This is a genomic window from Crenobacter luteus, from assembly GCF_004345725.1.
GTDB classification, from domain to species: domain Bacteria; phylum Pseudomonadota; class Gammaproteobacteria; order Burkholderiales; family Chromobacteriaceae; genus Crenobacter; species Crenobacter luteus.
Genome location: NZ_SLXG01000012.1, coordinates 1 through 53604, shown reverse-complemented (window position 1 = coordinate 53604; position 53604 = coordinate 1). Strand labels below are relative to the sequence as shown.

Annotated in this window: 66 protein-coding genes; 33 read left to right on the top strand and 33 right to left on the bottom strand. The window is 69.3% G+C overall.

The annotated features are described in order from the left end of the window. The first annotated feature begins 68 nt into the window (after positions 1-68). Positions 69-743 carry an HAD family hydrolase gene (locus EV683_RS08730; protein ID WP_131862521.1) on the top strand — a complete coding sequence of 225 codons (675 nt, stop codon included), beginning with the start codon at positions 69-71 and terminating at the stop codon, positions 741-743. 156 nt (positions 744-899) lie between these two features. Here EV683_RS08730 and EV683_RS08725 read toward each other — a convergent pair whose 3' ends face one another. After that, on the bottom strand, positions 900-1487 hold the full coding sequence (locus tag EV683_RS08725; protein WP_131862520.1) for an IMPACT family protein: 588 nt from the start codon (positions 1485-1487) through the stop codon (positions 900-902). Between the two features lie 93 nt (positions 1488-1580). On the opposite strand from EV683_RS08725, the gene EV683_RS08720 reads away from it, so the two are divergent. The 7 genes from EV683_RS08720 (at position 1581) to EV683_RS08690 (ending at position 5758) form a co-directional block, all read left to right on the top strand. Then, the gene (locus tag EV683_RS08720) at positions 1581-2015 is read left to right on the top strand and encodes an NfeD family protein (protein WP_131862519.1); all 435 of its coding nucleotides are present in this window, start codon (positions 1581-1583) and stop codon (positions 2013-2015) included. Further along, positions 2012-2965, top strand: a complete 954-nt coding sequence (locus EV683_RS08715; protein WP_131862518.1) for an SPFH domain-containing protein — start codon at positions 2012-2014, stop codon at positions 2963-2965. The genes EV683_RS08720 and EV683_RS08715 overlap by 4 nt, the downstream gene beginning before the upstream one ends. A 110-nt stretch (positions 2966-3075) precedes the next feature. Continuing rightward, positions 3076-3609: a septation protein A gene (locus tag EV683_RS08710; protein ID WP_131862517.1), complete on the top strand. Its 534-nt coding sequence runs from the start codon at positions 3076-3078 to the stop codon at positions 3607-3609. Continuing rightward, on the top strand, positions 3610-3912 hold the full coding sequence (locus EV683_RS08705) for a YciI family protein (protein ID WP_131862516.1): 303 nt from the start codon (positions 3610-3612) through the stop codon (positions 3910-3912). It begins immediately after the preceding gene. Beyond that, positions 3909-4172: a BolA family protein gene (locus EV683_RS08700; RefSeq protein WP_066614530.1), complete on the top strand. Its 264-nt coding sequence runs from the start codon at positions 3909-3911 to the stop codon at positions 4170-4172. Before EV683_RS08705 ends, EV683_RS08700 begins: the two co-directional genes overlap by 4 nt. Before the next feature lie 23 nt (positions 4173-4195). Further along, entirely contained in the window at positions 4196-4984 is a 789-nt protein-coding gene (locus EV683_RS08695) for a peptidylprolyl isomerase (protein ID WP_066614531.1), read from the top strand. Between the two features lie 18 nt (positions 4985-5002). Continuing rightward, positions 5003-5758 (top strand): peptidylprolyl isomerase, encoded by a 756-nt coding sequence (locus EV683_RS08690; protein WP_066614536.1) that lies wholly within the window; start codon positions 5003-5005, stop codon positions 5756-5758. A 105-nt stretch (positions 5759-5863) separates the two neighbouring features. Here the strand turns inward: EV683_RS08690 and EV683_RS08685 are convergent, their stop codons facing one another. Then, positions 5864-6658, bottom strand: a complete 795-nt coding sequence (locus tag EV683_RS08685; protein WP_066614804.1) for an enoyl-CoA hydratase — start codon at positions 6656-6658, stop codon at positions 5864-5866. A 251-nt stretch (positions 6659-6909) separates the two neighbouring features. Between EV683_RS08685 and EV683_RS08680 the strand changes: the two genes are divergently transcribed. The 6 genes from EV683_RS08680 to cydX all read left to right on the top strand — a co-directional run bounded on the left by EV683_RS08680 (position 6910) and on the right by cydX (position 11364). Next, on the top strand, positions 6910-7587 hold the full coding sequence (locus EV683_RS08680; protein ID WP_066614538.1) for a sulfite exporter TauE/SafE family protein: 678 nt from the start codon (positions 6910-6912) through the stop codon (positions 7585-7587). Between the two features lie 156 nt (positions 7588-7743). Next, entirely contained in the window at positions 7744-8301 is a 558-nt protein-coding gene (locus EV683_RS08675) for a GbsR/MarR family transcriptional regulator (RefSeq protein ID WP_066614540.1), read from the top strand. A 3-nt stretch (positions 8302-8304) separates the two neighbouring features. Continuing rightward, positions 8305-8532, top strand: coding sequence for a cytochrome oxidase putative small subunit CydP (gene cydP, locus EV683_RS08670; RefSeq protein WP_066614541.1), 228 nt, complete (start codon positions 8305-8307; stop codon positions 8530-8532). After that, positions 8516-10090: a cytochrome ubiquinol oxidase subunit I gene (locus EV683_RS08665; protein ID WP_066614543.1), complete on the top strand. Its 1575-nt coding sequence runs from the start codon at positions 8516-8518 to the stop codon at positions 10088-10090. Before cydP ends, EV683_RS08665 begins: the two co-directional genes overlap by 17 nt. After that, positions 10083-11213, top strand: coding sequence for a cytochrome d ubiquinol oxidase subunit II (cydB, locus tag EV683_RS08660; RefSeq protein WP_131862515.1), 1131 nt, complete (start codon positions 10083-10085; stop codon positions 11211-11213). The genes EV683_RS08665 and cydB overlap by 8 nt, the downstream gene beginning before the upstream one ends. Positions 11214-11223: 10 nt before the next feature. Next, complete coding sequence (cydX, locus tag EV683_RS08655) at positions 11224-11364, top strand: cytochrome bd-I oxidase subunit CydX (protein WP_066614548.1); 141 nt, start codon at positions 11224-11226, stop codon at positions 11362-11364. A 59-nt stretch (positions 11365-11423) separates the two neighbouring features. On the opposite strand, the gene EV683_RS08650 is transcribed toward cydX, so the two are convergent. The 6 genes from EV683_RS08650 to EV683_RS08625 all read right to left on the bottom strand — a co-directional run bounded on the left by EV683_RS08650 (position 11424) and on the right by EV683_RS08625 (position 15642). Then, complete coding sequence (locus EV683_RS08650) at positions 11424-12317, bottom strand: metal ABC transporter substrate-binding protein (protein ID WP_131862514.1); 894 nt, start codon at positions 12315-12317, stop codon at positions 11424-11426. A gap of 134 nt (positions 12318-12451) precedes the next feature. Further along, positions 12452-13324 carry a metal ABC transporter permease gene (locus EV683_RS08645; protein ID WP_197457486.1) on the bottom strand — a complete coding sequence of 291 codons (873 nt, stop codon included), beginning with the start codon at positions 13322-13324 and terminating at the stop codon, positions 12452-12454. Positions 13325-13326: 2 nt separating this feature from the next. Further along, positions 13327-14067 carry a metal ABC transporter ATP-binding protein gene (locus tag EV683_RS08640; protein WP_066614553.1) on the bottom strand — a complete coding sequence of 247 codons (741 nt, stop codon included), beginning with the start codon at positions 14065-14067 and terminating at the stop codon, positions 13327-13329. Next, positions 14064-14279, bottom strand: coding sequence for a hypothetical protein (locus EV683_RS08635; protein WP_131862513.1), 216 nt, complete (start codon positions 14277-14279; stop codon positions 14064-14066). Before EV683_RS08635 ends, EV683_RS08640 begins: the two co-directional genes overlap by 4 nt. Next, positions 14276-15220 carry a CobW family GTP-binding protein gene (locus EV683_RS08630; protein ID WP_207910430.1) on the bottom strand — a complete coding sequence of 315 codons (945 nt, stop codon included), beginning with the start codon at positions 15218-15220 and terminating at the stop codon, positions 14276-14278. The genes EV683_RS08635 and EV683_RS08630 overlap by 4 nt, the downstream gene beginning before the upstream one ends. Beyond that, on the bottom strand, positions 15208-15642 hold the full coding sequence (locus EV683_RS08625; protein WP_066614558.1) for a transcriptional repressor: 435 nt from the start codon (positions 15640-15642) through the stop codon (positions 15208-15210). Before EV683_RS08625 ends, EV683_RS08630 begins: the two co-directional genes overlap by 13 nt. Positions 15643-15854: 212 nt before the next feature. Here EV683_RS08625 and EV683_RS08620 point away from each other — a divergent pair, with 212 nt between their 5' ends. The 6 genes from EV683_RS08620 to EV683_RS08595 all read left to right on the top strand — a co-directional run bounded on the left by EV683_RS08620 (position 15855) and on the right by EV683_RS08595 (position 20178). Continuing rightward, the gene (locus tag EV683_RS08620; protein ID WP_066614560.1) at positions 15855-16400 is read left to right on the top strand and encodes an iron transporter; all 546 of its coding nucleotides are present in this window, start codon (positions 15855-15857) and stop codon (positions 16398-16400) included. 55 nt (positions 16401-16455) lie between these two features. After that, complete coding sequence (locus EV683_RS08615; RefSeq protein ID WP_131862511.1) at positions 16456-16788, top strand: cupredoxin domain-containing protein; 333 nt, start codon at positions 16456-16458, stop codon at positions 16786-16788. A 10-nt stretch (positions 16789-16798) separates the two neighbouring features. Then, positions 16799-17629, top strand: a complete 831-nt coding sequence (locus EV683_RS08610; protein ID WP_131862510.1) for an FTR1 family iron permease — start codon at positions 16799-16801, stop codon at positions 17627-17629. Then, the gene (locus tag EV683_RS08605) at positions 17626-18990 is read left to right on the top strand and encodes a 4Fe-4S binding protein (RefSeq protein WP_207910427.1); all 1365 of its coding nucleotides are present in this window, start codon (positions 17626-17628) and stop codon (positions 18988-18990) included. Before EV683_RS08610 ends, EV683_RS08605 begins: the two co-directional genes overlap by 4 nt. Positions 18991-19042: 52 nt before the next feature. Next, the gene (locus EV683_RS08600) at positions 19043-19261 is read left to right on the top strand and encodes a hypothetical protein (RefSeq protein ID WP_131862509.1); all 219 of its coding nucleotides are present in this window, start codon (positions 19043-19045) and stop codon (positions 19259-19261) included. 128 nt (positions 19262-19389) lie between these two features. Then, positions 19390-20178 (top strand): iron-containing redox enzyme family protein, encoded by a 789-nt coding sequence (locus tag EV683_RS08595; RefSeq protein WP_131862508.1) that lies wholly within the window; start codon positions 19390-19392, stop codon positions 20176-20178. Positions 20179-20283: 105 nt separating this feature from the next. On the opposite strand, the gene lipA is transcribed toward EV683_RS08595, so the two are convergent. From lipA to EV683_RS08575, 4 genes are all read right to left on the bottom strand, one after another. Next, complete coding sequence (gene lipA, locus EV683_RS08590; protein WP_066614568.1) at positions 20284-21231, bottom strand: lipoyl synthase; 948 nt, start codon at positions 21229-21231, stop codon at positions 20284-20286. Continuing rightward, a complete protein-coding gene (lipB, locus tag EV683_RS08585; RefSeq protein WP_131862507.1) occupies positions 21228-21857 on the bottom strand; it encodes a lipoyl(octanoyl) transferase LipB in 630 nt (209 codons plus the stop codon). Before lipB ends, lipA begins: the two co-directional genes overlap by 4 nt. 2 nt (positions 21858-21859) lie before the next feature. Next, positions 21860-22141 carry an HP0495 family protein gene (locus tag EV683_RS08580; protein ID WP_407919292.1) on the bottom strand — a complete coding sequence of 94 codons (282 nt, stop codon included), beginning with the start codon at positions 22139-22141 and terminating at the stop codon, positions 21860-21862. 64 nt (positions 22142-22205) lie between these two features. Further along, entirely contained in the window at positions 22206-23351 is a 1146-nt protein-coding gene (locus EV683_RS08575) for a D-alanyl-D-alanine carboxypeptidase family protein (RefSeq protein ID WP_066614577.1), read from the bottom strand. A gap of 201 nt (positions 23352-23552) precedes the next feature. On the opposite strand from EV683_RS08575, the gene ilvA reads away from it, so the two are divergent. Beyond that, positions 23553-25088: a threonine ammonia-lyase, biosynthetic gene (ilvA, locus tag EV683_RS08570; protein ID WP_131862506.1), complete on the top strand. Its 1536-nt coding sequence runs from the start codon at positions 23553-23555 to the stop codon at positions 25086-25088. After that, positions 25085-25732 (top strand): HAD family hydrolase, encoded by a 648-nt coding sequence (locus EV683_RS08565; RefSeq protein ID WP_066614581.1) that lies wholly within the window; start codon positions 25085-25087, stop codon positions 25730-25732. Before ilvA ends, EV683_RS08565 begins: the two co-directional genes overlap by 4 nt. A 98-nt stretch (positions 25733-25830) precedes the next feature. Here EV683_RS08565 and nagZ read toward each other — a convergent pair whose 3' ends face one another. From nagZ to rpoE, 15 genes are all read right to left on the bottom strand, one after another. Continuing rightward, positions 25831-26916 (bottom strand): beta-N-acetylhexosaminidase, encoded by a 1086-nt coding sequence (nagZ, locus tag EV683_RS08560; protein ID WP_131862505.1) that lies wholly within the window; start codon positions 26914-26916, stop codon positions 25831-25833. Positions 26917-26961: 45 nt separating this feature from the next. Then, the gene (gene acpS / locus EV683_RS08555; protein ID WP_131862504.1) at positions 26962-27351 is read right to left on the bottom strand and encodes a holo-ACP synthase; all 390 of its coding nucleotides are present in this window, start codon (positions 27349-27351) and stop codon (positions 26962-26964) included. Between the two features lie 4 nt (positions 27352-27355). After that, complete coding sequence (pdxJ, locus tag EV683_RS08550; RefSeq protein WP_207910429.1) at positions 27356-28084, bottom strand: pyridoxine 5'-phosphate synthase; 729 nt, start codon at positions 28082-28084, stop codon at positions 27356-27358. Positions 28085-28103: 19 nt separating this feature from the next. Then, positions 28104-28823, bottom strand: a complete 720-nt coding sequence (recO, locus tag EV683_RS08545; protein WP_131862502.1) for a DNA repair protein RecO — start codon at positions 28821-28823, stop codon at positions 28104-28106. 21 nt (positions 28824-28844) lie between these two features. Continuing rightward, positions 28845-29732, bottom strand: coding sequence for a GTPase Era (gene era, locus EV683_RS08540; RefSeq protein ID WP_066614591.1), 888 nt, complete (start codon positions 29730-29732; stop codon positions 28845-28847). After that, entirely contained in the window at positions 29729-30454 is a 726-nt protein-coding gene (gene rnc, locus EV683_RS08535; RefSeq protein WP_082824240.1) for a ribonuclease III, read from the bottom strand. Before rnc ends, era begins: the two co-directional genes overlap by 4 nt. Then, entirely contained in the window at positions 30451-30846 is a 396-nt protein-coding gene (locus EV683_RS08530; RefSeq protein WP_066614594.1) for a DUF4845 domain-containing protein, read from the bottom strand. The genes rnc and EV683_RS08530 overlap by 4 nt, the downstream gene beginning before the upstream one ends. Before the next feature lie 8 nt (positions 30847-30854). Beyond that, positions 30855-31826: a signal peptidase I gene (gene lepB, locus EV683_RS08525; RefSeq protein ID WP_066614596.1), complete on the bottom strand. Its 972-nt coding sequence runs from the start codon at positions 31824-31826 to the stop codon at positions 30855-30857. Continuing rightward, positions 31827-33620, bottom strand: coding sequence for a translation elongation factor 4 (gene lepA / locus EV683_RS08520; RefSeq protein ID WP_066614602.1), 1794 nt, complete (start codon positions 33618-33620; stop codon positions 31827-31829). Positions 33621-33835: 215 nt separating this feature from the next. Beyond that, a complete protein-coding gene (locus EV683_RS08515; RefSeq protein WP_066614603.1) occupies positions 33836-34072 on the bottom strand; it encodes a glutaredoxin family protein in 237 nt (78 codons plus the stop codon). Further along, positions 34069-35487, bottom strand: coding sequence for a DegQ family serine endoprotease (locus EV683_RS08510; RefSeq protein ID WP_131862501.1), 1419 nt, complete (start codon positions 35485-35487; stop codon positions 34069-34071). The genes EV683_RS08515 and EV683_RS08510 overlap by 4 nt, the downstream gene beginning before the upstream one ends. Then, a complete protein-coding gene (locus tag EV683_RS08505) occupies positions 35469-35933 on the bottom strand; it encodes a SoxR reducing system RseC family protein (protein WP_131862500.1) in 465 nt (154 codons plus the stop codon). Before EV683_RS08505 ends, EV683_RS08510 begins: the two co-directional genes overlap by 19 nt. Further along, positions 35930-36892, bottom strand: a complete 963-nt coding sequence (locus tag EV683_RS08500) for a MucB/RseB C-terminal domain-containing protein (RefSeq protein WP_131862499.1) — start codon at positions 36890-36892, stop codon at positions 35930-35932. Before EV683_RS08500 ends, EV683_RS08505 begins: the two co-directional genes overlap by 4 nt. After that, positions 36892-37368, bottom strand: a complete 477-nt coding sequence (locus tag EV683_RS08495; protein ID WP_066614610.1) for a sigma-E factor negative regulatory protein — start codon at positions 37366-37368, stop codon at positions 36892-36894. Before EV683_RS08495 ends, EV683_RS08500 begins: the two co-directional genes overlap by 1 nt. 2 nt (positions 37369-37370) lie before the next feature. Then, positions 37371-37970, bottom strand: coding sequence for an RNA polymerase sigma factor RpoE (rpoE, locus tag EV683_RS08490; RefSeq protein ID WP_066614808.1), 600 nt, complete (start codon positions 37968-37970; stop codon positions 37371-37373). Positions 37971-38390: 420 nt separating this feature from the next. Here rpoE and prpB point away from each other — a divergent pair, with 420 nt between their 5' ends. The 3 genes from prpB to EV683_RS08475 all read left to right on the top strand — a co-directional run bounded on the left by prpB (position 38391) and on the right by EV683_RS08475 (position 42029). Beyond that, positions 38391-39281: a methylisocitrate lyase gene (gene prpB, locus EV683_RS08485; RefSeq protein WP_131862498.1), complete on the top strand. Its 891-nt coding sequence runs from the start codon at positions 38391-38393 to the stop codon at positions 39279-39281. 74 nt (positions 39282-39355) lie between these two features. Further along, on the top strand, positions 39356-40504 hold the full coding sequence (gene prpC / locus EV683_RS08480) for a bifunctional 2-methylcitrate synthase/citrate synthase (protein WP_066614614.1): 1149 nt from the start codon (positions 39356-39358) through the stop codon (positions 40502-40504). A gap of 73 nt (positions 40505-40577) precedes the next feature. Then, a complete protein-coding gene (locus tag EV683_RS08475) occupies positions 40578-42029 on the top strand; it encodes a bifunctional 2-methylcitrate dehydratase/aconitate hydratase (protein ID WP_131862497.1) in 1452 nt (483 codons plus the stop codon). A gap of 72 nt (positions 42030-42101) precedes the next feature. On the opposite strand, the gene EV683_RS08470 is transcribed toward EV683_RS08475, so the two are convergent. Next, complete coding sequence (locus EV683_RS08470) at positions 42102-42836, bottom strand: 4-hydroxy-tetrahydrodipicolinate reductase (protein WP_197457483.1); 735 nt, start codon at positions 42834-42836, stop codon at positions 42102-42104. 244 nt (positions 42837-43080) lie between these two features. Between EV683_RS08470 and EV683_RS08465 the strand changes: the two genes are divergently transcribed. The 8 genes from EV683_RS08465 to EV683_RS08430 all read left to right on the top strand — a co-directional run bounded on the left by EV683_RS08465 (position 43081) and on the right by EV683_RS08430 (position 50248). Then, entirely contained in the window at positions 43081-43755 is a 675-nt protein-coding gene (locus EV683_RS08465; RefSeq protein WP_131862496.1) for a YecA/YgfB family protein, read from the top strand. Between the two features lie 69 nt (positions 43756-43824). Further along, the gene (locus EV683_RS08460) at positions 43825-44025 is read left to right on the top strand and encodes a hypothetical protein (protein WP_131862495.1); all 201 of its coding nucleotides are present in this window, start codon (positions 43825-43827) and stop codon (positions 44023-44025) included. Between the two features lie 196 nt (positions 44026-44221). Further along, positions 44222-45559, top strand: coding sequence for a glycosyltransferase family 2 protein (locus EV683_RS08455; protein WP_131862494.1), 1338 nt, complete (start codon positions 44222-44224; stop codon positions 45557-45559). Continuing rightward, positions 45556-46482: a hypothetical protein gene (locus EV683_RS08450; protein ID WP_131862493.1), complete on the top strand. Its 927-nt coding sequence runs from the start codon at positions 45556-45558 to the stop codon at positions 46480-46482. Before EV683_RS08455 ends, EV683_RS08450 begins: the two co-directional genes overlap by 4 nt. Before the next feature lie 61 nt (positions 46483-46543). Further along, a complete protein-coding gene (locus EV683_RS08445; RefSeq protein WP_131862492.1) occupies positions 46544-47284 on the top strand; it encodes a tyrosine-protein phosphatase in 741 nt (246 codons plus the stop codon). Positions 47285-47405: 121 nt separating this feature from the next. Beyond that, complete coding sequence (locus EV683_RS08440) at positions 47406-47801, top strand: PA2779 family protein (RefSeq protein WP_131862491.1); 396 nt, start codon at positions 47406-47408, stop codon at positions 47799-47801. Next, positions 47801-48766 (top strand): PA2778 family cysteine peptidase, encoded by a 966-nt coding sequence (locus EV683_RS08435; protein WP_131862490.1) that lies wholly within the window; start codon positions 47801-47803, stop codon positions 48764-48766. Before EV683_RS08440 ends, EV683_RS08435 begins: the two co-directional genes overlap by 1 nt. A 105-nt stretch (positions 48767-48871) precedes the next feature. Then, positions 48872-50248: a PepSY-associated TM helix domain-containing protein gene (locus tag EV683_RS08430; RefSeq protein WP_131862489.1), complete on the top strand. Its 1377-nt coding sequence runs from the start codon at positions 48872-48874 to the stop codon at positions 50246-50248. Positions 50249-50298: 50 nt separating this feature from the next. Here the strand turns inward: EV683_RS08430 and EV683_RS08425 are convergent, their stop codons facing one another. The 5 genes from EV683_RS08425 to EV683_RS14435 form a co-directional block, all read right to left on the bottom strand. Continuing rightward, a complete protein-coding gene (locus EV683_RS08425) occupies positions 50299-50979 on the bottom strand; it encodes a hypothetical protein (RefSeq protein ID WP_165916806.1) in 681 nt (226 codons plus the stop codon). Between the two features lie 78 nt (positions 50980-51057). Then, positions 51058-51303: a DUF6868 family protein gene (locus EV683_RS08420; protein ID WP_066614631.1), complete on the bottom strand. Its 246-nt coding sequence runs from the start codon at positions 51301-51303 to the stop codon at positions 51058-51060. Between the two features lie 173 nt (positions 51304-51476). Beyond that, on the bottom strand, positions 51477-52103 hold the full coding sequence (locus EV683_RS08415) for a class I SAM-dependent methyltransferase (RefSeq protein ID WP_131862487.1): 627 nt from the start codon (positions 52101-52103) through the stop codon (positions 51477-51479). Positions 52104-52240: 137 nt separating this feature from the next. Further along, complete coding sequence (gene ompA, locus EV683_RS08410; RefSeq protein WP_131862486.1) at positions 52241-53272, bottom strand: porin OmpA; 1032 nt, start codon at positions 53270-53272, stop codon at positions 52241-52243. Positions 53273-53422: 150 nt separating this feature from the next. Then, positions 53423-53604: hypothetical protein (locus EV683_RS14435; protein WP_207910426.1), on the bottom strand; the 182-nt coding region annotated here is incomplete at its 5' end.

Sequence of the window (53604 nt, the reverse complement as noted above, 5' to 3'; positions counted from 1 at the left end):
CCGCGCGGGCGCGCCGCCGCCGCCGCGCGCTGGTATGCTTTAAACCTTGCCACACGAAGGGAAACCGCATGAGCACCCCGCGCTTCGACGCCCTGCTGTTCGACCTCGACGGCCTGATGATCGACTCCGAACGCGTCGGCGCCGACAGCTGGCGCCTCGCCGGCGCCGAACTCGGCCACGAGATCGACGAGACGCTGCTGGCCGCGCTGTCCGGCCTGTCGGTGACGCGCAGCGAGGCCTTCGTCGCCGAGCGGCTCGGCGACGCGGCGCTGGCGCGCGCGCTGCACGAAAAGAGCCGCCACCATTACCAGCGCCTGGTGCGCGAGGGCGACATCCCGCTCAAGCCCGGCATCGAGAGCCTGCTCGACTGGGCGCGCGCGGCCGGCGTGCCGCGCGCGGTGGCGACCTCGACGATGCGCGAGATGGCCGACGTCAAACTCGGTCGCAGCGGCCTGATCCGCTTCTTCGACGTCACCGTGGCCGGCGACGAGGTCAAGGAAACCAAGCCGGCGCCCGACGTCTACCTCGCCGCGGCCGACAAGCTCGGCGTGCCGGCCGAACGCTGCCTGGTGCTGGAGGATTCCTACTACGGCGTACTCGCCGCGCGCGCAGCCGGCATGCCGGTGATCGTGGTGCCCGACGGCGCCGAGCCGCACCCCGAGACGCGCGAGATCGCGCTGTCGATCTGCCGCGACCTCGACGAGGCGCTCGCGCTGCTGCGCCCGTGGTTCGGCGCGCGCTGAACGCGGCCGGCGCCAGGCGGCGAGCCGCCTCGACGGCCCCGCCCTGCAGGCGGAACACGCTGGAAAAACAAAAGGTTGGCCGAGCTCGGCCAACCTTTTTTCATTGTCCACGCCGGCACCTCGTGGCGAGCTGCCGCGCCCGCGACGGCCCGGCGGCTAGTCGGGAGCGGCGACCGTCAGCGCGCCGCGCAGCAGGTCGGACGCCTCGGCGACGAAGCGATCGGCGTCGGCGGCCTTGAGCCGCACCGTCATCGTCACCGCGTCGCCGTAGTCGGCCGCGAGCACGACCGCGCCGCGCTGCTCGGCCAACCTCCTGAGCGCCGCCTCGTCGGCGAAGCCGAAGCTGAGCCGCCGCTCGGCCAACGGTTCGAAGGCGACCAGCTCGGCGACCTTCATCGCCTCGGTCACCGCCTGGCCGTAGGCGCGCGCCAGCCCGCCGGCGCCCAGCTTGGTGCCGCCCCAGTAGCGCACCACCACCGCGAGGATGTTGGCCACCGACTTGTGCGACAGCACGTTGTACATCGGCCGCGCGGCGGTACCGGACGGCTCGCCGTCGTCGTCGAGGCCCGAATCGCCGTCGCAGATCAGCACCCAGCAGTGATGGACGGCGCCCGGATGCGCCGCGCGCAGCTCGGCCAACCTTTGCTTGGCCTCGGCGCGGCTCGTCACCGGGAACAGCATGCCGATGAAGCGGCTCTTCTTGACCTCGATCTCGGCGCTCGCGGGCGCGGCTAACTGGTACATACGACGGCAATCCAGACAGAAAACCGCATGATAGCAGCCGCGCGCGCTGCGCCGCGCTGGCGGACCGCCATGCAAATATGCTAAAAGTCCGGCATGAATCCGCTGTCTCCGACTTTCTGGCTGCTGCTGGCGATCGCGGCGCTGGTCGCCGAGTTCTTCACCGGCTCCTTCTACCTGCTGGTGGTGGCGTGCGCACTCGCCGTCATCGGGCTGGTTCAGCTGCTCGGCGGCCCGCCCGCCGCGGCGCTGCTGGCCGGCAGCATCGCCGGCCTCGCCGGTCTCGCGCTGCTGTGGCGCGTCAAGCGCCGCCGCGGCGCGCGCCGCGCGGCGATCGACGACCCGGACCTCGGCCAGCCGGTCGAGATCGTCGCCAACCGCGACGGCCACGGCACGGTGCGCTACCGCGGCGCCGAGTGGCAGGCCGACTTCGAGCCGGCCGACCTCGCCGCCGGTACGCGCGGCCTGATCGCCGGCCGCGATGGCAACCGGCTCAAAATCGTCTCTCCCACACAAGGAAGCACACCATGACCCTGGCCCTCGTGCTGTTTATCGCCGTCGTCGTCTTCGTCTGGCGCGCGGTGAAGGTCGTCCCCCAGCAGAGCGCCTTCGTGCGCGAGCGGCTCGGCCGCTACCACGACACGCTGACGCCCGGGCTGACCGTGATCATTCCCTTCATCGACCGCATCGCCTACCGGCACAATCTGCGCGAGATCCCGCTCGACGTGCCCAGCCAGGTCTGCATCACCCGCGACAACACCCAGCTCAAGGTCGACGGCATCCTGTATTTCCAAGTCACCGACCCGCAGCGCGCCTCCTACGGCTCGAGCGACTACGTGCTGGCGATCACCCAGCTGGCGCAGACCACGCTGCGCTCGGTGATCGGCCGCATGGAGCTGGACAAGACCTTCGAGGAACGCGACGAGATCAACCGCGCGGTGGTCACCGCGCTCGACGAGGCGGCGTTCAACTGGGGCGTGAAGGTGCTGCGCTACGAGATCAAGGACCTGGTGCCGCCGCAGGACATCCTGCAGGCGATGCAGGCGCAGATCACCGCCGAGCGCGAGAAGCGCGCGCTGATCGCCGCGTCGGAAGGCCGCAAGCAGGAGCAGATCAACCTGGCGACCGGCGCGCGCGAGGCGGCGATCCAGCAGTCCGAGGGCGAGATGCAGGCCGCGATCAACCTGTCGCAGGGCGAGAAGCTGGCGGCGATCAACAAGGCGCAGGGCGAGGCCGAGGCGCTGCGCCTGGTGGCCGCTGCGACCGGCGACGCGATCGAGCGCGTCGCACGCGCGATCGGCAGCGAGGGCGGGCTCGAAGCGGTCAACTTCAAGGTCGCCGAGCAGTACGTCGCGGCCTTCGGCCAACTGGCGCGCGAGAACAACACGCTGATCCTGCCGGCCAACGTCGCCGACGTCGGCGGGCTGGTCGCCACCGCGCTCAAGGTGGTACGCAGCGCCGACGCGAACGCGCGCGCCTGAGCGCGGCGTGGCCGGGAACTTCGCGGCGGCCCGGCCCGTCACAAGCGGCTCACACTTCTTAATCGGGCTACGCTTGTGCCCCGCCCACCCTGCCCCCATAATCGTTTCCGATGAAAGCCTTCGCCGACTTCCTTCCCGTCCTGCTGTTCTTCGCGGTCTACTGGGCCACGCGGGACATGTTCCTGGCCACCGGTGCCGCCATCGCCGCCTCGGTCGTGTTCACCGCCTACGCCTGGTTCCGCCACCGCAAGGTCGAAACCATGCAGTGGGTCAGCCTCGCGCTGATCGTGGCGCTGGGCGGCGCGACCATCCTGTTCCACGACAAGCACTTCATCATGTGGAAGCCGACCGCGCTGTACTGGCTGATCGCCGCCGGCCTCGTCGTCGGCGAGCTGTCCGGCAAGAACGGCATCCGCGCGCTGCTGGGCAAGCAGGTCGAGCTGCCCGACGCCGTGTGGCGACAGCTCAACCGCGCCTGGACGGGCTTCTTCGCGCTGATGGGCGCGCTCAACCTGTGGGTCGCCTACTCGTTCAGCGAGGCGGTCTGGGTCAACTTCAAGCTGTTCGGCGGCATCGGCCTGATGCTGGTCTTCGCCATCGGCCAGAGCTTCTATCTGTCGAAATACCTGGAGGAAAGGAATTAAATGCTGTACGCCATCATCGGCCGCGACCGCGCAGGCTCGCTCGACGCCCGCCTTGCCGCCCGCCCCGACCACCTGGCGCGCCTGACCGCGTTGCAGGACGAGGGCCGGCTGATCCTCGCCGGCCCCTGCCCGGCGATCGACGCGGTCGACCCGGGGCCGGCCGGCTTCACCGGCAGCCTGATCGTCGCCGAGTTCGCCTCGCTCGAGGCGGCCCGCTCCTGGGCCGACGCCGACCCTTACGTGGCAGCCGGCGTCTACGAAGCCGTCGAGGTCAAGCCGTTCCGCAAGGTCTTCCCGGCATGAGCAGCACGCTGGAGCTGATCCGCGAGCGGCTGGCCGCGCTCGAACCCGAGCACGTCGCGCTCGAGGACGACAGCGCCGCGCACGCCGGCCACGCCGGCGCACGCGACGGCGGCCACTACAACCTGACCATCGTCAGCGCCCGCTTCGCCGGACTGAACCGCGTGGCGCGGCACCGCCTCGTCTACCAGACGCTCGGCGAGCTGATGCAGACCCGCATCCATGCGCTCGCGATCCAGGCACTCGGCCCGGACGAAATCTGAACCTGATCCAAGGGGACTTCCCGATGAAACTTTCCCGACTGGCCAGCATCGTGGCCGTATCCGCCCTCAGCCTGCCGGTTCTGGCCGCCCCGGTCGCCACCGTCAACGGCTCGGCCATCGACAAGAGCGAAGTCGACCGCGCGGTCAGCCAGCTGGTCAAGAACAGCGGCGGCAAGATGCAGGACACGCCGGCGCTGCGCGAGGAAATCAAGGACCGTCTGATCGGCCGCGAACTGGCGCTGCAGGAAGCCAAGCGCCGCGGCCTCGACAAGACGCCGCAGTTCACCGAGCGTCTCGAGCGCGTGCGCGAGGAGCTGCTGCAAGAGGCGCTCTTGGCCGACATCGCCAAGCAGAGCCCGGTGGGCGACGCCCAGGTCAAGGCCGCCTACGACCAGTTCGCCGCCCGCCTGAACGGCAACAAGGAGATGAAAGTCCGCCAGATCGTCGTCGCCAGCGAGGCCGACGCGAACAAGCTGATCGCCGACCTGAAGAAGGGCGGCAGCTTCGAGGCCGCCGCCCGTGCCAAGTCGATCCAGCCGGGCGCCAAGCAGAACGGCGGCGACATGGGCTGGGGCAACCTCGGCCTGATGGAGCCGCCGTTGGCCGAGGCACTCAAGACCATCGGCAAGGGCCAGATCGGCGACAAGCCGCTGCGCTCCGGCATGGGCTACCACGTCTTCAAGGTCGAGGACATCCGCAACGGCAAGGCGCCGGCCTTCGACGACGTCAAGGCGCAGATCTCGCGCGACCTGCAGCAGCGCGAAATCGCCAAGGTCATCGACGGCCTGCGCGCCAAAGCCAAGATCCAATAAGAACAAGGACCCGCAACCATGCGTAAAACCCTCGTCACCACCGCCCTGCTCGCGGCCTTCGCCGGCCAGCTGGTCGCCGCCGCCCCCGCCCCTGTCTCGCAGGCGCGCGTCGACGCCGTGATCCGCACGCTCGAGGCCCAGGGCCAACCGGTGACCGCGCAGACGCGCGAAATGGTGCGCGAACAGCTCGCCACCGCCGACCTACTGAGCCAGGCCGCCGTGAAGAAAGGCCTCGACAAGACGCCGGACTACCGCGCCGAACTGGAAAACATGCAGTCGATGAGCCTGGCGAACCGGCTGATCCGCGACTTCCAGAGGAGCAACCCGGTCGGCGAGGCCGAGCTGCGCGACGCCTACGCCAAGCTCAAGGCCGAAATGCCGGAGAAGAAGAGCTATCACGCCCGCCACATCCTGGTGAAGACCGAGGCCGAGGCGATCGCGGTGCTCGACGCGCTCAAGAAGGGCAAGCCCTTCGCCGCGCTGGCCAAGGAAAAGTCGCTCGACCCGGGTAGCAAGGCCAACGGCGGCGACCTCGGCTGGGCCGACGCCGAGAACTTCGTTCCGCCGTTCGCCGAGGCGCTGACCCGCCTGTCCAAGGGTCAGGTGACCGCCAAGCCGGTGAAGACCGAGTTCGGCTGGCACGTGATCAAGCTCGACGACGTCAAGACCGAGAGCGCGCCGCCGCTGGACGCGATCCGCGCGCAGCTCGAGCAGCGCGTGATGGGCGCCAAGGTCGACAAGTTCATCGACGGCATCAAGGCGCAAGCCAAGTAAGGCTGCCCGCCCCCAAAGGAAAACCCGCGATCCGTGTCGCGGGTTTTTTCTTGTCGGCCTTCTGGCGTGGCCTCGTGTGTGTCCCTGCGGCGCCGTCCGTCGCCGTCACTCCTCCTCGTCGTCGGCCTCGACCAGCCAGGCCGGACGGCGCTTGTCGAGGAAGGCGTTCACGCCCTCGACCTGCTCGGGCCGACCGACCAGGCCAAGCAGCGCCTCGCGCTCGCGCGCGAGCTGCCCGTCCAGCGTCGAGCCCGGCCCCTGCGCGATCAGCGCGCGCGCGACGGCGACCGCCTCGGGCGCCTGCATGCCGACCCGGTTGGCGAGGCTGATCGCGGTGATCTTGGCCAGGCCGGCGTCGACCACCTCCTCGACCAGACCGATGCGGCGCGCCTCCTCCGCCTCGACCAGCTCGCCGCCGAGGATGATGCGCTTGGCCCAGGCCTGGCCGACCTTGTCGGTCAGCGTCTTGGTACCGCCGGCGCAAGGCACGAGGCCGACGCGGGTTTCCGGCAGGCCGAGCCGCGCGCCGCGCTCGGCGACCATGAAGTCGCAGGCCAGCGCGCACTCGAGGCCGCCGCCGAGCGCGTAGCCGTTGATCGCGGCGACGGTGACGCCCGGGAAGGCTCGCAGCCGGCCGAAGGCGGCGGCGAAGGCGTCGGCGAGCGAGGCCGCCTCGGCCTTGTCGCCACGCCGGAAGGCCTTGAGATCGGCGCCGGCCGAGAAGAACTGCTCCCCCTCCCCGGTGAGCACCACGGCCCGGATGTCGGCGTCGTCCGACAGCTCGGCCAGCGCGTCCCTCAACTCGTGCAGACCTTCGATGGTCCACTGGTTCGCAGGCGGATGGACATGGGTCAGGATGGCGCAGGTACCCAATCGTTCCACAGTCAGTTGCTTGGCCATGATGCCCTCCATCCGGGCGTTGTTCGACGGGCCGGCGACATGCCTCCCCACCCCGGTCGCGCCGGCCCAGGCAGGACAGACGCGTTTTTCTTTTTTATGGAATAGCCCTTGTACAACTTCCAGCTTTTTTATCGTTTGAATTCACTTTTCAGGAATTCTTTTTAATTTGGCGGTCTAACCGGCCCGGCCCGGCCCGGCCCGGGGCGCGGGCTTTTCGCTAAAATGGCGTTTTCCTTTCCCGGATCGCTCCGATGCTGGAAGTCAACTGGCTGGCGCTGTTCGTCGTCGGCCTTCTGGGCGGCGGCCATTGCGTCGGCATGTGCGGCGGCATCGTCGGTGCGTTGTCGTTCGGCCTGCCGGCCAGCCGCGCGCGCTGGCCGCTGATGCTCGCCTACAACCTCGGCCGCGTCGGCAGCTACGCGCTGGTCGGCGCCTTGCTCGGCGCGCTCGCGCAGGGCGGGCTGTCGATGGCCGACTTCGCGCCGCTGCGCTGGGGACTGTTCGTCGCCGCGCAGCTGATGCTGGTCGCGCTCGGGCTCTATCTGGCCGGCCTGTCGGCGCTGGTGACGCGCTTCGAGACGCTGGGCCGGCCCGTCTGGCGCCGCGTGCAACCGTTCATCGCGCGCTTCCTGCCGGTGCGGCGGCTGTCGCAGGCGCTGGCGGTCGGCGCGCTGTGGGGCTGGATGCCTTGCGGCCTCGTCTACAGCGCCAGCCTGTCGGCGCTCGCCTCCGGCAGCGCGGCTAAGGGCGCCGGGCTGATGCTGGCCTTCGGGCTCGGTACGCTGCCCAACCTGTTGCTGATGGGCGCCTTCGCCGAACGGCTCAAGACGCTGCTGCAGCGACGCGCGGTGCGCCTCGTCGCCGGCCTGTCGGTGCTCGCGCTCGGCGTCGCCGGATTGCTTGGGGCGCTGCTCGCGCACGCCGGCTGACGCCTTCCCCCCCACGCCCTCTCCGCAAGCCTGGCCGAGCCCTCGGCCAGGCTTGTTGCGTTTCGAGCCTCGCCGGCACGCTGCGGCGTCCCGCCGCATTGCGCCGGATCAAATTGTCTTTTAATATTTCAGAAATTTCTGAAAATTCGATAAGCCATGAACCTCTCCCCGCTCAACGAACGCTTCGTGCTCCATTTCGGCGAAATGGGCAGCCGCTGGGGCGTGAACCGCACCGTCGGCCAAATCTACGCCGTGCTCTTTTTGTCGCCCGAGCCGATGAACGCCGACCAGATCGTCGACGCGCTCGGCATCTCGCGTTCCAACGTCAGCATGGGGCTGAAAGAACTGCAGTCGTGGCGGCTGGTGAAGCTGATCCACCAGGCCGGCGACCGGCGCGACTACTTCGAGACGCCAAAGGATGTGTGGGAAATCTTCCGCACCTTGGCCGAGGAAAAACGCAAACGCGAGATCGAGCCGACGCTGACGCTGCTGCGCGACGCGTTGATGGAAACGCCGCTCGACGAGGCCGAACGCCACGCGCAGCAGCGCATGCGCGAGATGCACCAGCTGATCGAGCTGGCGACCGGCTGGTTCGACGAGGTGCAGCGGCTATCGCCGGACACGCTGGAAAACCTGATGCGCTTGGGCGCGCGGGTGCAAAAGGTGCTGGAGTTCGCCAGCTTCCTGCGCCCGGGCAAGGACGGCAAGGACTGAGCGATGCGCCGCCCCGCCCTTCTCAAGACCGGCCTGCCCTTGTGGCTGGAGATTGTGCTGGTGCTGGCGCTCAAGGCCGCCTTGCTGTGGGGGGCGTGGTCGCTGTGGTTCGCGCAGCCGATCGCCCGCCACATGACCGTGCCCGAACCCGCCGTGTCGCAGCAACTGCTCGGCCAACCTTCCGCCCCGATTTCCCACCCCACCGGAGACAAGCATGCTACCCGCCGCTGACGTGGTGGAACTGTCGCGCCTGCAGTTCGGGCTGACGGCGATGTTCCACTTCCTGTTCGTGCCGCTGACGCTCGGCCTGTCGTGGATCCTCGTGATCTGCGAATCGGTCTACGTGATGACCGGCAAGACCATCTACAAGGACATGACCCGCTTCTGGGGTAAGCTGTTCGGCATCAACTTCGCGATGGGCGTCACCACCGGCCTGACGCTCGAATTCCAGTTCGGCACCAACTGGGCCTACTACTCGCACTACGTCGGCGACATCTTCGGCGTGCCGCTGGCGATCGAGGGGCTGATGGCCTTCTTCCTCGAGTCGACCTTCGTCGGCCTGTTCTTCTTCGGCTGGGACCGGCTGTCGAAGCGCGCACACCTGCTGGTGACCTTCCTGGTCGCGCTCGGCTCGAACCTGTCGGCGCTGTGGATCCTGGTCGCCAACGGCTGGATGCAGAACCCGGTCGGCGCCGAATTCAACCTCGACACGATGCGCATGGAGCTCACCAGCATGAGCGCGGTGTTCTTCAACCCGGTCGCGCAGGTCAAGTTCGTCCACACGGTGGCCGCCGGCTACGTCGCCGCGGCGATGTTCGTGCTCGGCGTATCGAGCTGGTACCTGTTGAAGGCGCGCGACACCGGCTTCGCGCTGCGCTCGTTCGCGGTCGCCGCCGGCTTCGGCATGGCGTCGGTGCTGTCGGTGATCGTGCTCGGCGACGAGTCCGGCTACACCACCGGCGAGGTGCAGAAGGTCAAGCTCGCCGCGATCGAGGCCGAGTGGGACACCCACCCGGCGCCGGCGGCGCTGACGCTGTTCGGCCTGCCCGACCAGGCGGCCGAGCGCACCGATTACGCGGTGAAGATTCCCTACCTCTTGGGCCTGATCGGCACCCGCTCGCTCGACACGCCGGTCACCGGCATCAAGGATCTGAAGAAGGAACACGAGGCGCGTATCGCGGGCGGCATCCCCGCCTACGACGCGCTCGTGCGCATCAAGGCCGGCGAAGACACGCCGGCGCTGCGCGCGCAGTTCGACGCGCACAAGGCCGACCTCGGCTTCGCGCTGCTGCTGAAGAAGTACACCGCCAACGTCACCGACGCGACGCCGGCGCAGATCCGGGCCGCCGCCGCCGACACCATCCCGCAGGTCGCGCCGCTGTTCTGGAGCTTCCGGCTGATGGTCGGCCTCGGCCTCTTGTTCCTGTTCATCTTCGCCGCGTCGCTGTGGTTCCTGGTGCGCCGCAACCTCGCGCCGCAGCGCTGGCTGCTGCGGCTGGCGGTGTTCGCGATCCCCTTGCCGTGGATCGCGATCGAGGCCGGCTGGTTCGTCGCCGAGTACGGCCGCCAGCCGTGGACGATCTCGGGCGTGCTGCCGACGCGGCTGTCGGCGTCGGCGCTCGACGTCGGCCAACTGCAGTTCAGCCTGATCGGCCTCGTCGGCATCTACACGCTCTTGTTCGCGATCGAGATGTTCCTGATGCTCAAGTACATCCGCCTCGGCCCGGCCAGCCTCGCCACCGGCCGCTACCACGGCGAAACCCCGGCGACGGAGACGCGCCATGCCTGACTACGACACCCTGAAACTCGCCTGGTGGGCGCTGATCGTCGCCCTCCTGATCGGCTTCGCCGTGCTCGACGGCTTCGACATCGGCGCGGCCATCCTCTTGCCCTTCATCGGCCGCGACGACACCGAGCGCCGCCTCGTCATCAACGCGGTCGGCCCGACCTGGGAAGGTAACCAGGTATGGCTGGTGACCGCCGGCGGCGCGCTCTTCGCCGCCTGGCCGCTGGTCTACGCCGCCGCCTTCTCGGTACTGTACGGCGCGCTGATGCTGGTGCTGTTCGGCCTGTTCCTGCGGCCGGTCGGCTTCGACTACCGCAGCAAGCTGGCCGACCCGCGCTGGCGCGGCGGCTGGGACTGGGCGCTGTGCGCCGGTTCGGTGCTGCCGGCGCTGATCTTCGGCGTCGCGGTCGGCAACCTGTTCGTCGGCCTGCCGTTCGCCTTCGACGAGCAGATGCGGGTGGGCTACGCCGGCCGCTTCGTCGACCTGCTCAACCCGTTCTCGCTGTACTGCGGCGTCGTCGCCGTCGCGATGCTGACCGGCCACGGCGCCGCCTTCCTCGCGACCAAGACGCAGGGCGCGCTGCAATCGCGCGCGCGCCGCGCCGCGCTGGCCGCGAGCGTGGCGACCGCCGCGCTGTTCGCGCTCGGCGGCGTCTGGATCGCGCAACGCGAGGGGCTGACCGTCGCCGCGATCGGCGACGTCGGCGCCGCGCTGTCGCCGCTGGCCAAGACCGTCGTCCCGACCGCCGACTGGCTCGGCAACTTCCGCGCGCACCCGACGCTGTGGGCGGTGCCGGCGCTCGGCGTCGCGCTGCCGCTGCTGGCGGGCCTCCTGGCGCACGGACGTCGGCCGAGGCTCGCGCTGACGGCCAGCGCCGCCGGCGTCGCGGCGATCATCCTGACCGCGGGCGTCGCGCTGTTCCCCTTCGTGCTGCCGTCGTCGCTCGACGCGGCGTCCAGCCTGACGGTCTGGGACGCGACCTCCAGCCACAAGACGCTGGCGCTCATGCTCGGCGTGGTCGCCGTCTTCCTGCCGATCATCCTCGTCTACACCCGCTGGGTGTACCGCGTGATGCGCGGCCCGGTGACGCCCGAGCGCCTCGACGCCGACACCCACAGCTATTAAGGAGCCCGCCATGTGGTACTTCGCCTGGATCCTCGGCCTCGGCCTCGCCTTGAGCCTCGGCATCATCAACGTGTTGTGGCTCGAGAGCCAGTACGCCTTCGGCGCGCGCGACGAGGACGAGACGCGCCGCCGCTTCGAGGCGCACCGCTGAGCCGGTCGCACCGCAAAAAAGCCGCCCCTCGGGCGGCTTTTTGCTTGACCGGACGGCGCTCACTGCAGCGCGGCCAGCAGCGTCTCGGCGTTGTGGCGGAACAGCGCGGCAAAACTCGGCGCCGGGCCGGTCGGCGCCGACAGCGCGTCGGCGTACAGCTTGCCGACCACCTTGACGCCGGCCTCGCGCGACAGCTGCTCGAGCAGCTTCTTGTCGGCCATGTTCTCGACGAACACCGCGCCGACCTTCTCCTTCTTCACCTGGCGCACGATCTGCGCGACGCTCTTGGCCGAGGCCTCGGTCTCGGTGCTCACGCCCTGCGGCGCGATGAAGCGGATGCCGTAACGTTGGCCGAGGTAGGGAAAGGCGTCGTGGCTGGTCAGCACCTTGCGGCGCGCCGCCGGGATCGCCGCGAAACGCTTGAGCGCCCACGCGTCCAGCTCCTTGAGCCTGACCGTGTACGCGCCGGCGCGGGCGCGGTAGTAGTCGCGCCCGGCCGGGTCGGCCTTGGCGAGCGCCGCCTCGATGTTGGCGACGTAGCGCTGCGCGGCGGCGAGGTCGTGCCAGGCGTGCGGGTTGACGTCGCCGTGGTCGTGACCGTGGCCGTGCCCCTCGTGCCCGGCCTCGCGGATGGTCTTGACGCCGCTCGCCGCCTCGACGGTCACGCCCTTGAAGCCGGCCGAGCGCGTCAGCCGCGCCATCCAGCCCTCGAAACCGAGGCCGTTGGCGACGAACACGCGGGCGGCGGCGACGCGCTTCACGTCGGCCGGGCTCGGCTGGTAGACGTGCGCGTCCTGGTCCGGGCCGACCAGCGACACCACGTCGACGCGCTCGCCGCCGACCTCGCGCGTCATGTCGGCGACGATGGAAAAGCTGGCGACCACCGGCAGCTTGGCGGCGAAGGCCGACAAGGACGCGGCGGACAGCGCGAACGCCAACAGGGTTTTTTTCATGCTGCGGTCTCCTTATTCAAGAAAAAGGCAAAGCGGAGCCCAGGGTTGGCCGAGCCTCGTGGGTTCGGCCAACCTTGCGGTCATAGAGAGGGGGGCGGCGGCGCCCTCCCCCGGCACGGCGGCAGGAGAGATGGCTATTGCTCGAAGTGGCGCGAGCGGATGTAGCGCGGCAAGGCGCCGCCGACCGGCGCAAACAACAGCGAGAACAGGTAGGCGACGCCGGCCAAGAGGATGATCGCCGGCCCGGACGGCAGCTCGAAATGGTAGGACAACAGCAGGCCGCCGAGACCCGACGCGAACGCGACGCCGACCGAGGTCAGCATCATGCCGCCGACCGAGTGCGCCCACAGCCGCGAGGTGATCGCCGGCAGCATCATCAGCCCGACCGCCATCAAGGTACCCAGCGCCTGGAAGCCGGCGACCAGATTCAGCACGACCAGCATCAGGAACAGCAGATGCCACAGCCCGCCTTTGGCGCCGACCGCGCGCATGAACACCGGATCGAGGCTCTCGAGCATCAGCGGCCGGTAGATCAGCGCCAGCGTCGTCAGCGTCAGCGACGCGACCGACGCGATCAACACCAGCGCCGCCGAGTCGACCGCCAGCACCGAGCCGAACAGGATGTGCATCAGGTCGACGTTGCTGCCGGACTTCGACACGATCAGCACGCCGAGCGCCAGCGACATCAAAAAGAAGGCCGCGAAGCTCGCGTCCTCCTTGACGCCGGTGAAGCGCGTCGCCAGCCCCGCCAAGAGCGCGACCAGCACGCCGGCGACGAAGCCGCCGACGCTCATCGCCGGCAAGCTGAGTCCGGCGACGAGGAAGCCGATCGCCGCGCCGGGCAGCACCGCGTGGCTCATCGCGTCGCCCATCAGGCTCATGCGGCGCATCACCAGCATCAGGCCGACCGGCCCGCTGCCGAGCGCCAGCGCCAGGCAGCCGGCGAGCGCGCGGCGCATGAAGCCGAACTCGGCGAACGGCGCGACCAGCAAATCGTAAAGGTGCAGCATCAGGCGGCCTCCCCGTCGACGCGGCAGACCGGCGCGCGGTCCTGCCAGTGCGCGGCGCGCTCGACCGCGCGCCTGAGGTTGGCGTCGGTCAGCACCGTTTCGGTTTTGCCCCAGGCGACCACCTCGCGCGCCATCAGGAGCGTGTACGGGAAGTAGGCGTGCACCTGCTCGTAGTCGTGCAGCACCGCGATCACGGTGCGCCCCTCGGCGCGCCAGCGGCGCACCAGCGCCAACAGGTCGTAGGTGGTCTTGGCGTCGACGGCGTTGAACGGCTCGTCGAGCAGGATCAGCCGCGCGTCCTGCACCAGGATGCGCGCGAACAGCACGCGCTGGAACTGGCCGCTCGACAGCGCCGCGATCGGCCGGCGGGCGAACTCGGACAGCCCGACGGTGGCGAGCGCCTCGGCGACGCGCATGCGGCCGTCGCGGCCGACGCCGCCGAAGGCGCCGCTGCGGTGCCACAGCCCCGAGAGCACCAGGTCCTCGACCGTGATCGGCAGACTGCGGTCGATCTCCGACTGCTGCGGCAGGTAGGCGATGTCGGCGCGGCGATGGCTCATCACCGCGCGCCCCGAGTCGGGGCGCAGCGCGCCGACCATGGCTTTCAACAGCGTGCTCTTGCCGGCGCCGTTCGGCCCGAAGATCGCGGTCGCCTCGCCGTCGGCGAATTCGCCGGACACATGGTGGACCGCCGGATGGCGCTGGTAGGACACGGTCAGGTTCTCGAGGACGACGCTCATGCTTCGCCCCCCAGCGCCCAGCCGACCACCGCCCACAGCAGCGCCAGCAGGCCGGCGGCGGCGAGCAGCCGCTGCCAGGCGGCCATCGCCATCAGGCTCGGCCAACCTCGTTCGAGCGCCGCGGATACCGGCGCCGCGTGTTCGTGCGGGACGTGGGCGTGCTCCGGATGGGCATGCGGGTGCGAATGGGGTTTCGGTTGCGGCACGCTCATCGCGCGTCCTCCTTGCAAAGACAGGCGGCCAGCCCCGCCTCCACCGCCGATGCGGCGACGTCCTCGGTGGCGATCAGCTCGAAGCGGCTGTCGCGCCGCCAGGCGACCTGGCTGGCACCCCACTGCCCCTCGGCCCAGTTGAGCCAGACGAAGGAATCGAGCACGCGGAACACGCCCTTGGCGCGCACCAGGCCCGGCTGAAGTTTCGGCAACTCGTCGAAGAAACGCGTCAGCGCTTCGCCGTCGAAGTTGCGCGCGGCGTCGAAGGTGAAGCCCTCCGACTGCCAGCCGCTGGCGGCGTCGCGTGCCACCGCCGGCCGGTAGCGCGACTTCTCGATCGCCGGCAGGTCGAGCCAGGCCGGGTCGAGCGCGCCGTGGCTGACCTCGGCGACCAGCGCCTTGGCCGGAAACAGCGCCGCCGCCTGCGCGCGAAAGGCTGCCAGCGTGTCGGCGTCGGCCAGCTCGACCTTGTTGGCGACGAGCACGTCGGCGATCGCGACCTGGTCGCGGTACAGCGGCTGGCGCGCGTAGTCGGGGTTCACGAACTGGCGCGGATCGACCACGGTCAGCACCGCGCCGACGGTCAGCGCGTCGCCGAGCGGCTTTTCGTTCAATTCGTCGATCACGCCGGCGGCGTGCGCGAGGCCGCTGGCCTCGATCAACAGCCGGTCGGGGCGCTCGCGGCGCAGCAGCGTCGCGACGGTGACGGTCATCTGCGGGCCGGCGACGCAGCACAGGCAGCCGCCGGCGATCTCGGCGACCGGCAGGCCGTCGTCGGACAGCGCGGCGCCGTCGATGCCGACCTCGCCGAATTCGTTGACGATGATCGCCCAGCGCTCGTGCGCCGGACGACGGGCGATCAGCGCCTTCAGCGCGGTGGTCTTGCCCACGCCGAGAAAGCCGGAAAACAGGTTGACGGTGGTTTTTTTCATGCTTGGCAGCTTTGGCAGGTGCCGGTCAGCACCAGGTTCTGCGGCGCGACGGCGAAGCCGGCGGCGGCCGACGCGTCGCGCAGCGCGGCCATCGGGCCGGTCGCGTCCAGTTCGGTGACGCCGCCGCAGCGCGCGCACACCAGGATCAGCCCTTCGTGCGGACAGTCGAAGTGCTCGCAGACGATGAAGCCGTTCAGCGCCTCGACGCGGTGCAGCAGGCCGTTCTCGACCAGGAAGTCGAGCGCGCGGTACACCGTCGGCGGCGCGGCGACGCCGCGCTCCTTCTGCAGGTCGGCCAGCACCTGGTAGGCCTTGACCACGCCCGGATAGCCCAGCACCAGCTCGAGCACCTGGCGGCGCAAGGCGGTCAGCCTGTTGCCCAGACGCAGGCAATGCTGCTCGGCTTGGGAGAGGAAGGCGGTTTTGTCCATGGAATAGCCGGCGTGAGGGTTCGGAACGAGTTGAATGTTATCCTATAACATCACCAGAAACAAGGCGCCCTCCTTCTGCGCGCTACATTGCGTAACACCACACTACAAAAGGAAAAATTCCATTTCGCGTAAAACGCCGCCGGGCGCTTGTGTCCCCGTGATGACGCTAAATAAAATGAGAAACGTTTTCATTGACATTGGGACAGCCCATCATGCGTCAAGGCATCAAGCTCACCCTGGCAGGCGTCGCCCTGCTCGCGCAATCCTTTGCCTGCTTCGCCGCCGAGTACCCGATCGGCAAACCGCAGATCAAGAATGGCCTGGAAGTCGGCGCCGTCTACCTGCAGCCGGTGAAAATGGACCCGGAAGGCATGATGCGCAAGGCCGAACTGTCCGACATCCACCTCGAGGCCGACATCCACGCGGTAAAGAACAACCCGAACGGCTTCGCCGAGGGCGACTGGGTCCCCTACCTGCTGGTCAAGTACGAGGTCGAGAAGGTCGGCAGCGGCAAGAAGATCGCCGGCGACATGATGGCGATGGTCGCCAGCGACGGTCCGCACTACGGCGACAACGTCAAGCTGATGGGCCCGGGCAAGTACAAGCTCAAGCTGACCGTGCTGCCGCCGTCGCAGAACCCGCACGCGCACTTCGGCCGCCACGTCGACAAGGAAACCGGCGTCGGCCCATGGTTCAAGCCGTTCGAGCTCAACTACGAATTTGCCTACGCCGGCACCGGCAAGAAGGGCGGCTACTGATCGCGCAGCGCAGGGCACCGGCTCGCCGGTGCCCTGTCGTTTTGGAGGCTCAAAAATGAAAAAAATTCTTATTGGCATTACTGTCTGCTGTGCCGCCCTCGCCGCGCAGGCCCAGGCGGCCGAGCTGCCGACCTTCCGCCTCGAGGGCAAGAACGGCGTGTTCACGCCGAACCGCATCGAGGTACCGGCCGGCCAGCGCATCAAGATCGAACTGCACAACAGCGGCCAGAGCGCGATCGAGTTCGAGAGCCTGCCGCTGCGCAAGGAAAAGGTGCTCGGCCCGGGCGCGTCGTCCTTCGTCGTTATCAACCCGCTGTCGCCGGGCGAGTACAAGTTCTTCGACGACTTCCATCCGAACACCGGCAAGGGCGTGATCGTCGCCAGATAAGGAGCCGGCTGTGGGACAAATACTTTTCGTCGTCTGGCGCGAGAGCGTCGAAGCGATGCTGGTGATCGGCATCCTCTATAGCTGGCTGCGCCACAACCCGGCCGGCCGCAGCGGCCTGCCGTGGCTTTGGGGCGGCGTCGGCCTCGGCGTGGCGCTGGCCGGCGCGCTCGGCGCCGGCATCCTGTTCTTCGACGAGTCGCTGTCAAGCGAAGGCCAGGACTACTTCAAGCTCGCGATGACGACCGCCGCGTCGGCGCTGATCGTGCAGATGGTGATCTGGATGCGCCGCCACGGCCGCACGCTGAAGAAGGACATGGAAAGCGGGCTGGCCGCCCGCAGCGCCGCCGGCCGCTGGTGGGGCGTGACGACGCTGACCGCGCTGGCGGTCGCGCGCGAGGGCAGCGAAACGGTGGTGTTCCTGTACGGCATGGGGCTCGGCCAACAGGGGCTGACGCTCGCCAGCTTCGCCGCCGTCGCCGTCTCCGGCGTCGCGCTGGCGGTCGCGACCTACTGGCTGCTGCAAAAGGGCGGCCGCATGATCTCGTGGCGCTTCTTCTTCCGGCTGACCGAGGGGCTGCTACTGCTGCTGGCCGCCTCGCTGCTGATGAACAGCGTCGAGCAACTGATCTCGCTCGACCTCGTGCCGGCCCTCGTCGACCCGTTGTGGGACAGCTCGGCGCTGATCGACGATTCGAGCACGATGGGTTCGCTGTTCGCGACCTTCACCGGCTACCGCTCGCACCCGGCGCTGACCATGCTGCTGGCCTACGTCGGCTACTGGCTCGCCGTCTACAAACTGACGCGGCCGAGCGCCGCGCCGGCCGAGCGGGTGGCCGCATGAGCCAGACCCTCGCCCGCGCCGGGCACTGGATGCGCGCGCACGCGCCGCTGATCCGCAAGCTGCAGTGGCTGGTCGTGCTCGCCTACGCGGTGCTGGTCGGCGTGCCGGCCTTCCTGCCGCTGCCGGACGACGGCGCGCGCGTGTTCAACAACCTGACGGTGTTCGCGCAGTTCGTGTTCTGGGGAATCTGGTGGCCGTTCGTGCTGTTGAGCATGGTGCTGTTCGGCCGCCTGTGGTGCGGCGTGCTGTGCCCCGAGGGCGCGCTGGCCGAGTTCGCCAGCGGCAAGGGGCTCAACCGCGCGATCCCGCGCTGGATGCGCTGGGGCGGCTGGCCCTTCGTCGCCTTCGCGCTCACCACGCTGTACGGCCAGCTCGTCAGCGTCTACCAGTACCCGAAGGCGGTGCTGCTGGTGCTGGGCGGCTCGACGCTGGCGGCCATCGTGGTCGGCTTCGTCTACGGCCGCGAAAAGCGCGTCTGGTGCAAGTACCTGTGCCCGGTGAACGGCGTGTTCGGCCTTCTGGCCAAGCTCGCGCCGCTGCACTACAAGGTCGACGCCGCCGCGTGGCGCGCCTCGTCCGGCAAGAAAGTCATCCCGATCAACTGCGCGCCGCTGGTGGCGATCCGCCACATGGAAGGCGCCAGCGACTGCCACCAGTGCGGCCGCTGCAGCGGCTACCGCGGCGCGGTTTCGCTGGCGGCACGCTCGCCCAACGCCGAGGTCGTCGCGCACGGCGAGGCGCTGGGCGGCGGCTGGCAGACGGCGCTGTTGCTGCTGGGCCTCTTGGGCATCGCGATCGGCGGCTTTCACTGGACCGTCAGCCCGTGGTTCGTCGCGCTCAAGCAGGGCGTGGCCGAGTGGCTGATCGAGCGCGACATCCTGTGGCCGCTCGACATCGGCGCGCCGTGGTTCATCCTGACCGACTACCCGGAGCTGAACGACCGCTTCACGCTGCTCGACGGCGCGACCATCGTCGCCTACATGCTCGGCACCGGCGTCGCGATGGCGACCGGCCTCTCCGTCTGCCTCGCGCTCGCGACCCGCGTGCTCGGCCCGTGGCGACGCGCCCGCTTCCACCACCTGGTGCAGGCGCTGATCCCGGCCGGCGGCTGTAGCGTGTTCCTCGGCCTGTCGGCGCTGACCGTCACCATGCTCAAGCACGAGGGCGTACCGCTCGACTGGGTCGCGCCGCTGCGCTTCGGCCTCTTGGCCGGCGCCAACCTGTGGAGCCTCGTTCTCGCGTGGCAAATCGCCGCGCGGCACAGTCGCGCGACCGCCCGCCGGCTCGGCGCGCTGGCCGGCGTCGCGCTGGCGCTCGCGCTGGTCGACCTCGCCTGGTGGTTGATGTTCGTCGCCTGGTAGCCCCCGCATCGCCCGAACCCGGTTGGCCGAGCTTGCTCGGCCAACCTTTTTCATGTCCATCGATATGAAAAATGGTTTTTACATGCCAAATGCGAACTATAAATCCTTAGAGAACCACGCTGCAGCCGCGCCGATCCGCGGGCACGCCCCCGAGCACGCCGTTTTGCTGACTCGCACCAGAAGGGGGTATGGCATGCAAGCGAATCGCAGCGACGGCATGCGCCGCCCGCCCGGCGCCGTCTCGTCGTTCATCGCGGTCGCCTGCCGCTGATCGCGCCAGGGCCGCGCAGCTTCGGGATCGCCGGGAGCTGCGCGCGGCCGCCGCCCTGCCGTCACGCCGGCGCCTCTCGACATATTTGCGCTCGGCAAGCAAAGACCGCCGAGCAAAGGAGCGAGCCTGTGAGCCCCCCCTTTGTCAGAACCGGCCCCCTGACGGAAGCCGCCAGCTACCCCGACTGGGCCCAGCAGTTATTGCTCGACTGCCACGCGGCCAAGCGCCGCGTGACCGGGCACGAACTCTACCTGCGCATGCGCGACGCCGAACTGGGGCCGATGGCGATGCAGCTGTTCCTGGTCGGGGCGTGGCCGGTCGTCGAGCAGTTCCCGCAATACATGGCGCAGAACCTGCTCAAGGTGCGCTACGGCCGCCAGCGCGGCGAGGACATGGCGCGGCGCTTCCTGATCCACAACATCCGCGTCGCGCAGAGTCACGCCGAGCACTGGATCGCGTGGGCCGAGGCCTGCGGTATCGGCCGCGCCGAGCTGCACGCCCAACGGGTGCCGAGCGAGATGCACGCGCTGTCGCACTGGTGCTGGCACATCTGCGCGCACGACCCGCTGTGGCTGGCGATGGCGGCGACTAACTACGCGATCGAGGACGCGACGGGCGACTGGGCAGCGCTGGTCTGCTCTAGCGGTGCCTACGAAGCTTCGTTCGCGCCCGGCGCGCGCCGCCGTGCGACGCGCTGGCTCACGCTGCACGCACACGACGACGCGCCTCCATGGGAGGCACTCGAGATCGTCTGCACCCTGATCGGGACGCACGCCGACCCATCCACCGTCGCCGCGCTGCGCGACGCGATCTGCAAGAGCTACGACTACATGCGGCTGATCCTCGACCGGTGCCTGCAGGCCGAGGTGTCGCGGCCGCCGGCGAGCCCGCGCAAGGCCTTCGTGCAGCTGGGCTAGACCGCTGCGCGCGCCTGCCCGAGCCGGCGAAGGCGCGACCAGCGTCGACAAAAAAGCCGGGCATCGAGCCCGGCTTTATCGTTCACGCATTCGGATAGCTGACGCTTACACGCCCGCCTCGTGCGCTTGTTCGTCGGCGTGGTAGCTCGAACGCACCATCGCGCCGACGGCGGCGTGACGGAAGCCCATCTCGTAGGCGCGGTTCTCGTAGGCCTTGAACAGGTCCGGATGCACGTAGCGCAGCACCGGCAGGTGACCGCCGGACGGCTGCAGATACTGGCCGATGGTGATCATGTCGATGTCGTGGGCGCGCATGTCGGCCATCACCTCGTAGACCTCGTCGTCGGTTTCGCCGAGGCCGACCATGATGCCGGACTTGGTCGCGACGGCGGGGTTGCGCGCCTTGAATTCCTTCAACAGCTGCAGCGAGTGCAGGTAGTCCGAACCGGGGCGGGCCTGCTTGTAGAGGCGCGGCGCGGTCTCGAGGTTGTGGTTCATCACGTCCGGCGGCGTGGCCGACAGGATGTCGAGCGCGATCTCGAGGCGGCCGCGGAAGTCCGGCACCAGCACCTCGATCTGCGTCTGCGGCGAGGTCTTACGGATCTCGGCGATGCAGTCGGCGAAGTGCTGGGCGCCGCCGTCGCGCAGATCGTCGCGGTCGACCGAGGTGATCACCACGTACTTAAGCTTGAGCGCGGCGACCGTTTCGGCCAGATGCTTGGGTTCGTCCGGATCGAGCGGGTTCGGACGGCCGTGGCCGACGTCGCAGAACGGGCAGCGACGGGTGCAGATGTCGCCCATGATCATGAAGGTCGCGGTGCCCTTGCTGAAGCACTCGCCGATGTTCGGACAGCTGGCTTCCTCGCACACGGTGTGCAGCTTCTGCTCGCGCAGGATGTTCTTGATCTCGAAGAAGCGCTGGCCGCTCGGGATCTTGGCGCGGATCCACTCCGGCTTCTTCAGCTTTTCTTCCAGCGGCACGATCTTGATCGGGATCCGCGCGGTTTTGGCCTCGCCCTTGTGCTTCACGCCGGCCGCGTTGTCGAGTTTCATGCTGTCTCCTTGCTTTTCATCACGGTCAGGTGGCGTTCCAGGTGGGGCAGCAACCTTCTGGCGGCCTCCTCTACCGTGACGGGCGCCCCGACATCCTTCATCTGCGTCACCTTCAGGTTGGCGTAGCCGCAGGGGTTGATCCAGTTGAACGGCGTCAGATCCATGTCGACGTTCAGGCTGAGGCCGTGGTACACCGCCCCGTTCTTGATTCTGAGGCCGAGCGCCGCGATCTTGGCGCCGTCGACGTAGACGCCCGGCGCGTCGCGGTCGCCGTTGGCCGAGACGCCGAACTCGGCCATCAGGTCGATCACCGCGTTCTCGATGCGCGTCACCAGCTCGCGCACGCCGATGCCCATGCGCTTGAAGTCGATCAAGAGATAGGCGACCAGCTGGCCCGGGCCGTGGTAGGTGACCTGGCCGCCGCGGTCGATCTTGACCACCGGGATGTCGGTCGCGCACAGCAGGTGCTCTTCCTTGCCGGCGAGGCCGAGCGTGTAGACCGGCGGATGCTCGAGCAGCCAGATCTCGTCCTGCGTGTCGCGGGTGCGCGCGTCGGTGAAGGCCTGCATCGCGCGCCAGGTCGGCTCGTAGTCGACGCGGCCGAGGTATTTGACGAGGCGCTCCACGCTTACAGCACCACCTTGACCATCGGGTGGCTGGTCAGCGCGCGGTAGAGGTTGTCGAGCTGCTCGCGGCTTTCGGCGGTGACGGTCACCGTCAGCGACAGGAAACGCCCGCTCGAGCTCTCGCGCACGTCGACGTCGACCTCGGTGGTCGCCGGCGCGTGGCCCTGCACCACGGTCAGGATGGTCGCAGCGAAGTGCTCGTGCCGCTCGCCCATGATCTTGAGCGGAAAGCGGCAGGGGAATTCGAAAACGTCGGTCTGTTCAGTCTGTGCGGTCGTCATCATCGTGCTCCTTGCGCCGGGTGCGGCCGGCCCGTCAAAGCCGGGCCGGCCGCACCCCGTCGCGTCATTACATGCCCAGCAACAGCTTCAGGCTGTCCCACAGGCGGCTGAAGAAACCGCCTTCGCCGACGTCCTTGAGCGCCACCACCGGGCGCTCGAGCACCGGCTTGCCGTCGAGGCTGACCTTCAGCGTGCCGACGCGCTGCCCGGCCTTGATCGGCGCGATCACCGGCTGCTGGGTGGTCAACTCGGCCTTGAGGCGGGCGGCCTGGCCGCGGGCGACGGTGGCGAACACGTCGCGCTGGAAACCGATCGGCAGCTTGCCGGCGTCGCCTTTATACACCGGCAGCTCGGATACCGGTTTCGCTGCGGCGTAAAGTTTGGGCGTCTCGAAGAACTGCAAGCCGTAGTTGAGCAGCTTGGAGCTTTCCACCGCGCGCGCCTCGGGGCTGGCGGTGCCGACCACCACCGACACGACGCGGCGGCCGTCGCGGTGGCTGGAGGCGATCAGGTTGTAGCCGGCCGACTCGGTGTAGCCGGTCTTCATGCCGTCGACGAAGGGATCGCGGTACAGGAGCAGGTTGCGGTTGGGCTGGGTAATGCCGTTATACGTGAACGACTTCATCGAGTAAATCGGGTAGAACTCGGGAAAGTCGCGCACGATGGCCGAAGCCAGCGTCGACAGGTCGCGGACCGTCGTGTAGTGGTTGGCGTCCGGCAGGCCGGTCGCGTTCATGAAGCGGGTGTGCGTCATGCCCAGACGCTGGGCCTCGCGCGTCATCAGTTGGGCGAACACTTCCTCGCTGCCGGCGATCGCCTCGGCCAGGGTCACGCAGGCGTCGTTGCCCGACTGCACGATCATGCCCTTGATCAGGTCGTCGACGCGAGCCGGCACCTTCGGATCGAGGAACATGCGCGAACCCTCGGTCTTCCAGCCCTTTTGCGACACGGTCAGCGTCTGCTCGAGCGTCAGGCGTTTTTCCTTCAGCGCCTTGAAAGTCAGATAGGCGGTCATCAGCTTGGTCAGCGACGCCGGTTCGATCCGGGTATCCGCGTCGCGGACGGCGATCGGCTGGCCGCTCTGCGCGTCAAGCAGATAGTAGGCGGTGCCGGCGATCTCGGGCACCGGCGGCACGAAGGCGGCGTTGGCGAGGCTGAGGGCGGGCATGGCCAGCGACGCGGCCAGGATGAGCTGCTTCAAGCGATGTTTCATGGTGTTCCAACAAGCGGTGAGGTTCGGATTGCGGTCCGGGGCGAAAGCCGACAAGTATACACCCCGTACCCCGGCGTCGCCCGCCGCCTTTTGTTAAGCGATGCGCACGACGGGCACGGGTCTAGTCCGTTCCTATGCCGGCAAGTTCCTGTTACCCTGAAAGCTTCACTTCCTGCCTTTCCCCGAAACAACGGTTCGCCCATGCCTACGCAAGACTATCTGGAACGCATCCTCACTTCCCGGGTTTACGATGTCGCGGTGGAGACCCCGCTCGAGATTGCCCCCAACCTCTCGCGCCGCTTCGACAACCGCATCTTGCTCAAGCGTGAAGACCTGCAGCCGGTGTTCTCGTTCAAAATCCGCGGCGCGTACAACAAGATGTCGCGCCTGACGCCCGAACAGCTGAAAAAGGGCGTGATCACCGCCAGCGCCGGCAACCACGCGCAGGGCGTCGCGCTGTCGGCGCAAAAGCTCGGCTGCGAGGCCGTGATCGTGATGCCGGTGACCACGCCGCAGATCAAGATCGACGCCGTCGCCGGCCGCGGCGGCAAGGTGGTGCTGTTCGGCGATTCGTACTCCGACGCCTACCAGCACGCGGTCAAGCTGGTCGAGGAAACCGGCCGCACCTACATCCCGCCGTTCGACGACCCGGACGTGATCGCCGGCCAGGGCACGATCGCGATGGAGATCCTGCGCCAGCACCCGGACCACATCGACGCGGTGTTCGTCGCCATCGGCGGCGGCGGCCTGGCCGCCGGCGTGGCCGCCTACATCAAGCGCCTGAAGCCCAAAATCAAGGTCATCGGCGTGCAGGCGGCCGACTCGGACGCGATGAAGCGCTCGATCGAGGCCGGCCACCGCGTCGAGCTGAAAGACGTCGGCCTGTTCGCCGACGGCGTCGCGGTCAAGCTGGTCGGCGAGGAAACCTTCCGCCTGTGCCGCGAGCTGCTCGACGAGATCATCCTGGTCGACACCGACGCCACCTGCGCGGCGATCAAGGACATCTTCGAGGACACCCGCTCGATCACCGAACCGGCCGGCGCGCTGGCGGTGGCCGGCGCCAAGGCCTACATCGAGCGCGAAGGCTGCCACGGCAAGACCTTCGTCGCCGTCGCCTGCGGCGCCAACATGAACTTCGACCGCCTGCGCCACGTCTCCGAGCGTTCCGAGCTCGGCGAGCGCCGCGAGGCCATCATCGCCGTCACGATCCCGGAGGCGCCGGGCAGCTTCAAGAAGTTCTGCGGCGTGATCGGCAACCGCAGCATCACCGAATTCAACTACCGCTACGCCGATCCGAAAACCGCGCACGTGTTCGTCGGCGTGCAGATCGCGCGCCGCGACGACGTGGCGACCATCATCGCCGACCTCGAGGCCAACGGCCTGTCCGGCGTCGACCTGACCGACAACGAACTCGCGAAGCTGCACATCCGCCACCTGGTCGGCGGCCACGCGCCGGAACTCAAGCACGAGCGCGTGTTCCACTTCGAATTCCCGGAGCGCCCGGGCGCGCTGTTGCGCTTCCTCGACGCGATGCGCACCGACTGGAACATCAGCCTGTTCCACTACCGCAACCACGGCGCCGACTACGGCCGCGTACTGGTCGGCATCCAGGTGCCCGAGTCGGACGACCGGGCGTTCCAGGTCTTCCTCGACGCGCTCGGCTACCCGTACAGCGAGGAAACGCACAACCCGGCCTACACGCTGTTTCTCGGCCGCGGCAACGGGGTGAAAGCATGATCCGCGCCGCCCTCTTCGACCTCGACGGCACGCTGGCCGACACCGCGCTCGACCTCGGCAACGCGCTCAACGCGCTCCTGGCCGAGCACGGCCTGCCCGCCCAGCCGGAATCGGCGACCCGCCCGATCGCCTCGCACGGCGCGCGCGGCCTGATCCGGCTCGGCTTCGGCATCGACGGCGACCATCCCGACTTCCCGGCCTTGCGCGCGCGCTACCTCGACCTCTACGACGCGCACTTCGAGCACAACCCCATCCTGTTCGACGGCGTGCCCGAGCTGATCGCAAGCTTGGCCGAGCGCGGCATCCCGTGGGGCATCGTCACCAACAAGCCCGAGCGCTTCACCCACCGGCTGCTGCCCTTGCTGCCCTTCCCGCACGCGCCGGCCGTGGTGGTCAGCGGCGACACCGCCGGCGCCCCGAAGCCCGACCCGCGACCGATGCTGTACGCCTGCGAAGTGCTCGACATCCCGCCCGAGCACTGCCTGTACCTGGGCGACGCCGAGCGCGACATCGAGGCCGGCCGCAAGGTCGGCATGAAGACGCTGATCGCCAACTGGGGCTATATCGCCGAGTCCGACCGTCCCGGCGACTGGGGCGCCGACGGCGCGATCGACCACCCGCTCGAGCTGCTCGCGCACCTGTGATGCGCGCCCAAACGCAACGCCCCGGCCGTCCGCTTTAAAGGACGCCGGGGCGTTTTTTCATGCGCAAGCCCCCGGGGGGAGCGGGTCGACGTCGGGCCTCAGCAGGCCTCGCCGACCGCCGGCCCCTCGAGCGCCGCCGGCGGCGTGCTCAGCCGCGCGACCTTTGCGCGCAGCGCGGCAAAGTCGTCCGACGCGACGCGCTCGCGCCAGTCGGCGATCTCGCCCTGCCCGGCCATGCGCGCCAGCCGCTCGGCCAACCTCGGCTGCGCCGGCGGCGTCAGGCCCGCCAGCACCTCGTCGGCGCGCGCCGGCTGGTTGCACACCAGCACCATGTCGCAGCCGGCCGCCAGCGCCGCGTCGGCGCGCGCGACGAAACCGCCCGCCTCGGCCGCCCCCTCCATGCCGAGGTCGTCGGAGAAGATCACGCCGTCGTAGTTCAGTTCGCCGCGCAGCACGGTCTCGAGCCACACCTTCGAGAACCCCGCCGGGCGCGCGTCGACCTTCGGATAGATCACGTGCGCCGGCATCACCGCCGCGAGGCCGGCCTCGGCCAACTTCGCGAACGGCAGCAGGTCGGCGGCGCGGATGTCGGCCAGTTCGCGTTCGTCGACCGGAATCACCTGGTGGCTGTCGCCCTCGACCCAGCCGTGGCCGGGGAAGTGCTTGCCGCAGGCGGCCATGCCGCCCTTGTTCAAACCGCGGATCAGCGCGGCGGCCAGTTCGGCGACCACCGCCGGGTCGGCGTGGAAGCTGCGGTTGCCGATCACCGCGCAGCGGCCCCAGTCGAGGTCGAGCACCGGCGTGAACGAAAGATCGACGCCGCAGGCGCGCAATTCGGCGGCCAGCACCTCCCCGACCGCCTCGGCCAAGCTTGTCGCCTCGGCCGGATCGGCCTCCCACGCGTCGCCGAGCGCGCGCATCGCCGGCAGCCGGGTGAAGCCGTCGATGAAGCGCTGCACGCGACCGCCCTCGTGGTCGACCGCGATCAGGAGCGCCGGCTCGCGCAGCGCGCGGATCTCGGCAGTCAGCGCCTTGAGCTGTTCGACGCTCTCGAAGTTGCGGCGGAACAGGATCACGCCGCCGACCAGTGGATGCGCGAAGCGCGCGCGCTCCGCGTCGGTGAGCGCGAAGCCTTCGACGTCGACCATCACCGGGCCGCGCGGCAATTGCAGGGGAGTCGTCATGAAATGTCCTTCGGTAGAAAGGCCGGCGGCGGGCCGGCCGCGAACTCAGGCGTCGGCCGACTCGGCGACGACGAAGGCGACCGCGTGCTCGCGCTCGTCGCTGATCGACAGGTGAAGGCGCGCGATGCCGCGCGCGGCGGCGAACTCGGCCAACGGCGGCGAAAGCTCGAACAGCGGCTTGCCGAGCGTGTCGTGCGCGACGGTCATCGCGGACATCACGACCGGCGCGCGCACGCCGGTGCCCAGCGCCTTGGAGAGCGCCTCCTTGGCGGCGAAGCGCTTGGCGAGGAAACGCGCCGCGTCGGGCGCGGCGGCGTAGTCGGCCGCCTCGAACGCCGACAGGATGCGCCGCGCCGCGCCGTCGCGGCCGTGCCTCGCTATCAGCGCGGCGAAGCGCTCGACGCGCGCCAGATCGGTGCCGATGCCGACGATCATGGTCTTACAGGCCCTGCCGGCCTTCGACCATCAGCGCCTTCATCTCGCGCACCGCGGCCGGGAAGCCGACGAACAGCGCGTGGCTGACCAGCGCGTGGCCGATGTTCAGCTCGGCGATCTCGGGGATCGCCGCGACCGGCTTGACGTTGTGGTAGGACAGGCCGTGGCCGGCGTTGACGACGAAGCCGAGTTGGCTCGCGTACACCGCCGCTTCGCGGATGCGGATCAGTTCGGCGTCGCGCTCCGCGGCGTGCTGGGCGTCGGCGTAGCGGCCGGTGTGCAGCTCGATCACGCCGGCGCCGGCGTCGCGCGCCGCCTCGATCTGCGCCTTGTCGGCGTCGATGAAGATCGACACGCGGATGCCGGCGTCGGCGAGCACCTTGGTGGTGTCCTTGACCGCGTCGAAATAGCGGATCACGTCGAGGCCGCCCTCGGTGGTCAGCTCCTCGCGCTTTTCCGGCACCAGGCAGACGTCCTCGGGGCCGACCGCGAGCGCGTTCTCGACCATCTCCTGCGTCAGCGCCATCTCGAGGTTCATGCGGGTCTTGAGCAGCTTCTTCATCACGCGCACGTCCTCGTCCTGGATGTGGCGGCGGTCTTCGCGCAGATGCAGGGTGATCAGGTCGGCGCCGGCGCTCTCGGCCACCAGCGCGGCCTCGATCGGGCTCGGATAGCGGGTGCCGCGCGCCTGGCGCAGCGTGGCGACATGGTCGATGTTGACGCCGAGGAAAATCATCGTGGGGCTCCTTGCGCTACTCGGGTAGCGCGCTGATCGCTTGCAACAGTTCGCGGGTGGCCAAGGGACGGCCACCCAGGTGGTGATCGAGACAGGCGCGCAGGAAGCCGCGCGCCTCGTGGCGGACGGCGGGGTCCGCGTAATCGCCGGCCGCCATCGCGATGAGCGTCGCGCCGCCGACGCCCGCGTCGGCCGGGCCGCTCTCGAGCCGGTGCGGCGACGCGTCCGGCACGACGTGGTAGCGCGCGGCGGGGTCGATCGGCCGCTGCGCGTCGTCGGCGTCCAGCGGCGGCGCGAAACCGAGCGCGGTCAGCAGCGCCCATTCGTAGCGGCGCAACACCGCGCCGTACGCCGGCTCGCGGGCCAGCGCGCGCACCGCCGCGTCGTGGGCGGCGAACAGCGCCGGGTTCGCGTCGTCGCGCGCCGACAGCCGCATCGCCAGCTCGTTCAGGTAAAAGCCGCAGATCAACGCCATGCCCGACAGCTGCGGCACGCCGCCCTGCCAGTCGGCCGCGTGCAGCGTGCGCAATTCGCCCTTGCCGAACCACGCGATGGTCAAGGGGGCGAACGGCAGCAAGAGGCCCCGCAGCGCCGACTGCGGCCGGCGCGCGCTGCGCGCGACCAGCGTCAGCCGGCCGTGGTCGCGCGTCAGTACCTCGACCAGCAGGCTGGTCTCGCGCCACGGCTGGCTGTGCAGCACGTAGGCGGGCTGGTGGTCGACCTTGCCCGGCTGCATCGCGCGTCCGGCCCGTCCGGCTTAGAGGCCGAATTCCTTGAGGAAGCGCACGTCGTCGGCCCAGCCGGACTTCACCTTGGCCCACACCTTCAGGTAGACCTTGGCGTCGAGCAGTTTTTCCAGGTCGAGGCGCGCCTCGGTCGAGATCTTCTTCAGCTTCTCGCCGCCCTTACCGATCAGGATGCCCTTCTGGCTGTCCTTGTCGACCAGCACCGCGACGTGGATGCGCGTCAGCCCCTCTTCCTCTTCCCACAGTTCGACTTCGACGTTCATCGCGTACGGCAACTCCTCGCCGAGGTAGCGGAACAGCTTCTCGCGCACGATCTCGGTGGCCATGAAGCGCACGCTCTTGTCGGTGACCATGTCGTCCGGGTACAAGGGCGGCGACTCGGGCAGGTGCGGGCGCACCTTGTCCAAGAGCTCGGCCAACCGGTGGCCGTGCTTGGCGCTGACCGCCTCGACGTCGACGAAGGGGAATTCGGCGCGGCACTCGGCGATGAAGGCGGCGAGCTCGTCGCGGTCCTTCGCCCTGTCGACCTTGTTGACCACCAGCACCACCGGCACGTTCTTCGGCAGCAGGGCGATCACCTCGCGGTCGGCGCCGGTCAGCCGCTTGGCCTCGAGCACGAACAGCACGCAGTCGACGCTCGAGAGCGTGTCGCGCACGCTCTGGTTGAGCACGTCGTTGAGCGCGTTGCGGTGGAAGGTCTGGAAGCCCGGCGTGTCGACGAAGACGAACTGCGCCGCCTCCTCGGTGTGGATACCGTTGACGCGGTGACGGGTGGTCTGCGCCTTCTTCGAGGTGATGCTGACCTTCTGGCCGATCAGGTGGTTCATCAGCGTGGACTTACCGACGTTCGGCCGGCCGACGATGGCGACGAAGCCACAGCGGTAATCTTGTTCGTTCATGCGGATTTCGGCTTCTTGCCGCCCGGATAGAGCGCTTCGAACTTCGCGAGCGCGGCCTCGGCGGCCTGCTGCTCGGCGGCGCGGCGGCTGGCGCCCTCGCCTTCGGTTTCGATGCGGATTTCGGCCAGGTCGCACGCGACCTTGAACCATTGTTCGTGGGCCTCGCCGCTCTGGGCGAGGATGCGGTACTTGGGCAGCGCGAGGCGCTTGGCCTGCAGCGCCTCCTGCAGCCGGGTCTTGGCGTCCTTGGCGTGGCGGCTCGGGTCGATCGCGGCGACGCGCGCCTCGTACAGCCGGCGCACCACCGCCTCGGCCTCGGCGAAGCCCGAGTCGAAGCTGACCGCGGCGAAGGTCGCCTCGAGCGCGTCGGCGAGGATGGACGGCCGGTTGAAGCCGCCGCTCTTCAGTTCGCCCTCGCCGAGGAACAGGTAGTCGCCGAACTTCAGCTCGACGGCGATCTCGGCCAGCGCGTTCTGGTTGACGAGGTTGGCGCGCAGGCGCGACAGGTCGCCCTCGGGCAGGGTCGGGAAACGGTCGAACAGCATGCGCGCGACGGTGTAGTTGAGGATGCTGTCGCCGACGAACTCGAGCCGCTCGTTGTGCGGCGTGCCGTAGCTGCGGTGGGTCAGCGCCTGCTTGAGCCACGCCGGATTCGCGAAGCGGTAACCGAGCGCGTCGTAGAGGCGGGTCAGACGGGTGTCGTTCAAGGTCGTGTTCTTTATCGCTGCTGCGCCGCCGGGCCCTGCCCCGCCTGGGTGTCGAAGTCGAACGCCAGCTTGACGTTGGCGACGAGCGGCACCTCGCGGCGGTAGCGGGCGCGGACGGTCAGGAAGTTGCCGCCGGCGACGACGATGAGGTCGGAATCCTTGACCGAGCCGATACCGGCCACCACCGCGCGGGCACGGAAGATGCGGCGCGCCTCAGACTCGGAGCGCGCCGGGTCCTTGGCCGCCTCGGCCACGGCGCTCTTGACCTCGGCGTACTCGGTATAAACCGGTACGACGCGGAAGGCCGCCAGGAGCGCCAGACCGAACAGCGCGACCAGGGCGATCACCGCGAGCGAGCCCATGCCCGCCTGGCGGTCCAGCCCTGCCGGGAAGGTCCTGATCACCATCGTTCACCTCATTCGATCTTCATGCCGACGCGCGAGAAGTCGCCGAAATTCATCCAGATCATGAAGGCCTTGCCGACCATCAGCCTGTCGTCGACGAAGCCCCAGTAGCGGCCGTCGAGGCTGTTGTCGCGGTTGTCGCCCATCATGAAGTAATGGCCGGCCGGCACCTTGCAGGCGAAGCCGGTTTCGTCGTACTCGCAGTTCTCGCGGTAGGGAAAGTTGCCCACCCGTTCGAGCGCCACCGGTCGCGCCTCGGGAATGTCGAGCACGCGGTAGCGCTTGCCGCCGAGCGTCTCGCGGTACTGGTCGTTGTGGACCATCGCCAACCCCTGCTCGAGGTAGTCGTAGCTGCCCTCGGCCAACTGCGGCACCGGCCGGCCGTTGACGGTCAGCTTCTTGTCGCGGTAGACGACGGTGTCGCCGGGCAGGCCGATCACGCGCTTGATGTAGTTGACGCGCGGCTCGGGCGGATAGTTGAACACGACGACGTCGCCGCGTTCGACCGCGTGCACCGGAATCACGACGTTGTTGAGCACCGGTACGCGGATGCCGTAGCTGAACTTGTTGACGAGGATGAAGTCGCCGACCACCAGGCCCGGCCGCATCGAGCTGCTCGGAATCTGGAACGGCTCGACCAGGAAGGAGCGCAGCAGGAACACCACCAGGATCACCGGGAAGAAGCCGACCGCATAGTCGACGAAGTGCCCGGCCTCGCGCCCCTCGGCCAACCGTTTTTTCGCGAGCACGAAGCGGTTGGCGAGCCACACGGCGCCGGTCACCAGCACGAACACCAGCATTACCGCCGAGAAGCTCATCTTCTCGGATAGCAGGCCGAAGCCGCCGATGACCAGCATCAGGTAACCCCACTGGATCGACGCCGGCCAGTCCTTCGCACCCGGCGCCTTCTTGCCGCCAAAGACGATCAGCAGCAGGCCGACGGCGGTCAGCACCGCGAACACCCAGAACAGGTTGGCGCCCAATTATTTGTCTCCCACTTGCAGGATGGCGAGGAAGGCTTCCTGCGGAATCTCGACGTTGCCGACCTGCTTCATGCGCTTCTTGCCGGCCTTCTGCTTCTCGAGCAGCTTTTTCTTGCGCGTGATGTCGCCGCCGTAGCACTTGGCCAGCACGTTCTTGCGCAAGGCCTTGATCGTCTCGCGCGCGATGATGTGGCTGCCGATCGCCGCCTGCACCGCGATGTCGAACATCTGGCGCGGGATCAGCTCGCGCATCTTGGCCGCCAGCTCGCGGCCGCGGTACTGGCTGGACGCGCGGTGCACGATCAGGCTCAAGGCGTCGACCTTCTCGCCGTTGACGAGGATGTCGAGCTTGACGAGGTCGGACGCCTGGAATTCCTTGAACTCGTAGTCGAGCGACGCGTAGCCGCGGCTGGTCGACTTGAGCTTGTCGAAGAAGTCCATCACCACTTCGTTCATCGGCAGGTCGTAGGTCAGCATCACCTGGCGGCCCATGTACTGCATATTGCGTTGCACGCCGCGCTTCTGGTTGCACAGCGTCATCACCGAGCCGACGTAGTCCTGCGGCACCAGGATGGTGGCGGTGATGATGGGCTCGCGGATCTCCTCGACCTTGGACGGCTCGGGCAGCTTGGACGGGTTCTCGACCTCGATCACCGTACCGTCCTTCATCAGCAGTTCGTACACCACCGTCGGCGCGGTGGTGATCAGGTCCATGTCGAACTCGCGCTCGAGGCGCTCCTGGACGATCTCCAGGTGCAAGAGGCCGAGGAAGCCGCAGCGGAAGCCGAAGCCGAGCGCCTGCGACACCTCGGGCTCGAACTTGAGCGCCGCGTCGTTGAGCTGCAGCTTTTCCAGCGCGTCGCGCAGCGCTTCGTAGTCGTGCGACTCGACCGGGTAGAGGCCGGCGAACACCTGCGACTGCACTTCCTTGAAGCCCGGCAACGGTTCGGCGGCCGGCCTGGTGGCCAGCGTGATGGTGTCGCCGACCTTGGCCGACTTCAGCTCCTTGATGCCGGCGATCACGAAGCCCACCTCGCCGGCGTTCAGCGCCTCGCGCTGCACCGACTTGGGCGTGAACACGCCGACCTGCTCGCACAGGTGCTCGGCGCCGGTCGCCATGAACTTGATCTTGTCCTTGGGCTTGAGGCGGCCGTCGATCACGCGCACCAGCATCACCACGCCGACGTAGTTGTCGAACCACGAGTCGACGATCAGCGCCTTGAGCTCGCCGTCCGGATTGCCCTTGGGCGGCGGGATCTTGGCGACCACGGTCTCGAGGATGTCCTCGATGCCGAGGCCCGACTTGGCCGAGGCCTGCACCGCGTCGATCGCCTCGATGCCGATGATGTCCTCGATTTCCTGGCTGACGCGCTCGGGGTCGGCGGCCGGCAGGTCGATCTTGTTGAGCACCGGCACCACCTCGACGCCGAGGTCGATCGCGGTGTAGCAGTTGGCGACCGTCTGCGCCTCGACGCCCTGCGAGGCGTCGACCACCAGCAGCGCGCCCTCGCAGGCGGACAGCGAACGCGACACCTCGTAGGAGAAGTCGACGTGGCCGGGGGTGTCGATCAGGTTCAGGTTGTAGACCCGGCCGTCGCGCGCCTTGTACGAGAGCGCGGCGGTCTGCGCCTTGATGGTGATCCCGCGCTCTTTTTCGATGTCCATCGAGTCGAGCACCTGCGCGCTCATTTCGCGCAGTTCGAGACCGCCGCAGTACTGGATGAAGCGGTCGGCCAGCGTCGATTTGCCGTGGTCGATGTGGGCGATGATCGAGAAGTTGCGAATATGGTCCATGCAATCACACAAAAGTTAAGGGCACGCGCGCGTGCCCTTGGTAACCGTAAGACCCCGCGGCCGGGGCGGACGTCGTTCGCGTCCGCTCGAGCAACTTGGGCAAGCCGGGATGCCGGTCGAGATCCTCTAACACTGGCGCGGATTTTAGCCGATTTCACCGGGCGCTGGTAGGGCGGATGCCCAAGCCGCCGCCCGGCACCGCGGGACGATCCGCCCTACGGCGCGTCCAGGTGCGCGGCCAGCCGCGCGGCGTCGAGGTGGTAGTGGCAGATCTCGACGTCGCCGTCCATCAGCACCGGCACCAGCTCGTCGAAACGCTCGACCAGCGCCGCGTCGGCGTCGACATCGACGACGGCCAGCTCGAAGCCGTAGCGTTCGCGCCACGGCGCCAGCTCGGCCAACATCTGGTGGCACAGGCTGCAATACTCGCGGAAATAAAGCGTCAGCCTCATGCGCCCTCCCCGACCTTCAGCGGCACGAACAGCACCGCGCCGCGCCGCACGAGCTGCACCGCCAGCACGCTGCCCTTGCGCGCACCGGCCACCGCGTCGCGCAACTGCGCGAACGAACGCAGCGGCTCGCCGCCGAGGCCGACGATCACGTCGCCCGGCACGATGCCGGCACGCGCCGCGGCGCCGCCGGCGCGCTCGACTAGGAGGCCGTAGGGCACATTCAGCTGACGGCGCTGCGCCGCGCTCAACTCGCGCACCGCGAGCCCGACCGGCGCCATCTGCTGCTGCCCGTCGGCGGCCGCCGACGGCGGCCGGAACTCGCGCCCGGCGCTCGCTGGATCGGGGTCGCGCAGCTCGTCGGCGACGACGTTGACGCGCCGCTCGGCGCGCTCGCGCCAGACGTCGAGCGCGATCGCCTTGCCGGGCCGGATGCCGCTGATCAGACGCTGCAGATCGGGCGAGGAGTCGACGTTCTGACCGTCGATGCGCAACACGATGTCGCCGATGCGCAGACCGGCGCGGTCGGCCGGGCCGCCCTTCTCGACATTCGTGATCAGGGCGCCGGTCGCGCGCGGCAGGCCGAACGAGGTGGCCAGGTCCCTGCCGACCTCCTGCACCACGACGCCGATGCGGCCGCGGCTGACACGGCCGCTAAGCTTGAGCTGTTCGGCGACGTCCATCGCGACGTCGACCGGGATCGCGAACGAGATGCCCATGAAGCCGCCGGACTTGCTGAAGATCTGCGAATTGATGCCGACCACCTCGCCGTTCAGGTTGAACAGCGGGCCGCCCGAGTTGCCCGGGTTGACCGCGACGTCGGTCTGGATGAACGGCACGTAGTTCTCGTCCGGCAGCTGGCGGCCCTTGGCCGACACGATGCCGGCCGACACCGAGTTGTCGAAGCCGAACGGCGAGCCGATCGCCACCACCCATTCGCCGACCTTGAGGTTGGCCGAGCTGCCCAGCCGCGCGACCGGCAGATTGCCCGCGTCGATCTTCAGCAGCGCGACGTCGGTGCGCGCGTCCGAACCGACGAGACGGGCACGGAATTCGCGCTTGTCGGTCAGCGTGACGGTGATCTCGTCGGCGCGCGCGACCACGTGCGCGTTGGTCAGCACGTAGCCGTCGCGCGACACGATGAAGCCCGAGCCGAGCGAGCGCGCCTGGAACTCGCGCGGACGCGGCGGCGCGAAGCGGCGGAAGAACTCGAAGAAGGGGTCGCCCTCGAAACCCTCCAGGCCATCCGGGACGGCCTGGCGCACGGTCTGGGTGGTGCTGATGTTGACCACCGCGCGGCCCTCGTTCTGGACCAGCTGCGTGAAATCGGGCAGTTCGCGCGCGGCGGCGTCGGGCACCTGGCCCGCGAGCAGCGCGCTGGCCAGCAGGGTGGAGAGGATCAGCTTCTTGAACGGCATGGCGTCTCCTGCAAAGCGGTTGAACGGTCGGTTTTCGCGACGATGGCGGGCGTGAAGCGGGCGGCGTCGGCCCGGCGCGAAAAGCGCCGCACCCAGACGAGCGCCGCGGCAAAGCCGAGAATGGCGGCGGCGACCGACGCGAACTGCCCGGCCGGCGCGGCGAGCGCGGCGCCGGCGATCAGGCCGGCCAGCGGCGCGAGGTAGACGACGAGCGCCCCGTGCAGCAGCCCCGCCTCGGGGACGGCCACGGTGACCCAGTCGCCCGGCTCGGCGCCGACGGGATTGGCGACGCGGAAGTGCCCCGCGCCGTTGCGGAACAGCCGCGCGATCGCGAGCGTGCGGCAGCCGGTTTCCGGGTCGCACTGGCCGCACGGCGCGTGCGGGCGCGGCTCGACCCAGGCGTGCGGCCCGTCAACCCGGATAACGCGGGCCTGCGTCTCGATCACGGGCGCTTGATCCGGATCGTTTTGAGCAGGTTGGCCAGGCCCTGCTCTGGCATGTCGCCGACCACGGTCAGCACCTGGTCGCCGTCGACGCGCGACACCATGCCGACCGCGCCGTGCAGCGTGACCGGACGCTCGGGACGCGCGTCGCCGGATACCGGCTCGACGAACAGCGACACCACGGCCAGGCCGTCGGACAGCACCATGTGGCGCACGTTCTTGCTACTGCCGGGCAAGGAGCGCTTGACGGTGCGCACCAGCTTGAAGCCCTGCGGCAGGCCGCTGACGGTCGCGACCTCGGCTTCCGACGGCGCGGCGAGCGGGTTGGCGCCGGCCTTGCGCAACTGGTAGCTGTAACGGGTGTTGCGCGGCGTCAGCAGGCTCTTGTCCTGCGGCGCGCCGACTTCGAGATCGGTGAAGGCGTGCTGCTCGACCACCTCGCCGCGCGGACCGAGCACCATCGCCTTGAGCGGCAGCGCGGTCCCCGCGTCGACGCAGAGCCGCAGGCTGTAGCGGTTGGCGTCCTTGGGGCTCAGCTGCAGCCAGCCGCAATCGCGCTGGGCGACGCGGTCGTCGTCGAGACGGCGCAACGAGTAGGACAGCTTCAAGTCGCCGAGCCCTTCGGGCAGGAAGCCGGGAAACAGCCGCATCGAGCTGATCTTGGCGGCCGCCAGCGACTTCTTGTCCGGCGCGTAGCAGGTCAGCGCGTTGCCCTTGCGCACGATCTCGCGCGCCGGGCCGTCGAGCGACTCGTGCCGCTCGACCACGCCGCTCTCGCCGGCGTCCCGGTACAGCTGGAAGGATTCGAGCACCCCCTGCGACTGGTGCAGATAGGTGCCTGAGAGCGGCAGTTGGTAACTGGCACGGGCGGCGCGCCGCAGGAGCTGCCAGTCCGCCTCTGCCGCCTGGGCGGTGGCCGCCAGCCCCAATGCCAGGGAAGCCGCGACGATGCCGAAGCGCATCAGTGACGCACCTCGCTCTGCAGCGACGTCTTGAGCACGGCCGGCTCGGCCGCGAACTCCTGGTGCGCCATCAGGTAGGGATCGTCGGCCTCGTTGAGCAGCGGACGCGCAGCCGGCGCCGGCACCGCCTGGGCCAGCACCACCGGCTCGCCCTGGCTGTCGCGACCGAGCTGTTGCCAGGCGACCACGGCGGCGAAGCTGACGCTGGCGGCCAGCGCCCAGGTCGCGATCTTGCCGGAGCTGAACGCGCGCCGGGGGCGCGGCGCGAGCACGGTCGGCTCGGCCTCGAGCTTGCGGCTGACCGACGGCGCCACGTCGACGCTAAGCAAGGCATTGTTGCGCAGGGCGTCGCCGATCAGGTGGTACTCGTCCCACTTCGCCTTCAGCTCGGGGTCCCGTCCCAGGGCGTTGAGGGTGCGTGCCGCTTCCTGTTCGTCGATTTCGCCATCCATCAGTGCGGATACCGATTCTTTCATACCTACCACCTTTTGTTCTTGGCCGTGTCCAGCAAGGGCCGCAGTTCCGTGGCGATCGCCTCCCGCGCGCGAAAGATGCGCGAGCGGACGGTGCCGATCGGACAATTCATCACCCGGGCGATTTCCTCGTAGCTCAGCCCGTCCATCTCGCGCAGCGAGATGGCGGTGCGCAATTCCTCGGGCAGCTGCGCGACGGCGGCGTTCACCGTCTCGACGATCTGCCGATTCATCAGCTCGGTCTCGGGCGTGTTCAGGTCGGGGACCTGGCTCGCCATGTCGAAACTCTCGCCGTCCTCGTCCACCACTTCGCTGTTTAGCACGTGGCGACGACCATTTGCGCTGAGAAAGTTTTTGGCCGTGTTGATGCCAATACGGTAAAGCCAGGTGTAGAAAGCGCTCTCGCCCCTGAACGAAGGCAGGGCACGGTAGGCTTTCACGAAGGCTTCCTGCGTCACGTCCTCCACATCCGCCGAATCGCGGATGAAACGCGACAGCAGGCGGCCTAGCCGCCTCTGGTATTTGGCAACAAGCAGGTCGAATGCTCGCTTCTCACCTCGCTGGGCTCGCTCCACCAACTGTTGATCGATGTCCCGATCACTCATGTCGTTGTATTGCTCCCTGATTTGCCCGCCCTTGGTGTGTTCTGAATTGCTGTTGGCGAACACGGACTAGACCTGACGGCCGGGAAGGAGTTCCCAGTCGGAATTTTGGCCAGTGCGAACCATAGCAGAGGCCGGGTTCGCGACTCAATCGTCGCCTGTCGCCAGCACGCGCCCGGCACGCCGCTCGCGTTTCGGCGCGGGCGGGTCCATAACGGGGCAAGACCAGGCATGACAGACGACGGTAAACGCGTGTCAAGGTGGGGGGCTTTGCGCCCTTTCCAAGGGCTGTGCCAACAAATTGACAAGGGAAGACCCCAATATTCATGCCATTTACAAAAAACCAAGCGCTTGCTAGATTTTCGAGCAAGCGCTTGGTTATAGACATTAGCGGACCTGAACACCGCTCCTGAGGAGACCACCATGCCCAGCCCCGGCACCCTGTTCCGCCAGGCCGTCGCCGCCGCGCCGCCGCTGCAGATCGCCGGCGCGATCAACGCCTATAGCGCAAGGTTGGCCGAGCACGCCGGCTTTGCGGCGCTCTACCTGTCCGGCGGTGGCGTCGCCGCCGCCAGCTGCGGCCTGCCCGACCTCGGCATCACCCAGCCCGAGGATGTGCTGATCGACATCCGCCGCATCACCGACGCGACCGGCTTGCCGCTGCTGGTCGACATCGACACCGGCTGGGGCGGCGCCTTCAACATCGCGCGCACCGTGCGCGCGGTCGAGAAGGCCGGCGCGGCGGCGATCCACATCGAGGACCAGGTGCAGGCCAAGCGCTGCGGACACCGGCCGAACAAGGCGATCGTGTCGCCGGCGGAGATGGTCGACCGCATCAAGGCGGCGGTCGACGCGCGCCGCGACGACGGCTTCGTGGTGATGGCGCGCACCGACGCGCTGGCGGTCGAAGGGCTGGACGCGGCGATCGAGCGCGCCGTCGCCTGCGTCGAGGCCGGCGCCGACATGGTGTTCCCCGAGGCGGTGAGCGAGCTTTCGACCTACCGCCGCTTCGCCGACGCGGCGAAGGTGCCGATCCTCGCCAACCTCACCGAATTCGGCGCGACGCCGCTGTTCACCGTGCAGGAGCTGGCCTCGGCCAAGGTGTCGATGGCGCTCTACCCGCTGTCGGCGTTCCGCGCGATGAGCCGCGCGGCGCTCGCCGTCTACGAGGCGATCCGCCGCGACGGCACGCAGGCGGCCGTGCTCGACACCATGCAGACGCGCGCCGAGCTCTACGCGCACCTGGGCTACCACGCGTACGAAGAAAAGCTCGACGCGCTGTTCGCCGCCGGTACGGCGGCCGGCAAGGATTGACGCGGCAAGCCCGGCCCGGCCGCCGCCGCGACGACACGGCAACACTCGAGACGGGAAACGATGGGAGAACAGACATGAACGACGCGACGAATCCGATCAAGGCGAAGAAATCGGTCGCCCTCTCCGGCGTGGTCGCCGGCAACACCGCGATCTGCACCGTCGGCCGCGCCGGCAACGACCTGCACTACCGCGGCTACGACATCCTCGACATCGCCGGCGTGTGCGAATTCGAGGAGATCGCCTACCTTCTGGTGCACGGCCACCTGCCGACGCGCGCCGAACTGGCCGGCTACAAGGCGCGCCTCGCCGGTCTGCGCGGCCTGCCGGCGCAGGTGAAGGCGGTGCTCGAGGCGCTGCCGGCGTCGGCGCACCCGATGGACGTGCTGCGCACCGCCGTCTCGGCACTCGGCTGCGTGCTGCCCGAGAAGGACGAGCACCCGGCGGCCGGCGCGCGCGAGATCGCCGACCGGCTGCTGGCCGGCCTCGGCCCGATGCTGCTGTACTGGTACCACTACAGCCACGCCGGCAAGCGCATCGATACCGAGACCGACGACGACAGCATCGGCGGCCACTTCCTGCACCTGCTGCACGGCAAGCCGCCGTCGGCCGACTGGGTGCGCGCGATGCACACCTCGCTGAACCTGTACGCCGAGCACGAATTCAACGCGTCGACCTTCGCCGCGCGCGTGATCGCCGGCACCGGCGCCGACCTGTATAGCTGCGTCGCCGGCGCGATCGGCGCGCTGCGCGGTCCCAAGCACGGCGGCGCCAACGAGGTCGCGTTCGAGATCCAGCAACGCTACGAGACGCCCGACGAGGCGGAGGCCGACATCCGGCGCCGCGTCGCCAACCATGAGGTGATCATCGGCTTCGGCCACCCGGTCTACACCCTCGCCGACCCGCGCAACAAGATCATCAAGGCGGTCGCCGAGCAGCTGTCGCGCGCGGCCGGCGACCTGAAGATGTACGCGATCGCCGAACGCATCGAGGCGGTGATGCACGAAACGAAGGCGATGTTCGCCAACCTCGACTGGTTCAGCGCGGTCAGCTACCACACGATGGGCGTGCCGACCGTGCTGTTCACGCCGCTGTTCGTGCTGGCGCGCACCGCCGGCTGGAGCGCGCACGTGATCGAGCAGCGCCAGGACGGCAAGATCATCCGCCCGTCGGCCAACTACACCGGCCCCGAAGACCGCGCCTTCGTGCCGCTCGGCCAACGTTGACGCGCGCGCCGCGCCGCCGGCCCTGCGGCGACGCGGCGCTTACCGAATCCCCCACGCAGAGGAAAATCCGCCGATGTCCGTCCACCTCTCCAACGCCCGCCCCGCACCCGACGCCGTGCTCACCGCCATCGCCGACTACGTCGCCGACTACACGATCACCTCGGACGAGGCGTGGCACACCGCGCGCCTGTGCCTGATGGACACGCTGGGCTGCGGCCTCGAAGCGCTGTCCTACCCCGCGTGCACCAAACTCCTGGGCCCGATCGTGCCGGGCACCGTGGTACCGAACGGCGCGCGCGTGCCGGGCACGCAGTTCCAGCTCGACCCTGTTCAAGCGGCGTTCAACATCGGCACGATGATCCGCTGGCTCGACTTCAACGACACCTGGCTGGCCGCCGAGTGGGGCCACCCGTCGGACAACCTCGGCGGCATCCTCGCCAGCGCCGACTGGCTCAGCCGCGAGCGCGTCGCCCGCGGCGAGGCGCCGCTGACGATGCGCGACGTGCTCGAGGCGATGATCAAGGCGCACGAGATCCAGGGCGTGCTGGCGCTAGAGAACAGCTTCAACCGGGTCGGCCTCGACCACGTGGTACTGGTCAAGGTCGCGTCCGCCGCCGTATGCGCGAAGCTGATGGGTGGCACGAAGGACGAGATCGTCAACGCGGTCAGCCAGGCCTTCGTCGACGGCCAGGCGCTGCGCACCTACCGCCACGCGCCGAACACCGGCAGCCGCAAGAGCTGGGCGGCCGGCGACGCGACCAGCCGCGCGGTGCGGCTGGCGCTGTTCTCGCTCAAGGGCGAGATGGGCATCCCCGGCGTGCTGACCGCGCCGCGCTGGGGCTTCTACGACGTGCTGTTCCGCGGCCAGCCGTTCCAGTTCCAGCGCGACTTTGGCAGCTACGTGATGGAGAGGGTGCTGTTCAAGATCGCCTTCCCGGCCGAATTCCACGCCCAGACCGCGGTCGAGTGCGCGATGACGCTGCACAACACCTTGGCCGAGCGCGGCAAGAGCGCCGCCGACATCGCCAGGGTCACCGTCCGCACCCACGAGGCGTGCCTGCGCATCATCGACAAGCAGGGACCGCTGGCCAACCCGGCCGACCGCGACCACTGCATCCAGTACATGGTCGCCGTGCCGCTGATCTTCGGCCGGCTGACCGCCGCCGACTACGAGGACGACGTCGCCGCCGACCCGCGCATCGACGCGCTGCGCGCCCGGATCGTCTGCGTCGAGGACGCCGCGTTCACGCGCGACTACCACGACCCGGACAAGCGCAGCATCGCCAACGCGCTGACGGTCGAACTGAACGACGGCACCGTGCTGCCCGAGGTGGCGTGCCACTACCCGATCGGCCACCAACGCCGCCGCCGCGACGGCATCCCGCTCTTGGAGGCCAAGTTCCGGACCCACCTCGCGCACCGCTTCCCGGCCAAGCAGCAGGCGGCGATCTTCGCGCTGTGCGACGACGCGGCGACGCTGCTGGCGACGCCGGTGAACGTTTTCACCGACCTGTGGGTGATCTGACGGCGTGAAAAGGGCTCGGCCAACCCTGTCGTCAGGGTTGGCCGAGCCCGTAGCGCGACAAGGCCCGACGGCTCAGGCGGCCAACTGGCCGAGCACGCGCTGCGTCAGGAGCGCGTCCATCGTGTAGAAGCCGGGCGGCAGGCCGTCGAGCAGACCCAGCGCGAACAGCGCGCCGGTGCCAAACGCCTCGCGGCTGATCGAATCGTGCACCAGCCGCACCGTCTGGAACGGGAAGCCGAACACCACTTGGTGGTGACCGACCACGCCGCCGAGGCGCAGCGACGAGATCGCGTCCTCGGGCAGGTCGAGCGCGTCGGCCAGCCGGCGCGCGGTGCCGGACACCTCGCTCTTGTCGCGGAAATGCTCCTCGACGATGGCCACGTCGACCTGCGGCGCCAGCTTCCTGAGCGCCCGGGCGGCGAACAACAGGAAGTTGATGCCGACGGTGATGTTCGGGCTGCACATCACGCGCGTGCGCCCGGCCAGCTCGCGCGCCAGCGCCAGCTGCGCCCCGTCGTGCGCCGAGTTGGCCGACACGATGGCCACGCCGCGCGCGGCAGCCGCACGGCCGTAAACGAGGATCGAATCGGGCGCGGAAAAGTCGACGATGGCGTCGACCGGCTCGGCGTCGAGCAAGGCGGCGATGGCGCACTCGTCCGGCGCGACGCGCAAGGGCGCCGGGGCGTCCTCGTCCTGCCGCGCGCTGCGGCACAAGATCCAGCGCAACTGCACCCCGGCATCGCGCGCCAACACCGCGGCGACGGCCTTGCCCGCCTTTCCGTATCCGATCAGACCGATTCTCTGCACTGCGTCCCTCCCGTAACTTGCCGTTACAATTTGCCGAAGCGCCCACCTTAGAGCCGCTAACAAAACCTACTTTCCCCGCGAGCCGGTGCATGCCGGATCAAGACCTTACGGTTGCTCGATTGAGGTTTTGTTAGCGGCTCTTAACCGCGGCCGCGCCGTGGCGGCAAGCCCGACGCGGCGACGCGACGCCGACCCGCGCTTTGCCCGATAATGCGCGCATCCCCACCGCCCGGACCCGAACACGATGAGCCACGCCCCGCTTTCCGACGCCGACTACCAACGCCTCGCCGCCACGCTGGCGCGCTTTCGCGACCAGGGCGCGATGAGCCTCGAGACGCTCGACGGCTTCTTCACCGCGCTCGTGTGCGGCCCCGAGCCGCTCCGCCCGACCGAGGCGCTGCCGCTGATCCTCGGCGAGGCCTTCGACGACGACGACGCCTTCCATACCGAAAAGCAGCTCGAGCAGTTCGTGTCGCTGCTGATGGGCCACTGGCTCGACATCGCCCACACCCTGGCCGCCGGCCAGCCCTTCCAGCCGTGGCTCGACGAGGACGACAGCGGCGCGGTACACGGCAACGCCTGGGCCGAGGGCTTCTGCACCGGGATGGAGCTGCTGAACGACGACTGGGCGGCGCTGTTCGACGACGAGGCCGAAGCGCAGGCGCTGGTGCCGATCATGGCGCTGGCCTTCGAGCACCATCCCGACCCCGAGATGCGCCCCTACCTCGACGCGGCCGACCCGGCGCAGCGCGAGGCGTGGCTGGCCGGCCTGTCGCCGTCGGTCGGCGCGATCCACCGCTTTTTCGCCACGCAGCGCGAGCGCATCGCCGCCGAGCTCGCCGAGGCCGAAGCCGAGGACACGCCGTCGGCCAGCTCCCGGCCCGCGCGCGCGCCGGGCAAAAAACCGCGCCGTCGGTGACGCCACGCCGAGTCTGCCTATACTGCAAGGGCAGCACGTCGCCCACCCCGAACAGGCAGGAGGCTCACCATGACAGGCAAGGCCCAGCAAGCGAGCGCCACCCCGGACCCGCTTCTCGACACCGGCGAGTACACGGCAGAGCAGGTGCACCAGTTCCGCGTCGGACAGCACCTCGAGGACGACGACCCGCCGCCGGCACCCGAAGAAGGGGGACCGGATACCGGCGAATACCAGTCCGACCAGGTCCGGCAGGTCAAGCACCACGACTGACCCCCGAACCGCCGCCGCGACACGACACCGCCCCGCGACAGACCGTCCGGGGCGGTTTCCTTTTCCGGGCGGCCATGCATGCCGTGCCTGATCATTCAGCATAAAAAGCACTCACGACACAAAAAATACAACATATTGTTTTTAATGGAGATATTCCGTACAATTCCGGGTTTTTTCCACAACCGACCCCGGAACCATGCCGAGTTACGAATCCAGCCTGACGCTGACGCGCGTCTACCTGCCGGTACGCGCCAAGTTCGCCCTCGCGCTCGCCGGCGCCTCGGCGTGGATGGCGTTCTCGACCTGGATCGCCGCGCGCTGGATCGCCGAGCTGTCGGCGCTTGTCGGCCCCCCGATCGCGCTCTTCGTTATCGGCGGCATCGCCATCGTGCCCGGCTTCATGAACGCCTTCCTCGTGCTGAGCCTGCTGCTCGACCGCCGTCCGCCGCGCCGGCCGCTGGCCGCCTACCCGCCGCTGACCATCCTGATCGCCGCCTACAACGAGGCCGGCTCGATCGGCGACACGCTGACCAGCATAGAGCGGCAGCGCTACCCGGGCGCGCTGCAGGTCATCGTGATCGACGACGGCTCGCGCGACGGCACCGCCCAGCTGGTGCGCGCGGCGCAGGCGCGCTATCCGTGGCTGTCGCTGCTCGCGCTCGAGAAAAACGGCGGCAAGGCGCGCGCGCTGAACGCCGGGCTGGAGCGGGCCGAGCATGAACTGGTGCTGACGATAGACGCCGACTCCTACCTCTACCGCGACGCGCTGGTCGCCATCGTCGAGCGCTACCGGCACGACCCGCCGCACACGCGCGCGGTGGCCGGCAAGATCCTGGTGCGCAACTCGCGCCAGAACTGGCTGACCCGCGCGCAGGAATGGGACTACTTCCACGGCATCGCCGCGATCAAGCGCATGCAGTCGCTCTACCAGGGCACGCTGGTCGCGCAGGGCGCGTTCTCGCTGTACGACCGCGCCGCGCTCGTCGCGGTCGGCGGCTGGCCCGAGTGCGTCGGCGAGGACATCGTGCTGACCTGGGCGCTGCTCAAGGCCGGCTGGCGCGTCGGCCACTGCGAGGACGCCTGCCTGTTCACCAACGCGCCGACCAGCGTCAAGCAGTTCGTCCGCCAGCGCCAGCGCTGGGCGCGCGGCATGATGGAGGCCTTCATCCAGCACCCGACCATCCTGCTGACGCCGCGCCTGTCGACCTTCTTCATCTACTGGAACCTGCTGTTCCCGTGGCTGGACCTGGCGTTCACCTTCGCCTTCCTGCCCGGCGTCGTGCTCGCGCTGTGCGGCCATTACTGGATCGCCGGACCGATGACGCTGGTGCTGCTGCCGGTCGCGCTGGCGATGAGTCTGCTGATGTTCTCGATCGAGCGGCGCATGTTCGACCAGGTCGGCCTCAAGGTCAGGCGCAACGTGCGCGGTTTCCTGCTCTACGTGTTCGGCTACAGCTTCCTGTTGCAACCGGCCAGCGTGCTGGGCTATCTCGACGAAGTGCTCAAGACCCGCAAAACCTGGGGAACGAAATGAACAAGACCGCCGCCGCGCTCTGGCTCGCCGCGCTCGCCTCCACCGCCCACGCCGACAGCGGCGCCCACGAACGCGCCGCCGGCGCCGAGTTCCTCGTCAGCCGCGACAGCGACGGCTTCGCCACGCACCGCGCCTCGCTCGAGGCCTTCCCGCGCTTCGACGACGCCGGCCACTACGCCGGCGTGCGGATCGGCGAGGTAGGCTACCGGCAGCACGAGTGGCGCCGCCGCGGCCAGCGGGCCGGCTTCGTCGGCCGCGGCCGCGACCCGGTCGACGACAGCGGCTGGACGCTCGAGGCCGGCGTCGCGCGCCAGGGCGGCCACACGCTGGCGACGCTGGACGGCGGCTGGCGCGTGCAGCCGGCCAGGCAAACCGGTATCGAGCTGTTCGCCAGCCGCGACTGGGTCGAGACGCGCGCCGCGCTCGACGACGGCGTCCACTACACCTTCGCCGGCGTGGCGCTCGACCAGGGCCTGGGCGCTCATGTGACGGCCGTCGGCGTGCTCGGCCAACAGTATTTTTCGGACGGCAACCGGCGCGACCACGGCCGCGCGCGGCTGATCTACCAGCCCTCGCTCGATCTGGGGCTGACCGTGCAGGCGCGCTGGCGCGGCTACCGCAGCCGCAGCGACGACGTCGGCCGCCGCTACTTCAATCCGCACGACTACCAGGAGGCGATGCTGGCGCTCGGCTGGCGCCAGCGCGTCGCCGGCTGGACCGGCACGCTGACCGCCGGCCTCGGCCGCGAGCGGATCGACGACGCGCGCGCGCAGGCCACCCGACTCGTCGAGGCCGGACTGCAAAGCCCGCCGCGCGGCCCGACGGTGTTGCGGCTGAACGCCGGCTACCAGCGCAACGCCTCGTTCTACGGCCCCGACTACAGCTACCGCTACGTACAGGGCGAGGCCGTGTTGCGCTTCTGAGCCTTGTGCAGCGCCGCATCGATTCGCTAGGCTGGCGCTTTCGACCGACGGGCGCGACGCGATGACCCCACCCTCCTCCTTCCTGACCGGCCAGAGCCACTTTCGCGAGCTGGCCGGCATCCCGGTCGCCGGCGGCCGCCTCGCCGCCGGCCGCCTGTACCGCTCGGGCGACCTCGTCGAGCTGACCGACGCCGACCTCGCGCGCCTCGACGCGCTCGGCGTCGCCCGGGTGATCGACCTGCGCTCCGGCCTCGAACAGCGCTCACGCCCGGACCGGCTGCCATCCGGCGCCCGTCTCACCGCGATCGCCTTCCTCGAGGGCTCGCTGACCTCGCGCGACATGATCGCGCACTTCCAGAACGCGACGCGCACCGAGATGAAGGCGATGATGCTCGCCGTCTACCGCTCGCTGGTGCGCGACTACCTCGGCCAGTGGCGGCGCTTCTTCGCCGCGCTGGCCGCCTCGGAAGGCGTCACCGTGTTCCACTGCACCGCCGGCAAGGACCGCACCGGCATCGGCGCCGCGCTGCTGCTGACGGCGCTGGGTGCGGCGCCCGAGGCGGTGCTCGCCGACTACCTCGCCTCCGGCGAGCACCTGGCGACGCTCAGAGCGATGATGGCGGACAAGCTCGCGCCGCACGGCGTCGACCTCACGGCGATCGCGCCGGTGCTCGACGTCGACGCCGACTACCTCGCCGCCGCCTTCGCCGAGATCGACGCCGGCTGGGGCGGCGTCGACGTCTACCTCGACGACGTGCTCGGCGTCGACCGCGCCCGCCTGGCCGAACGCTTCGTCGTCTGACGCGCGAGGGGCAAAAAACGTTTACAAAGTAAACAGGCCCGGGGCAAAGCATGGCGCTAGTATCCGGCCATCCGTCATGCCGGACGCCCGCGACCGGCCCTCATCGCATAAGGAAAACGCCATGAAACTCGCCAAACCGCTGCTCACCGCCGCGCTCGTCGTCGCGCTGCCGTTCACCGCCTTCACCCAGTCCGTGCAGGCGGCGATGATCGGCGTCGAGCAGATGCAGGCCGCCAGCCGCAGCGCCGACGGCGACGCCGCGCGCGCCCAGGTGCTCGAGGCGCTGTCGCGCGCCGACGTGGTCGCCGAGCTCGAGCGCCAGGGCGTGTCGCCCGAGGCCGCGCGCGAACGCGTCGCCGCGCTGTCGGACGCCGACGCCAAGCGCCTGGCCGAACAGGTCGACAAGGCGCCGGCCGGCGGCATCATCGGCGCCATCCTGCTGGTGTTCTTCGTGCTGCTGTTGACCGACATCCTCGGCCTGACCAAGGTCTTCCCGTTCACCCGCTCGATCCGCTGATGCGCCGCGCCGTCTGCGCCGTGCTGCTGGCCGCCGCGCTCGCCGGCTGCGCGGCGCCGGGCCTCAGGACGCTCGACGGCCTCTCCGGCGTACCGCCGCGCGTCGAGCTCGCCGCCACGCCGTTCTATCCGCAGCAGGACTACCAGTGCGGCCCGGCGGCGCTGGCGACGGTGCTGAACGCCGCCGGCGCCGCGACCACGCCCGAGGCGCTGGTCGACGCGGTCTACCTGCCGGCGCGCCGGGGCAGCCTGCAGCTCGAGATGCTGGCCGCCGTGCCGCGTCACGGCCTGGTCGCGACGCGCATCCCGCCGCGGCTGGACGCGCTGCTGGCCGAGCTGGCGGCCGGCCACCCGGTGCTGGTGATGCAGAACATGGGGCTGTCGTGGGCGCCGTCGTGGCATTACGCGGTCGCGGTCGGCTACGAGCTGGCGCGGCGCGAGCTGATCCTGCGCTCGGGCACCGAGTCGCGCATGGCGATGAGCTTCAACACCTTCGAGCACACCTGGGCGCGCAGCGGCCACTGGGCCTTCGTCGCACTGCCGCCGGGCACGCTGCCGGCGAGCGCCGGCGCGGCCGAGCTCGCCGACGGCCTGATCGCCTACGCCCGTCTGGCGCGGCCGGCCGACGCCGCGCGCGGCTTCGCCGCCGCCGCGGCGCGCCACCCCGACGACGCGACGCTGGCGGTCGGCCTCGCCGGCAGTCAGCACGCCGCCGGAGACCACGCCGCCGCCGAGGCGACGCTGCGCGCGACGCTCGCGCGGCCGGCGCTGCCGGCGGCCGGACGCGACGCGCTCGCCAACAACCTCGCCAACCTGCTCGCCGGGCGCGGCCGCCACGACGAGGCCGAGGCGCTGGTCGCGCCGATCGCCGCCGCCGACGGCCCGTGGCGCGACGCCGCGCGCGCGACGCTGGCCGCGATCCGCGCCGCGCGCGCGCCCAAAGCGCCGCCCGCCGCCACGCGCTGAACGCTCGGCCAACGTTGGCCGAAGCTGCGGCATGATGTCGCAGCGCCTTGAAGCGCCCGCCCCGGCGCTGGCACGATGCGGCTTTTCCGCATCGCCCCGTCCACCATGACCCCGACCCCGCAATCCGACGGCGGCCGCTTCTACCGGCTGGCCTGGCGCTGGCACTTCTACGCCGGCCTGTTCGTCGCTCCGCTGCTGCTGATGCTGTCGCTGACCGGCATCGTCTACCTGTTCAAACCACAGCTCGACGCGGCGATGTACCGCGACCTGATGTTCGTCGCGCCGGCGGCGCGCACGGTGTCGGCCGAGACGCAGCTCGCCGCCGTGCGCGCCGCCTACCCGGACGCGCGCGTCGTCAAGTTCGCGCCGCCGCCGGCCGCCGACCGCGCCAGCGAGGTCAGGCTAGACAGCGCCCGGGCCGGCAAGCTGACCGTCTTCGTCGACCCGTACCGCAACCGCGTGCTCGGCGCGCGCGACGACGAACGCAATCTGCAGACGATCGCGCTCAAGCTGCACGGCGAGCTGCTGCTCGGCCGGGCCGGCGACTTCGTGATCGAAATGGCCACCTCGTGGGGGCTGCTGCTGATCGCGTCCGGCGTCTACCTGTGGTGGCCGCGCGGCCAGCGCCACGGCGTGTTCCGGCCGCGCCTGACGGCGAAAAAGCGCGTGTTCTGGCGCGAGCTGCACGCGGTCGGCGGTTTCTGGTCGCTGGGGCTGATCGGCTTCCTGATGCTGTCCGGCATGCCGTGGACCGGCTTCTGGGGCGCGCAGTTCGCCGGCGTGTGGAACACCTACCCGGCGCCACTGTTCCGCGAGATACCCAAGTCCGGGCTGCCGGCCGCCGCGCTCAACAGCACGAGCGACAAGACCGTGCCGTGGGCGGTCGAGACCACGCCGCTGCCGGCGTCGTCCGACCACCACGGCCACGCCGACCACGACGCCGGCCGGACCAGGCCGGCGCTATCGCTCGACGCGGTCGTCGCGATCGCGCGCGCGCGCGGACTGCCGGCCGGCTACAGCGTCGCGCTGCCGCGCGGCGCGACGGGCGTCTACACCGTGTCGGCCAACACCGACGACCCGCGCGAGCAAGTCACGCTGCACATCGACCAGTACAGCGGCCGCGTGCTGTCGGACATCCGCTGGGCCGACTACGGCGCGGTCGCGCGCACGGTGGAGGTCGGCATCGCGCTGCACGAGGGCAAGCTGTTCGGCCTGGCCAACCAGCTGGTGATGCTATTCGCCTGCCTCGCCGCGATCCTGCTGACCGTGTCGGGCGTCGTGATGTGGTGGAAACGCCGCCCCGCGGGCCGGCTCGGCGCGCCGACCACGCCGGACGGCCAGCCGATCTGGCGCACCGGCGTCGCCTTCCTCGCCGTGGCCAGCCTGCTCTTCCCGGCGGTCGGCGTCTCGACGCTGGCCGTGCTGGCCTTCGACCGGCTGCTGCTCGCGCGCCTTCCACCGCTCGCCCGCGCGCTGCGCTGAACGCGGCTCGGCCAACCTTCGAGGTTGGCCGAGCCGTTTTGTTTACGGCCTCAGCGCGGCGGCGCGCCGAAGATGCGCGCGATGGTCGCCTCGCGCGACGCGCGCCAGGCGTTCAGCAGGCTCTCGCCGATCGGCATGTCGCCCCGCACGAACATCGGCGACGTCTTCCAGCCCGGTCTCGCCCCCTCGTCGACGACCTCGAAGCGGTAGCGCACGCCGCCGTACTCGCGCGACTTGCCGGCCGAGTCGGTGTAGGCCTCGCGGTAGGACGTTCCGAGCAGCCGCAGGTGGCCGAGGTAGACGCGCGGCGCGTCCGCCGGCACGCGGAAGGCGACGCGCGGCCACGCGATATAGGTGTCGTCGCTGAAGGTGCCGAAGCCGATGCGGCTGATCACGTAGTGGCCCGGCGGCAGCTCCCAGACGAAGGCGCCGTCGGCGTCGGCGACCGCCGGCGACGCGTGCGTGTCGCCCGTCTCGAGCCGCGTCGCGCTGACGAAGGGCGCCGGCCACGCCGGCCGGAACGCGCCGTACGGCGCCTTGACCCGGCCGTCGATCACGTAGTTGATGCGACCGGCGACGAGCACGTGGCCGGGCTGGCGCGCGGCGGCGGCGTTCGCGTCGCCGCGCGCGACGCGGTGCAGGCCGCAGCCGGAAACCAGCATGGCGACCGCGAGCAGCGCGGTCGCGCGCGCAAGGGGCGGACAGAAGGTCGGCATCGGCGTCGGCTCCATCAGGTGGCGTGCATGGATCGCTTGTGCCCCAGGCGCGCGGACGCATCACGCCGCGCGGTGAGGCCGCCGTTCACCGCGCTAGCCGCCGATCAGGCGCAGCACGATGTAAGGCACCAGATTGAACAGCAGCACGCCGATCTTGAACAGCAGCATGCCGCCGAAGTTGAGCCGCGCGCTGTCGCGCAGCGACAGGCCGAAGCCGCGCTCCCACAACTGGTAGAGCCAGCCGCGCGTCAGCAGGAAGACCACGAACCACAACACCAGCACCCCGTAGTTGATCACGGAACACCAGAAGAAAAACTCGCGCCACGTTTCCAGGGTCATGGTCGCCTCCTCGCCGGCCGCGGGCGTCGCGCCCGTTTTCCCATCTTAGGCCACGCCGGACCGCGGCCCCGGCCGAGCGGGCGCCGAAGCGTCGCCACCGCGGCGTTTTCGACGCCGTTCGGGGGCGTCCAACGCCGAAATGCCGTCGCACGCGCCGCGCCGCCGTGGAACCTTCACGGCCGTCGCCACACGCTGGCCAGCCAGGGCTGCTCGGCGCGCGGCCGGCCCGGCGGCCGGTAGAAGTGCCCGATCTCGACGAAGCCCGCCGCACTCATGTAGCGACGCCAGCCGGCCTGGTCGTGGAACACGCCGTAGCGCTCGTCGTACCAGCCTTCCTCGTTGTGGCCGCGCGGGTTGGAGCAAAACAGCGCGCCGCCCGGCCTGAGCGTGGCGAACAGTTCGGACAGCACGCGCGGCAAGGCCGTGCGCGGCACATGGAACAGCGAGGCGTTGGCGAACACGCCGTCGAAGCGTCCGGGCGGCAAGTCGAGCGCGAGGAAGTCCTGCCGCCAGACTTCGCAGCCGCTGTGCTCGCGCGCCATCGCGACGAAGTGCGCCGCGCCGTCGAGCCCGATCGCGGCATGGCCGAGCTCGGCGAAGGTCTTCAGGTCGCGCCCCGGTCCGCAGCCGAAGTCGAGGATGGCCAGCGGCGGCGGCGCGTCGAGCGCCGCCAGCAGCGCGGCGACGTTCTGGCTCACGTCGTGGTCGCGCGTGCCGGCCCAGAAGGCGTCGGCGTTCGCGTCGTAGTGGCGCAGCGTCTGCGCGGCGATGTCGGCCAGTGTCGGCGACGGCGTTTTCATCGCGGGCTTCCTCGTCGATCGGGGCTCGGCCAACCCTCGCCCCTCCCTGCCACGATAGCGCCGCGCCGGCGCACGGGCAAAAAAATCCCCCGGCCGGGGCCAGGGGGGTGCCTGTGCCGGGACAAGCAGGGCCGGCGTCAGCGCGCGGGGGCGGAGCCGCGCACGCGCACGACCACGCGACGGTCCGGCGCGAGACAGGCGATCAGCTCGGCGCGCTTTTTCACGCCGTCGCACTGGCTGCCGGTGACCGGATCCGCCTCGCCGGCGCCCTCGACGCTGACGAGGTCGGCCGGCACGCCCTGCGCGACCAGGAAGTCGGCCGCCGTCTGCGCGCGGCGGCGCGACAGGTCGAGGTTGTAGGCTTCGGCCCCGATGCGGTCGGTGTGGCCGATGATGGTGAGCTTGGCGTCCTTCGGCGTCTCGGCGCGGATCTGCTGCAACAGCGTCGTCAGCGCCTGGCGGCCGGCCGGCTTGAGCGTCGCCTGGTTGAAGTCGAACAGCACGTCGGCGCTGAGGGTGAAGTCGCGCGCCTGCGGTGCGGGAGCCGGCATCGGCACGGGCCGCGCGACCGGCATCGGCGCCGGCGCGCCGCCGAACTTGTACAGCAGGCCCAGCGACAGCAGACCGTTGTCGACGCGCGCGCCGACGTCCTCCTGCTTGCCGATCCGGCCGGTCCACTGGTATTCGAGGCGGGTCGCCCAGTTGCGGTCGAAGGCGTACTCGACGCCGAGCGCCGCCAGCGGCGAGGCACGGTTGGCGTGGTCGCCGTTGCCGCTCAGGCGACTGGCCATCACGCCGAGGCGTCCGTAGACGTCGACGCTGTCGCTCACCGGCGCGCTCAGCTTGGCCGCGAGCTGTACGCCCTGCGCCTTCAGGCTTGCGCTGCTGTTCGGGTCGTAATCGAACTCGAGCTTGTCCAGGTAGTCGTACCCGCCCTCGATTGCCAGCCAGTGCTTGAGCTGGTAGCCGAGGAACACGCCGCCGCCGACACCGGATTTGTCCTCGTTGCGCGGGTTGGCCACGCTACCGTCGTACTTGATGCCGTGAAACTCGGACCAGCCCAGCTTGCCGCCGACGTACCAGGGCTCGTCGGTCGGCGCGGCCGAGGCGGTTGCGGCGCAGGCAAGGCCGGCCAGCGCCAGCACGGCGGGAATCTTTTTCAGCAACATGCACACACTCCTTGTTCGGGACTCTGCGGGACAGGCTTGCATCATCAAACCACCGATTTTCGGCATCGCCGGACCGGTATCGCGGATTCGGCACCACCTCACGAAAATCCAGGCCGACACCCGGAGCATAGGAAAACGCCGACGCCGGTTTCAATATTTTTCATGCCAAACGTGTGAAATATCATCGCCATGACCCCGTGGCCAGGCCGGCACGCACCCGCCGCGCGGCAAAATAAAAGGTTCTTCACGGAATAATGGGAACGTGAGGTAAAAGCCGGATGTGAGAACGGCGGTGCAAGGTAAGCTGTTTGTGCGACCAAACCCGCTACCCG

Coding starts and splice junctions, on each gene's coding strand:
- EV683_RS08695 (WP_066614531.1), top strand. CDS start 4,196: ATGAAACTTTCCCGACTGGCCAGCATCGTGGCCGTATCCGCCCTCAGC.
- EV683_RS08475 (WP_131862497.1), top strand. CDS start 40,578: ATGTCCGTCCACCTCTCCAACGCCCGCCCCGCACCCGACGCCGTGCTC.
- lipA (WP_066614568.1), bottom strand. CDS start 21,231: ATGAAACTCGACAACGCGGCCGGCGTGAAGCACAAGGGCGAGGCCAAA.
- acpS (WP_131862504.1), bottom strand. CDS start 27,351: ATGATCGTCGGCATCGGCACCGATCTGGCGCGCGTCGAGCGCTTCGCC.
- EV683_RS08700 (WP_066614530.1), top strand. CDS start 3,909: ATGAGCAGCACGCTGGAGCTGATCCGCGAGCGGCTGGCCGCGCTCGAA.
- EV683_RS08615 (WP_131862511.1), top strand. CDS start 16,456: ATGAAAAAAATTCTTATTGGCATTACTGTCTGCTGTGCCGCCCTCGCC.
- EV683_RS08420 (WP_066614631.1), bottom strand. CDS start 51,303: ATGACCCTGGAAACGTGGCGCGAGTTTTTCTTCTGGTGTTCCGTGATC.
- EV683_RS08715 (WP_131862518.1), top strand. CDS start 2,012: ATGACCCTGGCCCTCGTGCTGTTTATCGCCGTCGTCGTCTTCGTCTGG.
- EV683_RS08635 (WP_131862513.1), bottom strand. CDS start 14,279: ATGAGCGTGCCGCAACCGAAACCCCATTCGCACCCGCATGCCCATCCG.
- EV683_RS08430 (WP_131862489.1), top strand. CDS start 48,872: ATGACCCCGACCCCGCAATCCGACGGCGGCCGCTTCTACCGGCTGGCC.
- rpoE (WP_066614808.1), bottom strand. CDS start 37,970: ATGAGTGATCGGGACATCGATCAACAGTTGGTGGAGCGAGCCCAGCGA.
- EV683_RS08460 (WP_131862495.1), top strand. CDS start 43,825: ATGACAGGCAAGGCCCAGCAAGCGAGCGCCACCCCGGACCCGCTTCTC.
- EV683_RS08515 (WP_066614603.1), bottom strand. CDS start 34,072: ATGAGGCTGACGCTTTATTTCCGCGAGTATTGCAGCCTGTGCCACCAG.
- EV683_RS08625 (WP_066614558.1), bottom strand. CDS start 15,642: ATGGACAAAACCGCCTTCCTCTCCCAAGCCGAGCAGCATTGCCTGCGT.
- EV683_RS08440 (WP_131862491.1), top strand. CDS start 47,406: ATGAAACTCGCCAAACCGCTGCTCACCGCCGCGCTCGTCGTCGCGCTG.
- EV683_RS08495 (WP_066614610.1), bottom strand. CDS start 37,368: ATGAAAGAATCGGTATCCGCACTGATGGATGGCGAAATCGACGAACAG.
- ilvA (WP_131862506.1), top strand. CDS start 23,553: ATGCCTACGCAAGACTATCTGGAACGCATCCTCACTTCCCGGGTTTAC.
- EV683_RS08415 (WP_131862487.1), bottom strand. CDS start 52,103: ATGAAAACGCCGTCGCCGACACTGGCCGACATCGCCGCGCAGACGCTG.
- ompA (WP_131862486.1), bottom strand. CDS start 53,272: ATGTTGCTGAAAAAGATTCCCGCCGTGCTGGCGCTGGCCGGCCTTGCC.
- EV683_RS08465 (WP_131862496.1), top strand. CDS start 43,081: ATGAGCCACGCCCCGCTTTCCGACGCCGACTACCAACGCCTCGCCGCC.
- EV683_RS08435 (WP_131862490.1), top strand. CDS start 47,801: ATGCGCCGCGCCGTCTGCGCCGTGCTGCTGGCCGCCGCGCTCGCCGGC.
- EV683_RS08640 (WP_066614553.1), bottom strand. CDS start 14,067: ATGAGCGTCGTCCTCGAGAACCTGACCGTGTCCTACCAGCGCCATCCG.
- EV683_RS08580 (WP_407919292.1), bottom strand. CDS start 22,141: ATGATGACGACCGCACAGACTGAACAGACCGACGTTTTCGAATTCCCC.
- EV683_RS08710 (WP_131862517.1), top strand. CDS start 3,076: ATGAAAGCCTTCGCCGACTTCCTTCCCGTCCTGCTGTTCTTCGCGGTC.
- EV683_RS08575 (WP_066614577.1), bottom strand. CDS start 23,351: ATGAAACATCGCTTGAAGCAGCTCATCCTGGCCGCGTCGCTGGCCATG.
- nagZ (WP_131862505.1), bottom strand. CDS start 26,916: ATGACGACTCCCCTGCAATTGCCGCGCGGCCCGGTGATGGTCGACGTC.
- recO (WP_131862502.1), bottom strand. CDS start 28,823: ATGCAGCCGGGCAAGGTCGACCACCAGCCCGCCTACGTGCTGCACAGC.
- EV683_RS08530 (WP_066614594.1), bottom strand. CDS start 30,846: ATGGTGATCAGGACCTTCCCGGCAGGGCTGGACCGCCAGGCGGGCATG.
- EV683_RS08510 (WP_131862501.1), bottom strand. CDS start 35,487: ATGCCGTTCAAGAAGCTGATCCTCTCCACCCTGCTGGCCAGCGCGCTG.
- EV683_RS08705 (WP_131862516.1), top strand. CDS start 3,610: ATGCTGTACGCCATCATCGGCCGCGACCGCGCAGGCTCGCTCGACGCC.
- EV683_RS08425 (WP_165916806.1), bottom strand. CDS start 50,979: ATGGAGCCGACGCCGATGCCGACCTTCTGTCCGCCCCTTGCGCGCGCG.
- cydP (WP_066614541.1), top strand. CDS start 8,305: ATGCGCCGCCCCGCCCTTCTCAAGACCGGCCTGCCCTTGTGGCTGGAG.
- EV683_RS08675 (WP_066614540.1), top strand. CDS start 7,744: ATGAACCTCTCCCCGCTCAACGAACGCTTCGTGCTCCATTTCGGCGAA.
- EV683_RS08500 (WP_131862499.1), bottom strand. CDS start 36,892: ATGCGCTTCGGCATCGTCGCGGCTTCCCTGGCATTGGGGCTGGCGGCC.
- EV683_RS08685 (WP_066614804.1), bottom strand. CDS start 6,658: ATGGCCAAGCAACTGACTGTGGAACGATTGGGTACCTGCGCCATCCTG.
- prpB (WP_131862498.1), top strand. CDS start 38,391: ATGCCCAGCCCCGGCACCCTGTTCCGCCAGGCCGTCGCCGCCGCGCCG.
- EV683_RS08650 (WP_131862514.1), bottom strand. CDS start 12,317: ATGAAAAAAACCCTGTTGGCGTTCGCGCTGTCCGCCGCGTCCTTGTCG.
- EV683_RS08620 (WP_066614560.1), top strand. CDS start 15,855: ATGCGTCAAGGCATCAAGCTCACCCTGGCAGGCGTCGCCCTGCTCGCG.
- EV683_RS08565 (WP_066614581.1), top strand. CDS start 25,085: ATGATCCGCGCCGCCCTCTTCGACCTCGACGGCACGCTGGCCGACACC.
- lepA (WP_066614602.1), bottom strand. CDS start 33,620: ATGGACCATATTCGCAACTTCTCGATCATCGCCCACATCGACCACGGC.
- EV683_RS08665 (WP_066614543.1), top strand. CDS start 8,516: ATGCTACCCGCCGCTGACGTGGTGGAACTGTCGCGCCTGCAGTTCGGG.
- EV683_RS08450 (WP_131862493.1), top strand. CDS start 45,556: ATGAACAAGACCGCCGCCGCGCTCTGGCTCGCCGCGCTCGCCTCCACC.
- EV683_RS08445 (WP_131862492.1), top strand. CDS start 46,544: ATGACCCCACCCTCCTCCTTCCTGACCGGCCAGAGCCACTTTCGCGAG.
- cydX (WP_066614548.1), top strand. CDS start 11,224: ATGTGGTACTTCGCCTGGATCCTCGGCCTCGGCCTCGCCTTGAGCCTC.
- EV683_RS08730 (WP_131862521.1), top strand. CDS start 69: ATGAGCACCCCGCGCTTCGACGCCCTGCTGTTCGACCTCGACGGCCTG.
- EV683_RS08720 (WP_131862519.1), top strand. CDS start 1,581: ATGAATCCGCTGTCTCCGACTTTCTGGCTGCTGCTGGCGATCGCGGCG.
- EV683_RS08680 (WP_066614538.1), top strand. CDS start 6,910: ATGCTGGAAGTCAACTGGCTGGCGCTGTTCGTCGTCGGCCTTCTGGGC.
- EV683_RS08605 (WP_207910427.1), top strand. CDS start 17,626: ATGAGCCAGACCCTCGCCCGCGCCGGGCACTGGATGCGCGCGCACGCG.
- EV683_RS08455 (WP_131862494.1), top strand. CDS start 44,222: ATGCCGAGTTACGAATCCAGCCTGACGCTGACGCGCGTCTACCTGCCG.
- EV683_RS08690 (WP_066614536.1), top strand. CDS start 5,003: ATGCGTAAAACCCTCGTCACCACCGCCCTGCTCGCGGCCTTCGCCGGC.
- EV683_RS08725 (WP_131862520.1), bottom strand. CDS start 1,487: ATGTACCAGTTAGCCGCGCCCGCGAGCGCCGAGATCGAGGTCAAGAAG.
- era (WP_066614591.1), bottom strand. CDS start 29,732: ATGAACGAACAAGATTACCGCTGTGGCTTCGTCGCCATCGTCGGCCGG.
- EV683_RS08600 (WP_131862509.1), top strand. CDS start 19,043: ATGTCCATCGATATGAAAAATGGTTTTTACATGCCAAATGCGAACTAT.
- cydB (WP_131862515.1), top strand. CDS start 10,083: ATGCCTGACTACGACACCCTGAAACTCGCCTGGTGGGCGCTGATCGTC.
- prpC (WP_066614614.1), top strand. CDS start 39,356: ATGAACGACGCGACGAATCCGATCAAGGCGAAGAAATCGGTCGCCCTC.